This window comes from Bacteroidales bacterium (assembly GCA_014860585.1).
Taxonomy (GTDB): Bacteria; Bacteroidota; Bacteroidia; order Bacteroidales; family 4484-276; genus RZYY01.
In genome coordinates this window covers 1-45,153 of the sequence record JACZJL010000130.1, presented here as the reverse complement: position 1 = coordinate 45,153, position 45,153 = coordinate 1, and the positions used below count along the sequence as shown (strand labels likewise).

Here is a 45,153-nt window from a genome sequence, read left to right as displayed (position 1 = left end):
TATAATTTTGCCGCATTAATCTTTAAATCTAATCAACAATGAAAAAGTTTACATTCATTTCAGTTCTGTTTCTTTTTGCAGTTTATTTTCAAACTGTTAGTGCACAGTTGAGCAACTACAACTTCAGCAGTGCTGTTGAAGTTTATTCCGAAATCTCAGGCGGTATTGTTCTTGGCAACGAAAGTACCGATGATGAGGTTTTTGTGGATCCGGCCAACCCCGGAGGTCAGAGCGTTCCGGAAGGTGGCCCGGGTTTTCCCATTGGTTTCAGTTTCACATTCAATGGTACAGTTTTTAACCGTTTGGGCGTTGATGCCAACGGATGGATAGCGCTGGGGAGTGATTCTTTCTTTCCGGCTGTGGGTCTCACTTCTACTTATAGTTTTTTCCCTTTGGCTTCGACGGTTAATTTTCTTCATCCGGAATGGGTAAGCCGCGTTGCCGGTTTAACCGCAGATTTACTGGCACAACCGGGAGCTACCATTAGGTTGCAGACCATTGGTGCGGCGCCCAATCGTGTATGTGTTGTACAATGGAAAAATTACCGTCCTTATCTCAGTGGCAATGGCGACAGCTTCAATTTCCAGATTCGTCTTCACGAAACTTCCAATTCTGTTAGCATTGTTTATGGCGCCATGGTAAAAAACTCCGGCACAATGCAGGCAACTGTGGGAATGAGGGGAGCACCGGCCAACGTTGTCACAAATTATGCAGTCAGAACAACACAAACAAACTGGCAGACAACGCAAGCTGGAGCAACTGTGGATGAATTCTGCCTTGTTTCGCCAGGCGTAATTCCTCCTTCTGGTTTAACATTTTCTTATACATTGCCTCAGGGCAACATGCCGCCAAATTGTGCCCAGATACCTTTGCCAGTGGACGGATCAACCGGCCTGACCAATAATGTACAACTTTCGTGGGGCAACGGTGGCGAAAACCCTACAGGTTACAGGCTTTATTTGGGCACCGATAACCCGCCAACCAATTTGATTAATGGCAATGACTTGGGAAATATAACAACGTATTCGCCAGGTCTGCTGGAGTATTCAACGACTTATTTCTGGAAAGTGGTCGCCTACAATCAATTTGGCGATGCAGTGGATTGCCCGGTGTGGAGTTTTACGCTGATGGATAATCCTGCTTTTGTTAGTTTTCCCTTTATCGAAAGTTTTGAAGAGGGAAATGTCAACGAGTCAAATGATATTTTCAGGTGGACACAGGAATTAGTAGGTAATACGGATGAATACTGGCAAGCAAACACTACTAACCCAAACTTTCGTGCGCCAAGAACCGGCAACTTCAACATCATTCTTTATACGAGCGGACATACATGGCTTTTCCGTCCATTCTATTTTACCGGTGGGGTAAATTATAATATTGAATTATGGGCAAGGCAATCTTCGGCCAATTTTAATTGTAATGTTGGAATTTACATGGGATTGCAGCCAAATGGCGCCTCGATGACAACAACCATTGCGGCTCAGCAGGGCGTTACCAGTGGAGAATACCAAAAAGTGTCCGGCAGTTTTTCGGTGGAAGAAAGCGGCATTTTTTATATTGGAATAAGGGGTGTAAGCAGTAATACATTATTTCATTTAAGCCTCGACGATATCCTGATTAACGAAGCGGATTTCTGCAATCAGCCAACAAATTTACAAGTTTCAAATATAACCAGTAACAGTGCCTTGCTTGATTGGACACAAATAGGCGAAGCCGCTTTGTGGAATATCGAATGGGGTGAAGCCGGTTTTGTGCCGGGAACCGGAAATATGATTCAAAACACACCCAATAAACCTTACAATCTTTCCGGTCTTGAACTGGGCACAACCTACGATTTTTATGTTCAGGCAGTGTGCAATGCGAACAACCTTAGCGAATGGAACGGCCCCGGAAGCTTCACCACCAAATCGTGCATCGAAGAAGATGAATGCGAATATACCTTTATCCTGCTCGACGACTTTGGCGATGGCTGGGATGGCGCCACCATGCAGGTGATCTCCGGAGGTTCAGTCGTGAAGGTTTTGGGTACAAATTTTACTAACGGCGATGATTATACTGAATATCACTCCTTTTGTCATGATACCGGATTTGAGGTTTTTTTCAATAATGGCGGAGATTATCCGCAGGAAGTTGGATTGAAAATACTTGACTTCATGGGAGAAACTGTTTTTCTGGCCGAAGGATATAATGCGCTCGAAGTGGGTACAATTGTGTTTGAGGGCGCCGCCAATTGTATGCTCCCGGTTTGTTTAAAACCAATTGACCTCAATGCCGTCAATATTACTTCATCAGGAGCCGACCTTTCATGGACCGCCTTAAATGGTGAAATAACCTGGAACCTCGAATGGGGTGCATTGGGATTTGCTCCCGGTACCGGCACATTACTCGAATCTATTTCATCAAATCCATATTCACTTGTTGGCCTTTCGGAAGGAACGCTGTACGACTTTTATGTGCAGGCAATTTGCGAGGGTGGCGTGAGTGATTGGGTTGGGCCTTTCAGTTTTCAAACTATTTACAATATTTGCGATCCATACACCCTTCCTTTTAACGAGGATTTCGATGGAGAAACTTTCCCGCCCACCTGCTGGATGCCTTTTGATATGGATTTTAGCGGTACGAAATGGGAAAGTTCAGATTTGTTCAACCATACCCAGGGCGGAAGCCAGTCGGCTGTGCATGCTTATGCTAATGCAACCCATCAGGATGGATGGCTGATCAGTCCTCCATTGAATCTTGCCGATTATACAATGTTCCGTCTGTCATTCTGGTCGTTGAATGCCTACGCAAGTTATTATGAAAAAAATTCAGTACTGGTTTCCGCCGGCTCTCCCAACCCGTCAGATGGAGATTTTGTTGAAATCTGGAGTGCACCGTCAGTGGTTTCGAATTGGGAGAAAACTGAAATATCACTGGATGCCTTTGCCGGACAAACGATTTACATTGCTTTCAGGTATGAGGGGATAAACGCCAATAGTTGGTTCCTCGACGATGTTTCGGTAAATTATCTAACCGAAGGCTCACTTTCGGGATATGTTACTTCGGCAACCAACCAACCCATTCAGGGCGCGCGGGTTTTTGCAGGCAGTTATGAATCATTCACCGATGCAACGGGGTATTATGAGTTTCCTGCGATTTTAGCCGGAGTGTATGATTTCACCTGCGAAGCGGAGGGGTTCTTAATGCAGATTGTTTCAGGTGTTGAAATTTTTGCAGACCAAACCGCCAACCAGGATTTCGTTCTTGATTTTGCACAAATCACGGTCAATCCGCTGAGCCTTAATGAATCGCTGGAGCCGGGCGGTTCGTCCGTTCAGCAGCTAACTGTTTCCAATCCCGCCGGTACAGCCGATCTTGAATGGCAGGCTTATTTCATCTACCAGGAAAAAGACAAAGGGATGAAAAACAACATTCAATACCCGATTTTGTGGGATAACACCCTAATCAATCCGTCAAACACAGGAACTATTTCTGTGGAACTTACGGGTTTAGTTCCTGATGGACGAATCATAAGCGCCGATGACTTTATTGTTCCATCTGAAGAAATGTGGGAGATCAGGTACATCTACACCGAAGGTTTTTCGTCACAGTCAACACTGCCCGATGCTTTTAAAATAGCCATTTATCAAAACAGCAACAACGAGCCTGGAGAGCTGCTTTTTGTTGAACAAATTGTCCCTGATGATCTCAACTTCGACACCCAGCATTTGTATTTCAACAATCCTGTCGTATTGCCAACAGGTCACTACTGGTTATCGGTTTATGCAGTATATGTTGGCAGCAACGGCGCTGAAAACACCAGATGGAACTGGTCGGTTGGATCGGCAGATTTGCAAAATCATGCTAAATTGCACGACTACGCCGGATATTTCGGCAGCCCCGGATGGAAAAATGTGGATTCGAATCCCTCATGCTATTTCAAAATTGGCGGTTATGTAAATAGTTGGCTGAGTTTATCGAACATCAATGGAACAGTTCAACCCGGACAAAGCCAGACGATTGATGTGAATTTTAATGCCGGTTTTCTTGCCGATGGCGTTCATGAAGCGGAAATCCGTTTTGTGCACAATGGTCAGGAAGTTACCGAATCAGAACTGAGTGTTCCGGTATTCCTGACAGTGGCTGCCACTTTACCACCACAACAACCATCAAACCCGGTTCCTGCTGATGGCGATGTTTTGGTTACCTTGCAGCCTGTTTTTGAATGGACAAATGGCGTTGGAACGGCTCAATCAAAAATCAGGATCGAACAGGTTTCTTTCCCCAATAATATCCTTATTCACGAAACCGGATTCTTCACCGGAAACAGTTTCGATCTGGCTTCGGTTGGCATTTCCCTTTTGCCCAAAACCGAATACCGGTGGATGGTCACCTGCAAAAATGCAATTGGCGAAACTGCCGGCGAGTGGTGGTATTTTGAAAGCATTGGCGCCGGAACAATTTCAGGTCTGGTTACTGATGCTTACACCAACCTGCCCTTACAGGGAGTGACCATTACAGCAGGCGCAAACTATCAAACCGCCACCCTTGCTGCCGGTTATTACAACCTGCCAAATGTGGTTGAAGGTGTTTACGAAGTTACTGCTACGTTTGACGGATACCTGTCACAATCTCAAACCATTGAGATCATCCATGGCGCTGATGAGATCGTCAACTTCAATCTTTCACTTGCCCTAAAACCACCTTATGGCCTGAAAGCTGAAATAAGCAATATTTTCGATGTCAACCTCACATGGAACTCGCCCGAAACAGGTAGCGAAGAGTGGTTGTATTATCACGACGGATCGTTTGAAAATGCTTTGGCTTCTGAAACCGGAATGTTTGGCCTTGCCCAGTTATTCACACCCGAAGAGTATCCCTGCCAAATATCGAAAGTTCGTTACTTTAACGACGGCTTTGGAGCATACCAGGAGCATCTGAGGGTTTATGTGCTGTCGGGTGATGGTGCAACAATTCTTGCAGGCCCTTATTTCGTTACCAACGGCCCGGCCAACGACTGGGTAACTGTAGAAGTTAATCCGGTAACCATCAATTCAGGGAATTTTATGGTGGCCACCATCAACTCAAACCCTGGCGGACCGCTGGTGGCAGTTGATAACAGCCTTTACAACGGAACCCTTTTCTATGGGTCAATCGGCAATTTTACAGAGCTGGGTAATCTTGGCTATTATTATGTTGGAAGCCACGAAGCTTTTGTTACTTATAGCTCCGGAGGAAAAATGGCAACCAACTCAGTTGCCCTTACTCCGAGGAGCGTGGATAAAAGCGTATTTGCCGCTAACCTGGCTGTTGTAGCGGAAAGAAAAAATATCACGCCTGCACCTTCAAAAGCCGGAGAAACGCTGCTGGGATATAACCTGTACCGTAATGATCAATTTGTAACGTTTACCGACCAAACCAACTACACCGACCTGAATCTTGCAGCCGGCCAGTACACCTACATTGTCAAGGCAGTTTACACCGAAGGGGAGTCAGTCCCGTCATTGCCGGCGGCGGTGGGTATTCTATCACCTCCTGTGATGCTCTTTGCTGAACAACAGGGCGCCGAAATCCATCTTGCCTGGGAAAGTAAATTCACAGGTCTGGAAAACAATCCTTTTGATCAATATTTTGTGTTGTACCGCAATGGTGTGAAATTGGGTGAATTTACCGAAACCGGCTATATTGACAACGATATCTTGCCCGGGGGTAATTATTGCTACACCGTCCTCGAGGCAGTTACTGAAGATATTGAAACCGGTCTCTCCAACGAAATCTGCGTGGGAATTCCCTTGTATGGCATCCTGGCCAGCAACCCGGCATCGCTTTCAGAAGTACATACCAACGGTGAATCACTCACAAGTCAAATACTTTTGCTAACCAATACCGGCGCTGAACCTGTTGATTTTAATATTGAAAAAGAATACATTGTTGATTCAAAAGCTTCAAACCTGAAATCATCGGGATTTTGTTCCGGTAATCTTTACAGTTTTGGTTGCAGTGGCGATGATGGTATTATTCAATGGGAACTGGCAAATATTGACATTCATGTGCCTTGCGAGGGTTCGCCATCATGGTATCAGGATTTTACCAACCTGACTCACGAACTTGAACCAGGCGGAACCTATCAGCTCAAAATCATGGCTCGCTCATGGGATACTTACTTTTCGGTATGGATTGATTTTGACGATGATAAAACACTCACCCAAAGCGAAACCATCGTTACCAATGCCCAGATAACATTGGGTTATACATGGTACACCTGCGAACTTACAATTCCAGAAGATGCGCCCGTCGGAACTTTTGGAATGAGAATGAGAAGCCGTACAAGTCAGCCTGTTAATGATGCATGTCAGCCATATTCCTGGGGTAATTGTGCCGATTTTATGGTTACTATCGGCAATCCCTGGCTTGATGTATCGCCAAAAGCCGGAACTATCCAACCTGGAGAATCATTCCCTGTTGAAGTAACATTTAACTCATCTTTACTCGATTTGGGAACTTACAATGCAAATCTGAAAATCAACACCAACAACCCGTTCATTTCCCAACCCGAACTTGAAGTGCCTGCAGAGCTTGTGGTTACTGAGTCAATCACGCAGCAAATCCTTCTGCCAATGGGCTGGAGCGGCTGGTCATCTTATGTTGATTTGTCGCCGGAAAACGCTTTTGCCGATGTTGTTGCACCGGTATTGGACGATCTGATCATCTCCACCTACTTTTACGAGATATTTTATCCTGCCTTCAACATCAATACCATGAGCCAGTTCAGCAACCAACACGGCTATATTATCAAAATGGCCGCCGAAAGAATGCTGACCTTCGAAGGAATGATGGCCAACCAAACCATTACCCTCAATGCCGGCTGGAACCTTTTGCCAGTCTTATCACCCTGCAATCTGGATGCAGATGAACTGCTCAGCGGCATCAGCGGATTGATCATTGCTTATGAAGTGGCCGGAAATGGAATTTATTATCCCGAAATGAACATCAACACCTTGCAGACACTGGTTCCCGGAAAATCCTACTATATCAAGGTGCAGAATGCTGTGGAAGTAACCTTCCCTGCCTGTGGGAAAAATGCTTCCTTTGGGAATGTCCTTCCCGTTAGAGCGAAAAACATCACTCCGTGGAATGATCCGGCCTACTCAGGCTCAAGCCATATTGTGGTCTTCGACCCGAACGCAACCACAGCATTTGAACCCGGCGATATGATCGGCGCTTTCACCAGCGACGGCCAGTGTGCAGGTTTAACCCAGGTTACGGGAATTTCTGTTTCGATGTCACTTTTTGGAAACGATTTCACATCATCCTCAAAAGATGGTTTTGAAGAAGGGGAACGACTCACTTTCAAACTCTACCGCAACAGCAGCAACACCGAATATTCGCTCGAGGTGGATTACAACGCCAAAGCGCCCAACAGCGACGGCTATTTTACCACTAACGGGTTGTCGGTAATCAGCAACATGATGATGAGCCCAACCGTTATTGTTTCTCCTGACCAAATTGGTTTGAACATATACCCGAATCCATCAACCGGAATTTTTACTTTGGCTGTGGAGCACGAAAATTCTAACATGGCGTACGTAATTACAAACTCGGGTGGACAAACAATTGCGCAGGGGAATTTGTCAGCTTCCCGGCAAATTGACCTGAGTAACCATCCCAAAGGTGTCTATTTCATCAGGATTGCAGGAGATAACCTTTTGAATAACAGAAAACTGGTTGTTAAATAGCCAGGAGTTCAACATATTTTTCTTTACAAGTTAGGTTTTAGATTTAATCAGCGATCCGGCTGCCATTGGTGGTCGGATCGTTTTATTTTAAAATGGCTGCACTTACCCACTATAATCAAATCTCCCAAAAATGAACCAATCAATTTAAACTTTTGTTCTTTCGTAAAACTTTTGATTTTCAATTTAGTACAACTGTTCAAAACCCAAATTTCAAGTTATGAAAACACTCTGCTCACTTTCCCTAAAAGTCGGTCGTGGCGCACTCATGGCATGGCTTTTTGTTATATTTTCAGTGTTTTCACTTTCGGGACAAAATCCTACCCAGTCCTCGATTGACTCCCTGGTAAGGGTGACGGATACGATTTCAAACGACGAAAAAAAACTGGAGAATTTCAATCAGATCACCTCATTTTATCTCAACTTCAACCCTACCCTAAGCTATGAGTATGCGATAAAAACCAGGGAACTGGCAACCCGCCTAAGCAATGAGAAGTATTTGCTTCAGTCACTGAAAAACCTGACATTTTATTATATCAAAATAGCACAGTACGACAGCAGTATTTTACTGAACTTTGAAGCGCTGGAGTTGGCCAGGAAACTGGGCGATTTGATGTTGGAGGCTCATTTACTCAGGGATCAGGGGCGGGTTTTCTATTTACAGGGCAAATATCCTGAGTCGCTGGAAGTTACATTTAAAGCTGTCACTATTTTCGAAGATTTGGATGATGCCACCGGACTTGCTACTACCTATAATTCCATCGGAAATATTTATCTTGCCCAGGAAAAAAAACAAACCTCCATTGAGTATTATTCAAAGGCGCTCGATTATTGCCGAAAGATCAATAATGAAGTTGGGATTATTACAGTTATTGGTAGTCTTGCGGCTAACTACGCTCAAATTGACAGCACCGAAAAGGCAATAGCATATTATACACAGGCAATTGAACAAGCCAGAAAGATTGACCTGAAAATGGCTGTTGCTCTCAATCTGAACAACCTTGCGCTGATGTACCTTGAACAAAATGATTACCAAAAAGGCACAGAACTTTTTTGGGAAGCACACCATATTCATCAAACCCTGAATGACAATGATGGCATCGCATTGACCTTAGGCAATATTGGCCTTTCCTATTATCGCAGCATCAAGCTTCGCGAACAGGGCGACACGATATCAGAGTTGATTCGCGGGGAAAAGGCTGATTTATTAAAAAATGCCATAAAGTACCTTACACAATCAGTCGAAATCTATGAGCAGCTTGGCTCGTTGGCGCCATTGGCCTATTTTGCCAATGAGCTTTCTGAGGCTTATGAGGCGGCAGGCAACCACCGCGAGGCACTCAAATATTTTAAACTGCATGATCAATACCACGATTCAATCCAGTCAAACGAAAGCAAAATTCAGCTGGAAAAACTTACAACCCAACGTGAACTTGAACTGAAAGACAAGCAGATCGAATTAGACCGTCTTGCGGTGCAAAAGAAAAAAAACGAACGGATTTATTTCATCTTCGGAATGATCCTGCTGGCATTTGCGCTGGTGCTGATCTACCGGAACTTTGCACTACAAAAATCCGCCAACTCTAAGCTAACACTCTTGAACGGTCAGATTTCCCAAGCCAATTTGCAGCTTGAAGAGAGCAATGTGAACCTGTCCGCCACACTCAGGGAGCTGAAGGAAACACAGGCGCAACTCATCGAAACCGAAAAACAGAAAGAAAAAGCGATCATTCGCGAACGTATCTCGCAGGACATTCATGACGACATCAGTTCGGGTCTGACCAAAATCTCATGGATGGCAGAATTGCTGAAAGTTAAGTCGAAAGACCATGCAACCCCTTACGACCTGACAACCCTCGATAAAATCGTTAACTTTTCCAAAGAATCAGTAGCAAAACTGGGCGAGATCATCTGGTCAACCAACCCCGAACGCGACAACGTTGGTAGCTTGCTGGCATACATGCGCAACTTCATCAACAAATACATGGAAGGACTTCCAATGGAATGTAAAATATCTTTTCCTGAAGTGTCATTCTCCGACTCCATCAGCCCGGAATTGCGGCGGACGCTTTATCTTGTGATGAAAGAGTCGCTGCATAATGCAGTAAAATACAGCGGGGCAAAAAATATCGAAATCACATTTAACCAGCAAAACCAACATTACACACTAATCGTGGCCGATAGTGGGAAAGGATTTGAAGAAAACCTGATCAAAGGCGGGGGAAACGGATTGTTAAACATGCGTAAACGAATGGAATCGGTTGGAGGAACGATGGAAATCCAGACCGGTTCAGGAGAGGGAACCCAGGTCATCTTCACAGGGAAGCTCCACTAAATACCCAAAATTTCATTAATCTACTTTCATGTGATTGACAACCGTACGAACTGAGATTATTTTTGCCGCAAACGGTTGAAATAGAAAGTTTGGGAAAAGAAAAATTCCAAAAATAGCCGGTTATAAATTAGAACGTTGAAATACCTTACCCGATGAAACATCTTTTAGTAGCAATAGTTGAAGACGACCAGGAACTGAGAGAGAGTATGATGGAAATGCTGCCGATGGCCGGCGACCTGGTCTGTACGAGTGTTTATGAGAAAGCGGAGGATTTTTTAAAAGTCCTCGACAAGATCATTGTGGATGTGGTGTTGATGGACATCACCCTGCCGGGGATGGACGGCATTCAGTGTATCAGGCAGTCCAAGCCCAGAAGGCCGGATATCCAGTTTCTGATGTGCACCTCGCACAGCGACGCCGAACGCACATTCGACTCACTGTGTGCCGGGGCTACAGGTTATATGCTGAAAAGTTCATCGCCGGAACAGATTTTCCGCGCAATCAGGGATGTTCACAACGGCGGCTCTCCAATGTCAGCCGAAATCGCAAGAATGGTGGTCACCTCATTTAAAAACCGAAACCAACAGACTGATCTGCTTGAAAAACTGACCAGCCGCGAGCAGGAGATCATCCACGAACTGGCCAAGGGTTACTCTTACAAAGAAATTGCCGATAAACTCTACATTAGCATTGAAACAGTGAGGACTTACCTGAGAAAAATCTACGAAAAACTTCAGGTAAATTCTAAAGTAGAAGCCTTGAACAAGGTGTTTCCTAAACAAATTTGAATGGATTCGATGGCCATGTAAGGCAGATCAAAGACAGTTCAACTTTTAGTGATCGCCTTGCATTTTCATCTTAAAAACCTGCAAGGTCGGTACTTTCCCTGCAGCTTCACTGGTGATGATCATCGTGCCATCCGGGAGAAATGTCAATCCTTCGGCTTGCGGAAAACGCTCAGGTTCGAGGGGCTCCATGTGGATAATTTTTCCGGAAGGGTTCATTACCACCATTAAAAAATCAACCGCTGAAATGATGTACAGATCACCGGTCAATGGGTGAATTGCAAGGCTTGACGGGCGGAAATTGAAAGGTTTTTGTTTCCCTTTTTCAGTAAGATTGCTTTGTTCAATACCTAAGCTGTGGGCTTTTTCTGCCAGGCGATCTACATTCAGGCTGTAAAGCGGTTTGTTCAGTAATTTCCTGGTTAAAAGATCAAAGGCATAGATCAATCGCCTCGATTTTTCATACCCATGATCCGGTTTACTTTTTGCAGCAATGAGCACCCTGTTGTGTTTAGGGTCATAACAAAGTCCTTCATTGTTTGATGTTGGCAGGTTTAAATCGTAATGTTTCACTGATTTGGCCTGATCCGGAAAATTATTCCATTCGGTCAGTCGTCCGTCGCTTCGGAGGATGTACATCTTATTGTCAGCGTAAGCCAGCCCTTCAAAATCCCCGGTGCTTTCGAACTGATGTTGTGAAACTATTTTACCTTCCGAAAAATCATAAAGAAATACGATGCCCAGTTCATCCTGAATTAAGGCGACATGGTTATTGTCAATATTGGTCAGCCCTGAAACTTCGTTGAGAATAGGGGGGAGTTGATGAACAAGATCAGGTTGAGAAAGGTCATATTGAAAAACAGTCTGCCCCTGGCAACTCATTGCCAGAAAAAGGGAAGGAAAGAAAGCTGCTGTGAATTTCATCGGGTTAAATGATGTAAAATAGTTACCGGGCAAAATTACTGAAATATACTTGCCTGTTAAATCATTAATTCCTCAAAATTCCGTTTGATTAACCTGTTATTGTTTTGAAAAGAAGATAAGTTAATGAAATTTCAACCTGAAAAGTGCAGTATCCCCGACAGGCGTATGGAGCCATTCATCGATCCGGATGAAATTTGGGGAATTTTGGAAAAAGTGAAGCCAGACAAGCAGCGAGTGAGAGAAGTCATTGCCAGGTCGCTTGAAAAGCATCGTCTCAGCCTTGAAGAAACGGCGGTGTTGATCAATGCCAACGATCCTGAGTTAATCGAAGAAATTAAAAATGGCGCCCGCGAACTTAAAAAGCGGGTTTATGGCAACCGGATTGTGTTGTTTGCACCCCTTTACATTGGAAATCATTGTGTGAACAACTGCAAATATTGTGGTTTCAAGGCTTCCAATAAGTTTGCCCTTCGCCGGAAACTCACTGACGAAGAGATCATCCGCGAGACGGAAGCGCTTGAGGAAAACGGGCAGAAGCGTCTGATCCTTGTTTATGGCGAGCACCCCATGTACGATGCCGAATACATCGCTCATACAGTAAAGTTGGTTTATGCCGTGAAAAAGGGAAACGGTGAAATCCGGCGTGTAAACATCAACGCAGCGCCGATGGATATCGAAGGATTCAGGACAGTAAAAGATTCCGGTATTGGAACTTATCAGGTTTTTCAGGAAACCTATCACCCGGAGGCTTACAAACTGTATCATCCGAGCGGGCCAAAACGGGATTACAACTTCCGGCTCACCTCACTCGACCGTGCGCAGGAAGCCGGCCTTGATGATGTGGGGATCGGGGCGCTGTTTGGCCTGTACGACTGGCGCTTTGAAGTGATGGGGCTGGTGCGCCACACCAACCATCTTGAGGCAGTGTACAACGTCGGGCCGCACACCATCTCCTTCCCAAGAATCAAAGACGCCTCCGAATTTGACATCGACCCAAAATATTCGGTCAGCGACGAGGATTTTGTCAAGCTGGTGGCTATTCTCCGGTTGGCTGTCCCTTATACTGGTATGATCCTCACCGCCCGCGAAGCGCCCGAAGTCCGCACAGAAGTGATGCAATACGGTGTTTCACAAATTGACGGCGGTACCAAACTCGAAATCGGGAGCTACTCCAGCACATTGAACGAGGAACAAAATCTTAATAAGGAGCAATTCAAGGTGAACGATCCACGCTCACTGGGCGAAGTGATTGAAGAGTTGCTGGATAAAGGCTACCTGCCTTCGTTCTGTACGGCATGTTACCGCCTTGGTCGAACAGGGGAACATTTCATGGAATTTTCGGTGCCCGGATTTATCAAACGGTTTTGTACCCCCAACGCTATCCTCACTTTGGCAGAATACCTCGTGGATTATGCCAAACCGGAAATCAGGGAGAAAGGATGGAAAGTCATTGAGAAAAACCTGAATGAGATCAACAGCGAGCAGCAGATTGAAGAGGTAAAAAGGAGAATCGAACGGATAAAACAAGGCGAACGGGATTTGTATTTTTAAATTGAACTGGAATGAAACAAACAAAAATCATCGGGATTTTAATCAGGGACCGGATAAAAGAAGCCGGCCGGTTGCAGGCATTGCTCTCGAAGCACAACGATATTATCCAGTCGAGGCTTGGCTTTCACGAGCTTTCGGAAGAAGTGTGCAGCCGTGTGGGGATCATCCTGATTACGCTCAGTGGCAATCCTTCAGGGTGGGAGATTTTCGAAAACGAACTAATGTCCATTGGTGGATTGGAAGTAAAAATTATGTTGTTTGAATATTGATAACGATGGAAAAAAAAGAAATCAGGATAGTGGGTTTGTATGTCGGTGAGCCGCTGCATGATAAGATTGCCCTTCAAAATGTGCTCACAAAATATGGCAATGTGATCAGAACCAGAATCGGCCTGAACCAGGATTGTGGAACAAAAGGGATAATTCTACTCGAACTTTTCGGCGATGAATCGGAGATAGCAAATTTTGAAAAAGCGCTGGGAAAATTGGAAGGGGTTGAATTGCAGCGCATGATTTTCAAATGAATAAAAGTCAAATTCAAATTTGGGTTTTTCCGGTTGTGGTCTTCTTACCTTTTGAAATACAAACCAAACCTACGACTCCGAAGGAGTCAAATGTTTATAGCCTTGCAATGTTGCAAAAAACACACGACCCCGGAGGGGTCGAATATGTTGATCTAACACACCGGTTCAATTCGACATTAACCCGATTCATCCGATAAAAATAACATGATGGAAAACAAAACATACAACGCACTGGTGGTCGAAGAGAATGAAACCAATCATTTTACCAGAAAAATAAAGGTAAAATCAACCGATGAACTTCCTGCCGGCGACCTACTGATCAGGGTTCATTACTCTTCGTTAAATTACAAAGACGCGTTGTCGGCCTCCGGAAATAAAGGAGTTACGCGAAATTACCCCCACACCCCGGGCATTGATGCCTCAGGAGTTGTTGAACATTCGGCATCGGAAAAGTTCAAACCGGGTGATGAGGTAATCGTAACGAGCTACGACCTCGGCATGAACACCAGCGGCGGTTTTGGGGAATATATCCGTGTGCCTGCTGATTGGGCATTGAAATTACCTGCAGGAATTACCCTGAAGGAGAGCATGATGTTTGGCACCGCCGGTTTGACTGCAGGAATGGCTGTTGATCAAATTTTGACAAAGGTGATGCCCAATCAGGGAGAAGTGCTGGTAACCGGCGCTTCCGGCGGGGTTGGGAGCATGGCTGTGGCCATTCTGGCAAGACTGGGTTACCAGGTTGCAGCTGGAACGGGCAAGCCGGAAGCCGGAGAAATTTTAAAAAAACTTGGCACGACCCAATTGATTTCAAGGGAAGAATTAACTACAGGCAAAGAGCGCCCGATGCTCAAACCCCGCTGGAGTGCGGTGGTGGACACCGTCGGCGGCGACATTCTTGCCAATGCCATTAAATCAACTAATCTGAACGGGGTGATAGCTTGCTGTGGCAATGTAGCCTCGCCAGATTTGAACATCAACGTCTACCCGTTCATCCTCAGAGGCGTGTCGCTTGTTGGCATTGACTCCCAAAACTATCTGATGCCAAACCGCGAAAAGATCTGGAGTCTTTTATCCACTGACTGGAAGCCGGCTTTTTTAACAGAATTATTTCAGGAGGTTAACCTGGAGGGCCTAAACGAAAAAATCGAATTAATGCTTCAGGGAAAAATCACCGGAAGGGTTGTTCTTAAACATAATCACAAGTAAACCATAGAAAATGTTTGAATTCCACATTTATAAAGACATCCGCAAAAAATACCAATTGGATGTGTCGTTTTTCTCTACCAATGGCAATGTAATCTTTGCCAATTTTCATGCTGTCAGGCTGTTTGTTCATAAAATCAACCAGTTGCGAAAGCCGGAGCTGCATGTTTATCCCGGCGAGGTCAATGCCGCCGGGCTGATTGAAGAGATTTACCACATCGTACTCAGAAATTACGAGGAGCAACTAAATCCGGAGGTATTTGCCAAAGCGCAAAGATTTCTCGAAAAGGAATTGGAGAAACCAAAATGGTTTGGACTATTGGCCGAATTTGTTGGAAATTTTCCACCGACTGCGGTTTTCCAGAGAAAAATTTCTGCTGAAGATTATTTGAAGGAAACCACAAACGGCCGCTCCAACCAGCTGATCACCATCGAAGAAATGATGATGCTGTGGTTTGCCAATTTTAATCCCGGTAATAAAAAATTGAAAGAGCTTTTCGACGAGAACTATCTTTCTGATGTGGATACTTTCCATCTATTTTCTGAAAAACTGGAATCATTTTTTATCAATGAGCCGCCATTTGGACCTGATCAGCAGGACATTTTTACATTGCTTAAAACTCCAATACTTAAAAATCCCAATGACCTGAGTGCACAGTTGGATTTTATCCTTGAGCGCTGGAAATCCATGTTACCCGAAAACCTGGTGATTCAATTGCTCAAAGGCAAAGACCTGTTTAAGGAAGATGTGACGTTTGGAAGTCCAGGCGGTCCTCCTCCTGCAGTCGCCCCTGTTTACAAAGGATTTGGCGGCGCCGGAGACGGATTCACGATCGGTAAATCGGGTTACCAGTTTATCAAAGATGCTGCTGCCGACTACGAAGAGCCGGAGCAGTTTACCGACGATGTTCACTGGATGCCACGTGTGGTGTTGCTGGCCAAAAATACCTACGTCTGGCTCGATCAGTTATCCAAAAAATATGACCGCGAAATCCGCCAGCTTGACCAAATTCCCGATGAGGAACTGGATCAACTGGCAAAATGGAATTTTACCGGATTGTGGCTGATCGGGATTTGGGAACGCAGCGAAGCGTCCCGGCGAATCAAGCACATCATGGGAAATATTGACGCTGTTTCGTCGGCTTACTCACTTTTTGATTACGAAATTGCCCACGACCTGGGCGGCGAGGCGGCTTACCAGAGCCTGAACCAACGTGCCAAAGCGCGCGGAATCCGGCTGGCCAGCGACATGGTTCCCAACCACACCGGGCTTTTTTCAAAATGGACCATTGAACATCCTGAATATTTTATTCAAACCGACGTTCCGCCATTCCCAGGTTACCGGTTTACCGGAGAAAATCTTTCCCAAAATCCCGATTTGGAAATCAGGATCGAAGATGGCTATTACTCAAAAACCGATGCTGCCGTTGTTTTTCAGTGGATTGACAAAAAAAACGGCCAGACCCGTTACATTTACCACGGAAACGATGGCACCTCAATGCCCTGGAACGACACCGCACAGTTGGACATGCTCAAACAAGCAGTGCGTGAAGCGGTGATCCAAAAAATCTTCGATGTGGCGCGCAGGTTTTCCATCATCCGTTTTGATGCGGCGATGACGTTGGCCAAAAAACATTTTTCGAGGCTATGGTACCCGCGTCCGGGATCCGGAGGCGACATCCCCTCGCGTGCCGATTATGCCATGACCAAAGAGGAATTTGACGAACATTTCCCCGTTGAGTTCTGGCGCGAAGTGGTTGACCGGATGAACGAATCCATGCCCGAAACGCTGCTCCTGGCCGAGGCTTTCTGGTTTATGGAAGGCTATTTTGTGCGCACGCTCGGAATGCACCGCGTTTACAATTCGGCGTTTATGCATATGCTCAAAAATGAGGAAAATGAAAAATACCGCGACCTGATCACCAACACCCTTGAGTTTGAACCGGAAATTCTCAAACGCTATGTCAACTTTATGAGCAACCCCGACGAAGAGACCGCCGTCAGGCAGTTTGGCACCGGCGATAAATATTTTGGCGTGTGTGTGCTGATGAACACCCTCCCCGGTTTGCCCATGTTTTCGCACGGACAAACAGAGGGTTTTTCGGAAAAATATGGCATGGAATATCAACGCGCTTATTACAACGAAACTCCGCAAACTTGGCTGGTCGAAAAACACGAACGCGAAATCTTTCCCCTTACCCGCAAACGCTACCTCTTTAGCGAAGTGCTGAATTTCAATATTTTCGATTACTCCGATGGTTCGGGAAATGTAAACGAAAACGTCTTTGCCTACACCAACCGCTACATGAACGATCGCACACTGGTGCTGTTCAACAACAAATACGACCAGGCTTTTGGAGGAATAAAAAGTTCAGCGCCAAAGCTCATTCAAGGCGGCGATGGCAAGGGAACAGAGGTTGTCACTATTTCGGATGTTTTCGGTGTAAATGTTGAAGAGGGAATTTTCTACATTTTCCGTGAGCACATCTCAGGGCTGGAATATTTGCGCAGTGCGCATGAAATTCATGATCATGGTTTCCAGTGGAATCTCAACGGATTCGAGTACCGTGTGTTCTGGAACTTCAGGGAGGTGCATGATGCCAGGGGCGATTACCGCAGATTGCATCAACAGCTGAATGGTGCAGGAGTTTCTGATATCTGGCGGGCCATGAAAGAGATACGGCTTCAACCGGTTCATCAGACCTTCGAAGCGTTGTTTTCAGATCAATTGATTAACGAACTCTCCGACTTCATCTCAAAAGACCGGATTGAGGACAACTGGCTGATTAATATTGATGGTGTAAAGCAAGGTTTCGGGATGCTGATCAGCCGGATTGCGGAAGAATATAAACTGGCTGACCAGCACCAGGCAGCCACTTCTGCGTTGATATGCGATTTGAAATCCATCGAAAGTGCTTTCCGGTATTTTTACAAGAACAACCAGATGCTGGCAAAGCAACTCGCATCGCCAGGCTTACAACCATTGACCAAAATCTTAACCATTCACAACACCAAAAGCTACCGTGAAAGTTTAATACTCCTGTTCGCCTATTTTGTACTGAAGAACCTGAGAAACCTTTCGCCTGATCCTGACGACAAAGATGGATTTATTGCTCAGCTCAAACTTGAGTGGCCATTGCAAAATCTCTTTAAAATGACTGGCGCAGGCCAGTCCGAAATCGACCGCAACATCAACCTGATCAACATTCTTGTTACTTACGGCCATGAACTTTTCGATTTTAGCCAGCCTGCAATTCATCAATCTGAATCAGATATCAAACTGATACTTACCCAAAAAGTAAACCTGGCTGTTAAAATGGTGGATGACGAATTTGTGCAAAACCTTATCGGAGTAAACATTTACAAGGAGGTGACCTATTTCAGCAAAGAGCAGTACGAGGAACTTTCCGACTGGATGTTTACCCTTACCGTACTGAACTATTTCGCCGAAAAACACATCGCCGAATGCCAGCTTCCTGACATCCTGAAACAAACCATTGACTTCTGGAATTCAACGCGGACGCTCTCCGAAAACTCCGGCTACAGGCTGGAGACGCTGAGGGAGAATCTTGAGCTTGAGAAAGAAGCGAAGAAAAATGATTAGTATTGCCATTTGTAATTGAACACCAACCAATCAATTCAATTGGTTTGTTCCAATTGCAATAAAAATCTCCAGGCAGGAATGATTTCGATTTTACTATCTTCAGCTTGAATTGTCTCTGATTCCGACCAGGTTACAATGGTTGAATTTTCAACCTGGAGTTCTTTCATTGCATTTTGCAGGCCGATCAATTCACGCTGGCGTGTGGTAGGTTGTTCCAATGAAAATGCGACCTGTACCAGGTTAAATTGTCGCTTTGTATCCAGAATAAGAAAGTCAATCTCCTGTCCCGCCTCTGTTTTGTAATAAAAGATTTCAGGATAAACCCTGCGCAAAGCCATGAAAACGACATTTTCCAGGTAATGGCCACTATTAACCAAAATACCGGAGGTGAGCGATCGGACAAAAGCATGATCAATGCAATAGATTTTTTTTGGGTTTACATTCGACTTATTGAATGAGGTGCTGTACATCCGAACCGTGAACAAGAAATAGGCATCTTCGAACCACTCAAGGAACTGAGCTATGGTGTTCTTTGGTGCTTTATGGCCAAGCGATTGCAAAGAGTTGGTCAGATTGTTTAGGGTGTAAAGAGAGGCTATGTTATCCAGAAGTTTGCGCGCAAGGTCGGTCAGTGCTTTCGGATGTGAAACGTCATAACGCTCAATCAGATCGCGAAAAAGAATCGAGCCGAAATATTCCTGGTGAATTTTCACTCTTAAAAAATCCTCAAGACCCATCGTTTCAGGAAATCCGCCTCTGTTAAAGTAATCTTCAAACGATTTTTGAATTTGAATTCTCTCAGCGGTGTTAACGGGCAGCGTGTAGCTGAAACCCTGTGATTGCAGGTATTCTCCAAATGAAAAAGGAAACATTTCCCAGGATATCGCTCTGCCACGCATTTGTGTCCCAATCTCTTTCGAAAGCAGCCTGGCCGAAGAACCCGATAAATATATCTCACAATTTTCGGTGCGTAAAAGTCGGTCAATGAATGATTCCCACTCTGCTGCTATTTGTATCTCATCGAAAAAACAGTAAATCTTTTCATTTCCCTTTTTTTCAGGGTAAAGTAAAAAATAGGCTTCAGTTACTTTATCAAGCCCCGATGTTTTCAAGGGAGCAAGTCGGTCATCAAAGAAGTTGATGAACAATATATTTTCTTTTTTTACTCCATCATTAAGCAAGTGATTTACAATCTGGCTGAGGTAGGTTGATTTTCCACACCTTCTTACACCAACTATCACAGTGGCCTTTTTTGTAACAGGCCAAACTTTAAGATTCCTTGTAAATCCCACTTCAATTGAACCTTTCTGGGCATCGAGGATCAATTCTTTGAGTAATTCTATCATAACTGAAAATTCTTAAGTGGTAATATTGATTACCAATTTATGGCAAAAGTAGTAATAATTATTACCAATGAATTAAAAAAGTAGTAATAATGGTTACCAATTTTGGAAAAAGTACCAGAAATAAAATTTTGCTTAATGATTTGGTCAGTCACTATTTTGATTTCATATTCAGGAACGGCGCCACAGCCCTTTCATAAATTCCGTGCGTCCAGGCAATGGCCATGCCGTAGTTGGTGACCGGGATGCCGGCATCCACTGCGGGTTTCAGCCGGTTGATAAGTTGCTTGCCGGTGATCATACACCCCCCGCATTGAATGACCATCGAATAATCGGAGAGGTTGTTCGGCAAATCACTCAGCCCGGCTACCACCGTAAAATCTAGTGTTTTCCCACTGAAGTTGGTAAGCCAGCGCGGAATTTTATTTCGCCCGATATCATCGCAGGTTACATGGTGGGTGCATGATTCAAGGATGAGGATTTTATCACCATCGCTAAGATTTGAGAGATGGGGCGTCCCTTTCAGGTAATTCACAAAATCGCCTTTATATCGCGCCAGCATCACGCTGAAGCCGGTTAGAGGAATTTCCTCCGGGACAATCCGGCTCACCCTGCCAAACATTTGACTGTCGGTAACAACGAGCACAGGCTTTGGATGCATGATGTTGATATAAGCCTCCAATTCACTTTCCTTTAATACGATAGCTATGGCATTATTATCGAGAATATCGCGGATGGCCTGCACCTGCGGAAGGATCATCCTTCCCTCCGGCGCTTCGGTGTCGATGGGTGTAACGAGCAACACAACATCCCCTCCCGAAATCAGCCCTCCCAACATTGACCGTGAAGTGTAGGCTGTTTCGGGCATCAGCTTTTTCATCACACCTGCCAGGCTGTCGGGATCCTCTGGGTGCAGCGCACTGAAGTCAACAATCGTGGTTTGGTATTTATTTTCAAGATCCCTTTTTAATTCAGTAGCTAATGGCTGAATGTCTTTCTTGTTGTGAAGAATGAAAAAGGGCACCCCAAAATGATTGAGATTGTGAATCAGCTTTTCTTCGTGATCGCCGGATTGGTTCCCGGAAATCACCAGGATGGCCAGGTCAATGGTTTTCAATGCCGACTGTGTCTTTGCAATGCGTTTCTCACCCAGCTCTCCCGAATCATCAATTCCGGCAGTATCCACAAGCACACAGGCACCCAGGCCAGGTATTTCGATGGATTTTTTCACCGGATCGGTGGTCGTTCCGGGAGTATCGGAAACAATCGCTATTTCCTGTCGTGCCAATGCGTTGATCAGAGAACTTTTGCCACTGTTGCGCCGCCCGAAGATCCCGATGTGGGGTTTTGTTTCTTTACCTTTTGGATTCATTGTGAAAGTGTTTATCAGTAAAAATGGTGGAAAATGACAATTTTAACTTCATTTTTTACAAAAAAGTTGCACTTTTGCAAAACTAAAAATTCGGCCCCATAGTTCAAGGGATAGAACGGAAGTTTCCTAAACTTTAAATCCAGGTTCGAGTCCTGGTGGGGCTACAACATAAAATATAAACCGTTTCTAATCAACGCATTGGAAACGGTTTTTTCATTTTGGTGTAATATCGCTGACAATTTTTTGTCAGAACGGTAAGGCAGGCTTGTTCATTTAACTATCTGCCCTTTGTTAATTATCTATTTGCCAAGATATCTGGCTTATTACTTACGAAATGATTCACTCAAAAAATCAATCAATTCCTGTTTATCAGCATTTATCGTTTGCAGGTTTGATTTGATGACAAACTCAGGGATCGGGTCTTTGTGACTTTGCAATACGACTGGCCTGGTAAGGTCACTTCTGCTCCAAACTTCATGACCACCGGCAGTCCTGATCTTTTTGAGTCCCTTGTACTCAAGAAATTTGCGAAATGTGGCCAGTTTTATATTTTTCAGATTACGGTGCATCAGACAAAAACCGGAATAGCAACCCGTGTATCTTCTTTTCTGAAAGCGTGGTTGTTGAAAATATTTCTAAAATCTTCATTATGATTTAAAAGGTAGGACATATCGGGAGGGGTTGCAGGTTTACGCATGCTTTTCCCAAGGTTCCACCCCATTTTCTCAAGATCGGTTTCGAGGGTCTTCTTATTGGTTGTGTAATTGAAGTATTCACCTAGCACAACTTCAAAGGATTGCAATGCTTCAGGATCGGAATCGCCATATCCAGTCAAATTGAGAGCGGGACAAAAAACAATATGCGATTCATCTTCTTTGAAAATGATGATACTTAGTTTCACGTTAATTATCTGTTTGCCAACAGCCCAAGTGCCTGTAATTATTTTTTTCATCTGATCTGAATTTTCAAGTTGCAAATTTCAGCTAAAATTTGGTCATAGCCCAATAAGTAACGAAATTTAACATCCAGTAAAAATGAAGTGAATTTTTGAATATTTTATCCAGGGTTTGTTAAGTCTCATTTTCTTGAACCATAGGTTCTCAGCATTCATATTTTGCCATGGCATGGGCTGACATCTGGCTTCTGCAGACATTTTCCGGTCATATGTAAGAAAATTTTAATTTTTTCTCTCATTCTATTTGTCTTTCTATCTTAAAAAAGATGCTTTTGTCCACATTTAGATTAGTAATTCTAATAATTGGATAAATTTGCAACTTTAAAGGTATTTTAAACTAAGGATTTAGGACTTGGAAATGGCTGAATCTTTATTCATTGTGATTGAGTTCTGTCAAATTACTTTTTACATTCTGAAATATTTTACTGACAGAAGTTACATACGACATTTAACCTAATTTGGGAAATGTCAGAAATCGACGCAATGATGATCTTAATAACAGGCTGTTATCATGAAGTATTTTCAAATCTGATTATCCATTTTTTAATTTTTAATTTAAATTCTCAATCATGTTAACAAAAAATCTTGCCGGACTCCAACTGATGGCTGCTTTGCTTTTCGCTTTGCAAATCAGTGTCTTTGCTCAAAAAACGTACACTTACGAATCAGTGAAAGGCGACCCGTTTGAGGCGCGGATTTACACCCTTGACAACGGACTAAAGGTCTATTTCTCGGTTTATCCTGAGGAACCCAGGATTCAAACTTTTGTGGCAGTGAAGGTGGGAAGCAAAAACGACCCGGCCGAAACCACCGGTCTGGCGCATTACTTCGAACACATGATGTTTAAAGGGACTCCCAATTTTGGAACACTCGACTGGGAAAAAGAAAAAGTGCTGATTCAGGAAATCGAAGACCTTTTTGAAGTGTACCGCCAGGAAACCGACATGCAGAAACGGGCGGCCATTTACAAAAAGATTGACAGCATTTCTTACGTCGCTTCCACGCTGGCCATCCCTAACGAATACGATAAACTGATGACTGCAATCGGTTCGCAGGGAACCAATGCCGGCACTTCAAACGATTACACGATGTACATCGAAAATATCCCGTCAAATCAACTGGCAAACTGGGCTAAGATTCAAGCTGATCGCTTCAGTGAACCTGTTCTCCGTCTTTTCCATACCGAACTGGAAACGGTGTATGAAGAAAAGAACATGTCGCTCACCAACGATGGCCGCAAAGCCTCTGAAGCATTGATGGCAGGGCTTTATCCCCATCACCCCTACGGGCTGCAGACAACCCTTGGCGAGGCCGAGCACCTGAAAAACCCCTCAATGAAGAATATCAGGGAGTTTTTCGATATTTACTATGTTCCCAACAACATGGCGGTAGTGATGGCCGGTGACTTTGACCCGGATGAAGCCATTGTTATTGTTGACAAATATTTCGGACAACTCACCCCCGGCGATGTTCCGGAGCTTAAATTCAAGCCGGAACCGCCAATCACCAAGCCGGTTGTGAAAGAAGTGATCGGTCTCGAAGCTGAAACTGCCCAGTTAGCCTGGCGCTTCGAAGGTTCAGGCTCTGAACAAAGCCCTTATCTCGACATGATCGGAATGATCCTTTACAACGGCAAAGCAGGGTTGATTGATCAAAACCTGAACAAGCAGATGGCTACACTCGGCTCGAGTGCCTACGTAAGATCACTGACTGACTATTCGGCACTTACGCTGTCAGGCAGAAATAAAGGAGGTCAGACTTTGGAAGAGGTCAAAGATCTTTTACTGGGTGAGGTAGAAAAGCTTAAAAAGGGAGATTTCCCCAACTGGCTGATGGAAGCTGCCATCAACAACCTCAAATTGCAGGAACTGCGCCGGACTGAATCAGCACGCTCACGTGCCTACCTGATGGTCGCCAGCTTTATGAACAACCAACCCTGGGAAAAAAGCGTTGAATACGTCAATACTTTAAGTAAAATAACCAGGGAGGATGTGATCGCTTTTGCCAACGAGCATCTTGGAGCAAACAATTATGTCGTTGTTTACAAACGGCAAGGTCAGCCCGATGACATTACCAAAATGGAAAAGCCGCCAATTACACCCATTCATATCAACAGGGATGCTGAATCGGATTTGCAGAAAGAGATCAAAGCATCCGAAGTCCCTCAGCCTGAACCTGTATTCCTCGATTACCAGAAGGACATCAAACGCAAACAGTTATCCAATGGGATTGAAATTCTTTACGTCGAAAACACGGAGAACCCAACGTTCAGTTTTACTTATACTTTCCCAATGGGCAGTTATCACGACAAACTTCTCCCATTTGCTGCTTCATTTCTCGATTTTATGGGAACAAAAAAAATGTCTCCCGAAGAGATCAGCAATGAATTTTATAAACTGGCCTGTACATTCAGTGTAAGGGTGGATGATGAAGAAACCAGGATTACCCTGAGCGGGCTGAGCGAAAATCTAAAAGATGCACTCATTCTTTTCGAAGACCTTGTATTGAATGCCAGAGGGGAAGCCAAAGACCTTGAATCTTACATCAATAATGTTAAGAAAGCCCGGCTCGACAGCAAAGCAAATCAACGTGCCAATTTCCAGGCACTCACCAACTACGCGATGTATGGCGCTGAAAATCCAACAACTTTCACTCTAACTAACCAGGAACTTGAAATGCTAAAGGTCGAGCAGCTCATCGCAACTCTTCAACACTTGTGGAAAATTGAACATAACATCGCATTCTACGGCCCCCAACCGATTGATAAGGTGGCAACTCTGGTGGAGACCAATCACAAAGTACCCAAAACGTTGGCAGCTGTAGATAAAGCAACGAAATTTGAACCAAAAGAAACTGAAAAAGAGATGGTTTACTTTGCTCACTATGAGGCCAACCAGTCCTATTTGCAGACCATCTCCAAAGGGGTTCCCTTCAATAAAGAGATTGTTCCTCAGGTCAGTTTGTACAACAGCTATTTCGGCGGAGGGATGAATGCCATTGTGTTCCAGGAAATGCGGGAAAAACGCGGGCTGGCTTATTCATCCTCATCATCGTACAGGCAACCTTCGAACCCTGACGGTTATTTTATGAATACGAGTTTTATTGCCACCCAGAACGACAAGGTGATTGATGCTTTCGACGCTTTCAATGACCTGTTTAAAAATATGCCACTGTCAGATAATGCTTTTAAACTGGCTCAGGAACAGATGATTTCGGATATCCGTACACAGCGTATCACCAAATCAGGCATCATCTGGTCGTATCTGAATGATAAAAAGATGGGATACGATGTTGACAGGAGAATGCTCCTATACAAAACAATTCCTACGATGACCCTCGACAATGTGAAGACATTCAATGCACAATTTGTAAAAGAAAAGCCAAAAACATACGTTATTCTCGGGCATCGTGACCAGGTGGACTTTGTTGAAATTGAAAAACGCTATGGTCCGGTGATCAAATTAACCGAATCTGACTTGTTTGCATATTAATGGTTATTCATCGAAAAATCACCATATTTTTATTTTTGTGGCTACTGATCAACGGCCTTTCAGCCCAGGATCGGAAAGTTACTTTTGGATTGCAGATTGAACCGCTGATTCCCAGTAATCTCATTCGCTCAGGCGAAGTGCAGGCCTTCAGCCAGGGGGTGCAGTTCGATATCTCACCCCGTCCGGGATATGCCTATGGCGCGCATCTTTCGTTCCGGCTCAGCGAAAAGATGGCACTTGAAACAGGGATCAACTACCTGATCCGCGATTACAGGATAACAGCCACGGAAGAAGATTTTCAAACCGACCTGCAGTTTACTGCCGATAACTTTGAAATTCCGCTCACTTTCAACTATTTCATCCGCTTGGGCGAACGGCTCTACATTGATCAATCCCTGGGTTTTTCGTTTCAGTTTCTTCCGGGTGAGTTTCAGACGAGAGCTTACGAAGAAAAGCCTACCGGAGGCTATGTTTACGATTTTTCTCAGATTTCAATCCGAAACTACTGGGTAATGCCGGTGTTCAGAGGGGGTTTCGGGTTCGAGTACCGCACCGAAAACAGCGGATGGTTTTATGTCGGCCCCGTTTACCGTCTTTTTTCAACCCTTTACCAAACCCGCATCCTGTATACCCATGAACCGGTGAACATCAACGATCTGACGATTGACCTCAAAGGAGATTATTTCAGCGTGGTGTTCAGGTATATTTTTCCGCTTTAAAGGGAGATGAGAAGGTACAAAAGGTGTTTTGCGCATTACTGCTTTTTTTTGTCCAAATTGCAGGCGCATCCAAAACTAACCGTTGAAATTTGCACCGGAAGCATAGACACCTTTCAGCGAAAATCATTGGTCAGTAGAAACGCGCTTTATCCCTATTTTCTTCTGCTCAGTTTTTCCAACCTGCTTTGATCCACCTTTTTTTATTTCCCTTCATTTATTTTCTAACCAGGTTTCATCAGCAGTTTGTGATTCAGTGCGATTTTACCGGTAATTTATCCACTGACCGGTCTTGCCGGTTGATGGCCCAATCCTTGATAGCTTTTACTTACCTGATACTTTGGAAATGAATGCTTTATTTTTTCATCGTTTTACCCTTACAATACGAATGATCAAGTCTTTGAATGATTCTCTTTTTTTATTAAAATGTCAATTGTATCATGCTACTTTTCGAGTAATTTTTAAGACTTTTTTCTGTTATTAGTCCAAACCTTGCAATTCATGAATATCCCTGTTCGATTCCTTCAATTATTCATACCGCTTGCGCTTGCATGTTCAGCGAACGCACAAAGTTCACCCGGGTTTGAGTACCGTAAGGTGGAGAATAATGCCTGGGAAATTGGTGAAACGCTCCATTACAGGGTCTATTACGAGTCTTTGCTAACCGGGCAGATCAATGCAGGAACTGCCGAAATTGAAATCAAAAAGTCGAACAAGAAGTTTGATGGCCGCGAAGTAGTGCATATTGTAGGGATCGGCAAATCCAACCGTACGTTTGATTTCTTTTTCAAAGTGCGCGACCGGTTCGAGTCGTTTGTTGACAAAGAATCGCTGGCGCCTCATCATTTTATCCGTCGTACAAAGGAGGGAGGATACGTCAGGGATGATGACGTGGATTTTGACCATGCAAAAGGAATTGCCAAAAGCAGGAAAAAATCCAAAACAATCACTCCTTATGTACAGGACATCCTTTCAGCAACTTATTATGCCCGCACTTTAAATGCTGATACACTCAAGGTTGGCGATAACATCTCGGTCAATTATTATCTTGACGATTCCCTGTACATTTCTGTTATTCAATTTCAGGGAAGAGAAATAGTTGAAACCAGTCTTGGAGTTTTCCGTTGCCTGGCATTCAAGCCAATGGTGGCCACCGGCGAAGTGTTCAGTAATCCCTATCCCATGACGTTATGGATTACTGATGACGAAAACAAAATCCCGGTTCTGGCCGAATCAGCGGTGATCGTTGGTTCGGTGAAGATGGAACTGACGGAGTATTCAAACCTCAAAAACCCGGTCGAATCAAGGGTTAAAAAGCGATGATCAAACGGCCTTAACGCAGAAGTTTCTTTTAACAGCGTTGATTGAAAATGGCGACTTATCTCTGTTGCATAATAACTGCCACACCATGATCAGTTTATTCCTTATGTTTGTCGAAAAGAAATTTCTATCTGATTTCAATTCGGAAATAAGTAATTAATCATATGTCATCAAGGAGTTTGTGGTTTTCTTTTGCTTTTTTTGCGATTTTTATCCCTCGGGTCTTTGCTCAGGTGGTAATCAACGAAGGAAGTAACATGAATTATTCCACCATTGCCGACGAGGATGGAGAATACCCTGACTGGTTAGAATTGTATAATACAGGCGCCGACACCATCAATCTTTTAAATTATTCCATAACTGATAAACCCGACAATCCAACAAAATGGATTTTCCCGAATGTAAAACTTGCCCCGGGAGCGTTCCGGACAGTTTTATGCAGCGGAAAGGACAGAAAACCACTTTCGGGCTTTGTCCATGTGTTCACCGCCGTAGAGTTTAACCCCATTGCCGGCTGGAATACCCACAGTTTTTCCACTCCATTTTACTGGGATGGTATTTCCAATATTCTGATCAATACCTGTTCCTACAGTTCCGCAGGGTACACTACAAATTCGGTTTTCAACCAAACTGCCACCGGTTTCTATGCCAGTTCTTTTACATTTAATGATGGCAGTGCAGCCTCCTGCATGTCCAAATATGGAAGCCGTGCTTATCAACGGCCAAACATGAAGCTGAATGGTATCCCTGTCGGGACGGGCACATTGCAGAACTCGCCTACTGACTATCCCGCTCCATACGGCAACTGGTACTGGTCGGCAAGGCACCAGATGCTGATCCTTGCTTCGGAACTTACAGCAGCAGGTTTGACAGCCGGGGAGATTTCAAGTCTTGCTTTTGACGTGGTTTCGACCGATCCGAATACAGTGTATGATTACATTGATATTCACATGAAACTGATTTCACTCGGTGAGCTGGCCTCCTCCTTTGATGCAGTGGATACAAGCAATTTCCTCCACACCAATTTCAAAATTTCAGAATCTGGTGAAGCGGTTTTTCTTTTCTCTCCTTACCAGGTATTCCTAAGTTCATTGTTCATCGAATGTAACGATCTGGACAACAGCCGGGGATCTTTTCCCGACGGGTCTTCCGATCAGTATCTTTTCCAGCTGGGAACACCATCATTCACAAATAATACTTCGGCCACCTTTACCGACTACTTTGAGGCACCGGTTTTCTCGGTCCCATCAGGAATTTATCAGCTACCGTTTTATCTGAGCATCAGTAATCCCAACGCCGAACCTTCATCTATCCATTACACGACCGACGGGAGCGAACCGACTCCATTTTCCCAGGTTTTTACAGGCGAACCGATCAACATTGCCAATTCGATGGTGTTGAAAGCCAGAGTATTTGGACCAGGCATTCTGCCAAGCCCGAATACTGTTTCTTCTTATTTGTTCGGCGTTAATCATACAACCCCTGTCATTTCGGTGGCTACGAGCAGCGACAATCTCTATGGTGAAAACGGGATTTTTGACAACTGGTGGTTTGATTGGGAAAAGGCAGCCTATGTTGAATATTTCGATTCCACAAAAAACCTGATTTTTTCCCAAAGAGCAGGAATACAGATTGATGGGGGATGGGGTGGCGCCCGTTCGCATCCCCAGCACTCCTTCAGGGTTGAATTGGCCGATGGAGTGTTGGGTGATGGACCGGTTGATTATCAAATCATTCCCGCTAAACCTGACAGGACAAGATATAGCAAATTTTACCTGAGAAACGGGAGTAATCAATACCTGAGCTTTCCTTATAAGGACGCTTGCCAGGTTGCGCTGATGGGCGCAGAAACGTATAATTATTACAATGCCTGGCGCCCGGTTTCAGTGTATATCAATGGAAATTATTTCGGGCTGTATGAATTGCGCGAAAAAATGGATACCGAGTACTTTGAAACCCTCGATGGCGCCGATCCCGAACAAACGGATATTTTATCCATGAGTGCATGGTATGGCGGGGTTTTGCGCGCTGTGGAAGGTTCACTGGATGATTTTTATGAGGATTATGCCTCCTTCCTTCAAATCAACCCCTCCGATACCTCATTCTGGAATTCAGCAGATCAGTACTTTGATATGACATGGTATAACGATTATTTCATTGCAGAATCATGGATGGGAAACACGGACTGGCCATGGAACAACATCAAAATTTACCGCTCCGACAAAACAGACTTCAGATGGCGCTACTGCCTGATTGACCTGGAACTTTCGATGGACCCGAATGGCTGGACCGATTGCTATTTTGATCATATCGAATACATGCTGAATTACGGTGATTTTTACCCACACGTTCATATCTGGCAAAGGAGTATCCTGAACGCAAGGTTCCGGAATTATTTCATCAATCGCTTTGCAGATGTGATGAATACAGCCTATCATTTCGAAAAAATGTTTGCATTGGAACAAAGTATGTTTAATCAGATGGTGTTGGAAATGCCGGATGAATATGCCCGCTGGGGCGATCCGAACAATATCCCGGGGCAAATGGAAGTATTCACCAACAACCACCTTGAATTCCAAAGCCAGCTTTCACAGCGAACAAACCAGGTCAGAAACCATCTCCAGTCACATTTCAATTTACCCGGCCAGGTTGAAGTGATCTTAAACGTGTATCCGGAAAATGCAGGAAAAATAAAAATCAGTACCGTTACACCCGACAGCTATCCCTGGCAGGGAGTATACTTTGACGGCATTCCTGTAAAAATTGAAGCCCTTCCTGAAGATGGTTTCATTTTTCTGGAATGGGGTAACAACGGACTGATCAACAATATCCTGAATCCTGTCTTTCTTGATACACTGAATACCGGCGCCCAAAACATTGCTTTTGATGCTTATTTCGAAGAGCTGACCACTTCAGTGACAAAACCGGCAGATAGATCGGAATTTTCTATCTATCCCAACCCGGCCAAAAATTTGCTTTCGATCATCAGCAATGAAATCCTGACCGGTGACCTGCACTATCAAATTATAGACCTTAGCGGGAAAATTGTCATTACCGGAACATTTTCAGCCGGAAGCAACGCAACAGAAATCCTTATCAGTTCTTTAAGCCCTTCTGTTTATTTGTTGCAGATAACCGACCAAAAGGAAGCCGTTCAACAGCTCCGGTTTGTGAAAATGGGTGAAGACTAAACAGCGGTTTTGAGACCGAGAAAAGTTGTTTCTCTGCAGTTCTTAGCGTCTTCTTTGCGTATCTCCACGGTAAAAAAGGCTGAACCGCAAAGTTTTTGCGCAGAGAACCACAAAGCTACAACTTGATAATTCCCTAAGGGTTATTTCGTAAACGGAGAGTTATAGTATCTTACTTAAAATATTCGTGTTTATCCTGGCATAATTTTACACGCAAAGCGCGCAATGTTTGGTTATGCAAAGTTCGCAAAGAACAAAACAATGAATCACAACTTTGCGGTGTTTGCGTGTTCTTGCATAGTGGTCTCCGGGTGAAACTTTTCTGGATTGTTCAGGTTAGAGTGGGGTAAATTTATCGTAGGCATCCTCAAAAATTATAAGCACAAACCTCTGGTGATTTACTTAATGCCCGATCAGATTCACATTTTCTTCGGCATGCACCCATGCTACATACCAGCATTAGTTCGGGGTGTAAAATCGAGTACTTCTATTTTTATTAGCCAAAATGGTTAAGTGAAACCCAAATTTCAATGGCAATAAGGATATGGCCTCTTTTCATATTCCATTTCCTATCGTTCTCGGTAATCAATTATATTGATAATCAACAGGAACACCACAGAAAACAATCATTCCGCGAGGAGTGACTTCTGATGCTTCGCGCACACGAAATTGAGTTCGATGAACAGTGTTTGTCTGATTTTTTTGAGTAATTGTCCCGCCATCATTTTTCACTTAAAACCTCACCCTGAAAAACTTGCTCTCAAGAGGTTTCAATCCCGGGTTTCCATTTTTAACTTCGGCGCCTGTGACATCTACCTGCAAGCATTTCAAACCGGCCCCTGTCAATCCATTTTTGATGTCGAATAACGACGATTTTCCCTCAGTTTCTCTTACATGAAAAATCGCTGTTTTCCCATCCTGCTGTGGAATAGCGTTGACTAAAATTACGTTTTCAGGCCAGCCGGTGATGAATGAGTGTTGCCAGATATCGTCTCCATTTCCGCCACCGGGCAAAACCCGGGCTAAAAATGGCGTACGGTTGCCCCAGCCAAAACGGGTGGCATCGGTGATGGCAGTTTTGTCGCTGCTTGTGAAACAATATACCCAGGTGTGGCCGCCATGCTGGTCAGCGTTGAAATTGGTTGTCCAGTAGTTGTTCATAGGCCAGCCGTAAATGTGGGTGCTTTCCGGAGTAGCGCCGGCTTTGTAACGCCCCGTGTTGATCCCGCCAAACTGCATCAGCGGGATTTCCTGAGAGCTAAGTAAAATCTGGGCTTTGTCGCTATAAAGCCTGGCGTAGTTTTGCACAGTATTCCAGTCATTGGACGAGCCGGGAATCTGATCTATTCCAGCCTTCACCTCACCACCCGGAACATCAAAAGCCAACTGTCCGTTTTCAAGTATAAATGGGAAGGCGTTGTAGATTCCCTCCGGGTCTGTAACAAGTTTCTTTTCGATAAAATAAGCCAGATCAATTCGTTTGGAGGTGTTGAACAACCTGATCTCAAATTCAAAGCCACCGTCGCGGTTTGCAGCTTTTGTATTTCCTTTAAACCGGATTGTATTCCAGATTTCGCCCGGCTCATAAGCATCAAACCAAACTTTTTCGAGCGGCTCCCGGGTATAATTATCTAATCTGAATGACTCCATTTGTTCACGGTTGTCGAGCAGCTCGTAAATAAATTCACCAAATTTCCAATCGGCGTTATTGTCCACAAGTTCCCGTTTAAACTCCTTGTCGAAGATACCTGTTATCGCTCCTTTTTGTTGATCAATGGAAATTTTATACCATGGGTTCTCCATAACCATTGGGTTTGAATTACTTTCAGAAGAAATGCTTTCATGCTGAGCATCTTCAGGTTTGATCACAAATTTTTTAAAACCAAAAGCGGGAACATCATCCACCCAGACTGCCCAGTAAGTTCCGTCGGAATGACGTTCAACAGGTTGTGTTTTTAATGAAGTGCCCAGCTGATCAGTAATTGAAAAGTTTGAATAACGCGGGATGATTTGATGGTCAATATAAACTTCAACCAAACCGCTTCTGTCCCAGTTGAGGGTGTTGTAAACCACAAGCGAGGGGTATTTCTCCCTTTCGATGAAGGTTTGGAGCAATCCCATTGTTTCTTCACCCAGCATTTTTGCCCTGCGGCTTGCTTCCCAGGCATACGATTCCTTGATTGCCCGCTGCTCCATGGTGTATTTATGAAAAGGTTCGCGCACACTGGCATGAAAGCCCACCGTGTGTTCGGTGTAAAACAGCAGCGCATTGTTCACTGCTTCGATGCGGTCGTGAATTTTTTCAGGAAAATCAACTCCCTGCATGGCAGCCATTGTGAGGCCGGCAGTATTGGCCATCAAATCGCTTTGTGCCCGTCGGGTGGCAGCCACTTCCCGTGCAGAAGCCCCAAATCCGTCGGTCCACCAGTCGGGCCAGGCGCCGTGTATCACCTGGAATGATTCGCCATGTTCAGCTGCCATTTCTTCAAAAAACCCCGTCGCTGTTGCAGTCTTCAATTTAGGCCAATCATATTTTTCGTTCCATTGCTTGATCAATTCGCTTGCAAAGGTGGAAGGCGGCGAATTGTCGGTGATAAAACCTGAGTGTTGAAGGGAAATGAGATTGTATTCATAACCTTTTGATTCAAGGTCAATGAGGTAGGTCAGCAATTCATCTTCAAAAACATTAAAATCGCCGGATTGGATTTTAAATTTTGTATTCCCGATCATATAATGCTCACCGCGCCATGCCAGCATTCGTTTTCCCGAAGGGGATTCCCACCAGAACAACGTAGGCTTGTCAAAGCAAATCAGTGCCCGGTGGCCGTGCGTGCCCATGTTCAGGTATTTCACGCCAAGGTCTGCGTAATAATCATTCAGACACCAGCCGATACCGTTCACGTCGTTTTGCATGGCTGTTTTCACCTCAAGACCAAGCTCCCTGAATCTTTTAAGCGGCTGGAGGGAGGCAGCCAGCACCTGCTCATCGGGCAACTCGCTGAAGTTAAAGTACATCCCTGTCAGCTCAATACGGCCTTCGGTAACACGTTGCTTCAGTCGTTCGATCTGCGCTGGCAGACGGCTTTTAAGGAATTCATCCACCGCCCAGGAAGCTTCACAGGTCCAGCGGAATTTGGCTTCATCAGGGAAATCATCAGTCAGATCGCAATAATCGAGGGCATAATCAATAAAGCGGATTTGATCGGCCAGGATTTCCATTTGAGAACGGGTGTAGCCAATGTCGGTGTGAGAGTGTTGCACAAAGTTTACCCGCCATTCGCGAACAGGATTGAGGGCCAGTTGGCCTTCCCATATTTGGTCTGCAACTTCAAGACGATAGCTAACGGTAGTTTGTTCTTTAACTGCCGGCAACTGAACTTTCACGTAGTTATAACCAAATTCCACTGGGGTTTCCTTCACCAGTTGATCTTCAATAAACATTTTGGCCAACGCATATTCTTCAAAATGAAGAATCCCTGCAACGCCAAGCTGGTATTGCTTCCCGTTGACTGTTGAAATAGCGGGCAGCGCTTCAAAGTTTAAACCGTTTTCCAACGGAAATTTGAAAGTCATGTACCACGATGTTTTCCCGAAATAGCCGCCCGTAACTTTGATTTTCATTGGCTTGCCGGTTTCTACGGTGTTTGCAGGCAACGTAAGAAACATAAATCCAAACCGGTCGCCATGCTGATCAATCATATCTTTTTTAAAACGCAGTGAAGAACCTCCATCGGCTCTCAAATCCCATTCATCTGTTCCATCAGCCCAAAAAGTGAATTTTTTGATCCCGTTTACTTCCAGGTCGAAACTTGCCTTGCCGGGTGAAGAGCCAATTCCTGCAAGCCAAACATAAGTTACTGATTCAGTTTTCAGATTATTGGGCGCCGAGGCAGTTTCCCATTCCATCGAAGAGTTGCCGTCGGTTGCGCGGATCAACAGGCTTTCTTTGGCAATCTGGATAGAGGAGTGGTACCAAAAGTCGGTTCCGGAAATCTTTTTACTGAACCCATTGATGATAAATGTTGAACTTCCGGTTGGCGCCTGAGCAAAAATTATTACAGGTATCAATAGATAAATAAGCGGCAATCCTGTTTTTTTGAATCTGACCATAGATATGGTATTGTTTAAAAATAATGATTCAGCCCCCGATCAGAATGAAGAATTTCTTTTATGACAATTCCATTGACCATTCGAATGATAAATGGATTATACTCCCAGCGATATGCCCACCAACTCAGCAATGTCATAGTTTTTCATGGTTTCTTCCCTGTTTTTGTATTTAATGCCATCAGTCATCATCACCATGCAGAAAGGGCAGGCTGTTGCCACGATATCGGCGCCGGTTTCGATGGCGTCTTCAATTCGCTCGAGAAACACTTCTTTGACGCCTTTTTCGCACTCCTTGAACATCTGTCCGCCGCCGGCGCCGCAACATAGGGCAAACTGGCGGTTACGTTTCATTTCGGCAAGATTGGCGCCGTGCAGCGCATGAATTATTTGGCGGGGTGCATCGTATTCGTCATTTCCACGTCCCAGGTAACAAGGGTCATGGAATGTGATGCGCTTCCCTTCAAAATGATTTCCGTTGAGATTGATTTTCCCTTCAGCAATGAGCTTGCTGAGAAACTGCGAATGATGCATGACTTCAAAATTGCCCCCGAAATCAGGATATTCATTTTTGAACGTGTTGAAATCGTGCGGGCAGCAGGTGATGATTTTTTTAACATCATAAGCCTTCAGTATCTCAATGATCTGGAGGGCCTGCATCTGGTAAAGCATTTCGTTTCCGGCCCGGCGTGCCGAGTCGGCGGTATCTGTTTCTTCGGGACCCAGCACTGCGTAATCAATCCCGGCATGATTCAATATTTTGGCAAACTGAACACTTACTTTTTTGAACCTGTCGTCGAAAGCGCCTGATGAGCCAACCCAGAAAAGGTATTCCGGCTTTTTGCCCTGGTTAAAAAGATCGGCCATCAGAGGAACATTCACTCCGGTGTCTTCAGCCCATTTCAGGCGGTCTTCGGGTGAAAACTGCCAGGGAGCGCCATTGTTTTCGATGTTGGTGAACATCATATTGAGTTCCCCGGGAGCTGCGGATTTTTCGAGGAAAAGATACCTGCGCAATTCGATGATGATCGCCACAGGATCAATATTCACAGGACATTCCTGAACACAGGCATTACAGGTAGTACAAGCCCAGATTTCTTCGGCTGAAATCCGGTCAAAAAGCGTCTTTTCGTCTTTATCATCTTTTCCGTTTTTACGCCATAACTTATCCAGCTCTTCAGCACGGTCGCGGACATCCATCATCAGTTTCCTCGGCGAGAGCGCTTTGCCGGTGATGTTTGCCGGGCAACTCGAAGTGCAGCGCCCACATTCGGTGCAGGCAAAAGCGTCCATCAGGTTTTTCCAGGTGTAATCCGGTGTGTCTTTTGCCCCAAACTGCGCTATTTCGGCCCCCTCTGCAGGTGCCGGAACTTCGGCAGACGGGTTCAACATGAGTTTAATTTCGCTGGTAATGGATGAAATGGCAGGTATTTTTGCCTTAGGCCCCAGTTTGGAATAAAACACATTGGGGAACGAAAGGAAAACGTGAAGGTGCTTTGAGAAGGGGATATAATTGAGAAAGATCAGCACACCGACAATGTGAAACCACCAGGTGAAATGTACAAGAAAAACCAGGCTGCTACTGGATAATTCCATCAACACCGGTTTGATCATACCGCTGATGAGAAATGTTCCAACAGCCGGGAAATCCGCGTGGCTTCGACCCTGCAGGATGCTGTCGGAAGCATTCATCACCAGGATTGAACTCATCAGCAGAATCTCGGTGATGAGGATGATATTGGCGTCAGTCCTTGGCCATGTGGTCATTTCCTTGTTCCAGAATCTTTTCAGCCTGATGATATTGCGGCGGGAGAGAAAAACAAAACACGCCACAATAACCGAAAAGGCAAAAAACTCAAAGATGGAGCCAACCACAGGATAAATGATGCCAAGAAAAGAAAGTACCCTGTGTGAGCCTGTGACACCATCAATCAGAATCTCGATCATCTCGATATTCACAACGATAAACCCGACGTAGATGAAGATATGCATGATGGCCGATAGCGGTCTTGCCACCATTTTCGACTGACCGATCGCCACCAGCCCCATCAGTTTCCATCGTTCACCGGGATTATCGCTGATATCTATGTCCTTGCCGGACTTTATTATACCGGCAATCCGGTTAATGCTTTTGTAAAAAAGAAATGCGCCAAGCACAAGCAGCAGGCTGAAAATAAAGTTGGATATCATAATGCGTAAATTGATGTTAAAACCGGAAAATTTCCGGCAAATCTCATTGAAAACACATTACAATATTAGGATTTTAGGCAATACCCACTGTTAAAAAAATAGTAGTGATTTTACAAATTAATGTAAATCAATATTTTGCAAAAGTAATTTAAATCGGATGCAAATTGGGTTGGAGTGTTGGGGTGATGCTTGCCCGACTACGACGAAGGAGAAGGCGGGGAGTTTTGGGGCGATGCTTGCCCGACACTGACGCAGGAAGTGGCGGGGGGTAATGCAAGGATGGGGTCAATGCGATTCTTTTTTGCTGCTTTGCTTGGTAAACTGACTTTTTCTCCCGTTAAGAGCTGTTGACAAACCGCTGTTTAACTACAGCTGCGGATTTTTGACAAACTTAACATCCAATAAGATGATTTCATCCTCGGCTCTGGGATCGAGCCTTTTAACCCTAAATATGCTATATCGGCTTGAAAAAAGCCCGAGTCCGTTCTCAACATTGGTATATTCGGGTCTGTCCTGAACCAGGCTATAGGAAGGACCGTTAACTTTCATGTAGGTATCATATTCATCGCCGCCGGCTGAAATAATGAAATCGACCTCTCCGCAAAGACGCCTTCCATCAAAATTGTCAGTCAATTTACTTTTGACAAAATCATAAAAACCATCATTGCTGAAACTGATTTCTATCTCCCCTTCACCCTGAAGGTTGTTGGAATTGACCGTAGTAAGTGCCCAATCAATATATCTCGGGATTGTATCCTGAGTACCTGCAGGGACTTCCCAAAAATGAAACCGAACCTGGGGCTCATAGCGCCGGGCATTGACTCCGTTTGTCCAGCCAAACGCAGTGTTAAAACCCCGGAAAAGAGTCAGGCGGCCTCCGGCTACCGGTTTTTTGATGATAAAATTCCTGACCAGATTCGTTTTGCTGGTTACTTCATGTCCCGAAATCGTATTTTTGACAAACAACCGATACTGCAATTCCGGGTTCAACTGCCCGACTCCCTTATAGATCACCATGTAAGGATTGTAGAATATGCCGGTGTCTTTATTGTTGAATGTGGAAGTATCGAAAAAGATAGTCTGAACTACTGAATTCAGATCCCAACCTTCAAGTTTTACTTCCAGGGCGTTTCTGTAGCTGGATGAATCTTCAATTTTAGCCATTTGTAATGCGTTGCCGCCAAGAAAAGCCTTATTTATTCTGAAATAATGGGCTGTGTCAAGTTGATTGAGCAGGCCGTAAACGATAGTAATCTCTTTCCAGTCGGTGTCAATGTCAACTTCTGTTTCACACGAATAGAAGGTGAACAGGATGACTGGCAGGAGCAGGAGCAGCGTAATTTTTTTAGTCATAGGAGCAATACGAAGTAGATGGTTAAAAATTGAGTTCAAGATTTTTGATGGACAACTGACTTTAAAAAAACAGCTAATTTTGTAGCTTTGAAATAACACACGACCTAACGGCGCAATTTTTCTTTTATTTTAAAAATGGAAAATGAAAACCGGAAGGGCAAAACGAAAATCGGGGTAAAATGGACAAGAAACAAGCAAACGTTTACAAAAAGATAACCACGCATGTGCTCCAGGAGATGAAGCTCAAGGGAGAAAAGATTGCCATGCTCACAGCATACGACTTTTCGATGGCGGCATTACTCGACCAGGCCGGTATTGATGTGATCCTGGTGGGCGACTCAGCGTCGAATGTAATGGCCGGTTATTCAACCACATTGCCCATCACACTTGATCAGATGATCTACCACGCCTCCTCGGTGATGCGGGCTGTGAAGCGGGCGCTCGTGGTGGTGGATTTGCCCTTTGGTACTTACCAGGGCAATTCAAAAGAAGCGCTGAGTACAGCGATCAACATCATGAAATCTTCCGGGGCCAATGCGGTAAAAATGGAGGGAGGCCGCGAGATCATTGAGTCGGTTGACAGGATACTGACAGCTGGAATTCCGGTGATGGGTCATCTGGGGTTGACCCCGCAATCCATCCATAAATTCGGAACGTATGTCGTAAGAGCAACAGAAGAAACAGAAGCCCAAAAATTGATCGAAGATGCGCATTTACTCGAGGAGGCAGGCTGTTTTGCCCTTGTGCTCGAAAAGATCCCGGCCAACCTCGGCGGACGGGTAACCGCCGAAATCAGGATACCCACCATTGGTATCGGCGCAGGTCACGAGGTGGATGGCCAGGTGCTCGTGCTTCATGATATGCTCGGGATCACACAGAAATTTTCTCCGCGCTTCCTGCGTCGATATCACAACCTGAGCGAAGAAATTCAGGGCTCGGTGAAGGCGTACATCAACGACGTGAAAACAGTGAATTTCCCCAACGACCGCGAACAGTACTAATCATTAATCACCGCTTAATCAAAAAAAGAGGACAGTTTGATGGTAAATGAGATCTTGTATGAGGACAACCATATCATTATTGTAAATAAACTTCCCGGCGACCTCATCCAGGCCGATGTTTTTGAGGGCAAAACCCTGCGGGACGACGTAAAAGAGTACATCAAGGAAAAGTACGGAAAACCCGGAAGCGTATTTTTAGGGGTTGTACACCGGCTCGACCGTCCCGTGAGCGGCGCTGTGATGTTTGCCCGCACCAGTAAAGCGCTGACAAGGCTCAACGAGCTGTTACGTCTGCATCAAATTAAAAAAACTTATTGGGCAATAGTGGATCAGCCTCCGCCAACTCAGGAAGGCCGGCTGGAGAATTATTTGCGTAAAGACAAGGAAAAGAACAAGTCGTTTGTCGTTAAAAGCGACACCAAAGGAGGGCTGCTGGCCAGGTTGAGTTACAGGTTGCTGATGAGCAGCGACCGCTACCATCTGCTCGAAATCGAACTGGAAACCGGACGCCATCACCAGATCAGGACGCAACTGGCGAACATCGGCTGTAAAATCAAAGGCGATCTGAAATACGGCTCACCCCGCTCCAACCCCGACGGCTCTATTTGCCTTCATTCACGAAAACTGGAGTTTATACATCCGGTGAAACAGGAATCGGTAACCATAGTGGCCTCAACCTTAAGCGATCCGCTTTGGAAATTTTTTGAAAAAGCAATGACCAATCCCATTCAGCCATGAAGCAAAATATCCTGATTATTGGCGTTATCATGTTGGTTATGTGTGGATTTGTTTCAACGGCAAACGCCCAATACTACAGCACCGGGCAAAACCCCGCTTCAGTAAAATGGAAGCAAATCAACACACCGGGGTTTAAAGTGGTTTTTCCCGAAGGATACGACATTACTGCGAACTACATAGCTAATACCCTTGAATATGCCCGACAACTGGATACCGTAACCCTAAAATCAACTCCGAAAAAGATATCCGTACTCATCCACAATTTCACCTCCACCTCCAACGGTATGGTAGTTTGGGCGCCAAGACGAATGGAATTTTACACCATTCCGCCGCAGGACACGTACGCTCAGGAATGGTTCCAGCAACTGGCACTCCATGAGTACCGCCACGTGATCCAGATCAGCAAACTCAACCAGGGACTGACAAAACTGTTAACCTACCTCTTTGGCGAGCAGGTGACCGGAGCGGTTCTTGGATTGTACATTCCGTTTTGGTTTCTCGAAGGCGACGCCGTAGCCACCGAAACCGCGCTGAGCAAGTCCGGGCGGGGAAGGCAACCTTCTTTTACCATGCCGCTCAGGGCGCAGTTTCTCTACAAAGGATTGTTCTCCTACGACAAGGCAGTTTTTGGGTCTTACAAAGATTTTGTGCCCAATCATTATATCCTCGGCTATCACATCGTGGCCAAATCGCGCGAAAAATACGGCATTGAAATCTGGAACCACACTTTCGATAAAGTTGGACGAAATCCTTACATGATCGTCCCTTTTTCTGAAGGGATCAAAGATGTGACCGGCCTCGCCAAAACCAAACTTTACAATTCAACATTGACCAAAGTTAAAGAGCAATGGCAAGCTCAACAGGAAAAAACTCCCAAATTCCGGGTATCTGAAATCGCCCTTCCTGAGAAAAGGATTTTTACCAGTTACAGCAGTCCGAATTTAACTTCACAGGGAACGTTACTGGCAGAGAAAAAAGAGTTGGACGACATTGCCCGGTTTGTTGAGGTTGATCAGCAGGGAAATGAGAAAATCCTTTTTACACCCGGATACTATTACCCCGGAACACTCTCGCACGCCGGAAATCTGCTTGCCTGGGCTGAACGTGATTTCGACATCAGGTGGCAACACCGGAATTACTCGGTCATCAGGGTGCTTGATCTTCAAACCGGGAAAGCTACCCAACTCACCCACAAAACCCGCTACTTTGCCCCGAACCTTTCGCCGGATGCCACGAAATTGGCGGCAGTGGATGTTTCGGAAGATCAGCAATACAGCCTTGTGGTGCTGAGTGTGACAACAGGAGAAGTATTGAAAAGAATGACCACTCCTGAAAATTACTTCTTCACCTGGCCGAAATGGTCGGACGACGGAAAAAAAATCGTCACCATTGTCGTTGGCAACGAAGGCAAAGCCATCGCCCTGGCCGATCCGGAAAGTGGAGAGATTGAAATTGTATCAGATTTTACATTTACCGATATTTCAAAACCGGTGATAAAGGGCAACAGCGTGGTTTTCGCCGGCGCCTGGTCGGGCATTGACAATCTCTACCAACTTGATTTGGATACCAAAACCATTGCGATGATTGCGTCCGTTGAATATGGACTGACCGATCCGGTTTTTACCCAAGACGGCGACTCCATTCTTTTTGCCAATTATACCCCGGAAGGTTTTTCCATCGCCAAAATTCCTTTTAATACTGGTAACCAGATTCCCCTGGCAAACGTGAACGACAACTTTGTGAAACTTTACCAGGCACTGGCCGATCAGGAGGGGCAAATCCTCGAACCGGAAAAGATTTCGCAGGAGCAGCACGAAATCAGGAAATATCCGAAAATGCTGAACCTGTTCAATATTCACAGTTGGGCGCCCATTTCGCTCGATGCACAGAATTACAATGTGAAACCCGGTATTTCCCTCTTTTCGCAAAACCTGCTGAGTTCATCTTTTACTACGCTCGGGTGGGAATATGATGTGAACGAACAAACCGGGAAATATTACCTGAACTATAGCTATGCCGGCTGGTTTCCGGTACTCGATTTCACGGCAGATTTCGGCAAACGAAAAAGCTTTTTTGTGGATACGGCCAATAATCAGATTGATTACTCCTGGATGGAGACCAATTTCAAAGCCGGTATTTACCTTCCTTTGAACTTTACCTCGGGTAAATACTCCCGATTTTTACGACCTGCTGTCGAATTCAACTACACCCAGCTGGATATGGATCCTGAGTCGGGACTGCGGTTCAGAAGAAGCAACTACAAAACCATCAACTACCGGCTGAATGGCAGCAATTACCTGAAAATGTCGTCACACGATATTCTTCCGAAGTGGGGGCAAATGGTCGCTTTGAACTACCGGACAGCGCCCTTCGAAGGCGACACACTCGGTGCAATGGTTGCTGCAGAAGCCAGGTTATATATCCCCGGGCTTTTCAGGCATCACAGCCTGAATGTTTATGGCGGTTACCAGAAAAGAGTTGATAACAATTTCTATTACGGCAATATCGTCCGGTTTCCGCGCGGCTATTCGGGGCAATATGCCGATGAATTGACAAGCTGGTCGGCCAATTATGCCCTGCCCGTCGGATACCACGACTTCAGCCTGTCGTCGCTGGTTTATCTCAAACGGACGAGACTAAACCTGTTTTACGATTTCGCCACCGGCAGTGCCCGTTCCACCGAAACCCAATACAGCACCGCCGGACTGGAGGTTTTTGCCGATACCCATCTTTTCCGCTTCATCGCCCCCATCACGCTGGGCTACCGGATGATGTGGCTGACCACCGAAAATACGTTAAGATCGGAGTTCCTTTTTTCCATTAATTTTGATTCATTTTAAAGCTTAACACAACATGCGTTTCCTGATTAAAATTATCCTTTCCTCTTTCTCAGTCATCGTTGCAGACTGGATTCTGAGTGGCGTCGAAATCAAAGACTACCTGACATCGCTCCTGGTCGCCTTTGTGCTGGCCATTCTCAACACGATCCTAAAGCCAATCCTGATTTTCCTCACCATCCCCATCACGCTTATCACTTTTGGTCTATTTCTGCTGGTGATCAATGCACTGATCGCCCTTATTGCCAGCGAAATTGTGCCAGGCTTCCACATCGCCGGCTTTTGGTGGGCATTGGCTTTTACGCTGATCGTTTCTTTCCTGAATTACCTCATCAACATCGAAAACAATAACCAAAACCGCCAAGTAAAATGAAACCGAGAGAAGTTACCCATTTGCAAACCCTGCACGACACAGCATTGAAGTGCGTTGCCTGCTACCTGGCCATGGTTGACGACAACGAAGTTCCGTATGTGCTGCCAATGAACTTTGGGCTGCACGAGGACAATATCTACCTGCATTCGGCGCAAACAGGCAAAAAGATCACCATCCTGCACAAAAGGCCGCAGGTGTGCGTTGCTTTCAGCACAGACCACGAACTGCGCTGGCAAAGCGAGGGGGTGGCCTGCAGCTATGGCATGAAATACCGCAGCGTCCTGGCGCATGGAAAAGTGGAGTTCATCGAAGATTTCGACGAAAAAGTAAAAGCACTCAACATCATCATGCAGCACTACACCGGCAAAGACTTCAGCTACAACACACCATCCATCCACGAAGTGCTGGTGTGGCGCGTGGTTGTCGAAAAATGGGAAGGAAGGAATTACGGGTATTGATTGGTAAGGTTTCAATTCCGGCTCTCAACCGAAAATACTTCTTACTCTGTGTCCCTTTCCGGCGGAGGGGGACCTATCCTTTAAAAATCACCAGTTATTAGAAAAAGGGAAAAAGAATAGAAAGCAGAAATCACTCAAATTTTCTATTGTGTCCTATTGTGTCTAATGTGGTGATAAACAGTGTCTGCTGAAAAACTCAAATAGAAATAAACAAATATTCCAAGGCTCTGTGGTTCACTGAGTCTTTTCCGTGTCACAATTGATTATTACACAGAGCTTCACAGAGAAGGCACAGAGTTTCACTGAGAAACTAAAAATAATCCTGAACCCAAAAGGTAACGACTGACTTTCAAAAATCCCCGAAAGAAATCATACGGACAAGCCAACCGCCACACCCTGGGTCATTCACTTCATAAATCTTTAGGGCTGCCACTCCTCATAAAAAATGACTGGGATTTGAACCGCTCCTCCCTTTAAAACCAGAGTTTGATGCTCTTTTGCAATGGCAAGGTAAAAAATGCTTTCAACCGGAAAGTGCTTTCAGGCCAATAAATCTGAATTTTGTATTTTTGCCGAAAACAACTGTTATGGAAACATTGATCATTCAGGCAGAAGGCAAACATCTTTCAGAGCTCAAAACCTACCTTAATAAACTGAACATTCAGTATACCGTAGAAGAAGCACTGCCACCCTACAATCCCGATTTTGTGGAAAAGATACGTGAGAGTGAGGAAGATTACAAAAATGGCAGATTTACCCGTGTGAACTCCACCGACGAGTTGAAAGCGCTGTTTCAGGGCGAGTAATATGAAATATCCCATTGATTTCACCGATCAGGCATTAAAGGATATTTCCTTTTTCAAAAAAGCCGGCTATACCCAACTGCTAAGCAAAGCCTTTGAAATATTACAGGAGATTGCCGAACATCCCTTTTCCGGCAGTGGAAAGCCTGAACCTTTGAAGCACAATTTATCAGGTAAATGGAGCCGGCGCATTAACCTTGAACACCGGATTATTTATGAATTAATTGATGACACCATTGTTGTCTATTCCCTAAGAGGTCATTATTAA

At 44.8% G+C, this 45,153-nt stretch carries 28 protein-coding genes and 1 tRNA gene; 21 read left to right on the top strand and 8 right to left on the bottom strand.

Annotation, left to right across the window (positions count from 1 at the left end; all coding sequences use genetic code 11):
- Positions 1-38 precede the first annotated feature (38 nt).
- The 3 genes from IH598_13625 to IH598_13615 all read left to right on the top strand — a co-directional run bounded on the left by IH598_13625 (position 39) and on the right by IH598_13615 (position 10,835).
- A complete protein-coding gene (locus IH598_13625; GenBank protein MBE0639551.1) occupies positions 39-7,715 on the top strand; it encodes a carboxypeptidase regulatory-like domain-containing protein in 7,677 nt (2,558 codons plus the stop codon).
- 217 nt (positions 7,716-7,932) lie between these two features.
- On the top strand, positions 7,933-10,047 hold the full coding sequence (locus tag IH598_13620) for a tetratricopeptide repeat protein (GenBank protein MBE0639550.1): 2,115 nt from the start codon (positions 7,933-7,935) through the stop codon (positions 10,045-10,047).
- Between the two features lie 152 nt (positions 10,048-10,199).
- A complete protein-coding gene (locus IH598_13615) occupies positions 10,200-10,835 on the top strand; it encodes a response regulator transcription factor (protein MBE0639549.1) in 636 nt (211 codons plus the stop codon).
- A 45-nt stretch (positions 10,836-10,880) separates the two neighbouring features.
- Here IH598_13615 and IH598_13610 read toward each other — a convergent pair whose 3' ends face one another.
- Positions 10,881-11,756 (bottom strand): SdiA-regulated domain-containing protein, encoded by an 876-nt coding sequence (locus tag IH598_13610; protein MBE0639548.1) that lies wholly within the window; start codon positions 11,754-11,756, stop codon positions 10,881-10,883.
- A gap of 123 nt (positions 11,757-11,879) precedes the next feature.
- Here IH598_13610 and hydG point away from each other — a divergent pair, with 123 nt between their 5' ends.
- The 5 genes from hydG to IH598_13585 all read left to right on the top strand — a co-directional run bounded on the left by hydG (position 11,880) and on the right by IH598_13585 (position 18,640).
- Positions 11,880-13,307 (top strand): [FeFe] hydrogenase H-cluster radical SAM maturase HydG, encoded by a 1,428-nt coding sequence (gene hydG / locus IH598_13605; GenBank protein MBE0639547.1) that lies wholly within the window; start codon positions 11,880-11,882, stop codon positions 13,305-13,307.
- An 11-nt stretch (positions 13,308-13,318) separates the two neighbouring features.
- Positions 13,319-13,576 (top strand): hypothetical protein, encoded by a 258-nt coding sequence (locus IH598_13600; GenBank protein MBE0639546.1) that lies wholly within the window; start codon positions 13,319-13,321, stop codon positions 13,574-13,576.
- Between the two features lie 5 nt (positions 13,577-13,581).
- The gene (locus IH598_13595; protein ID MBE0639545.1) at positions 13,582-13,830 is read left to right on the top strand and encodes a hypothetical protein; all 249 of its coding nucleotides are present in this window, start codon (positions 13,582-13,584) and stop codon (positions 13,828-13,830) included.
- A 207-nt stretch (positions 13,831-14,037) separates the two neighbouring features.
- The gene (locus tag IH598_13590; protein MBE0639544.1) at positions 14,038-15,039 is read left to right on the top strand and encodes a YhdH/YhfP family quinone oxidoreductase; all 1,002 of its coding nucleotides are present in this window, start codon (positions 14,038-14,040) and stop codon (positions 15,037-15,039) included.
- Between the two features lie 10 nt (positions 15,040-15,049).
- On the top strand, positions 15,050-18,640 hold the full coding sequence (locus IH598_13585) for an alpha-amylase (GenBank protein ID MBE0639543.1): 3,591 nt from the start codon (positions 15,050-15,052) through the stop codon (positions 18,638-18,640).
- A 35-nt stretch (positions 18,641-18,675) separates the two neighbouring features.
- Here IH598_13585 and IH598_13580 read toward each other — a convergent pair whose 3' ends face one another.
- Positions 18,676-19,986 (bottom strand): ATP-binding protein, encoded by a 1,311-nt coding sequence (locus IH598_13580; protein MBE0639542.1) that lies wholly within the window; start codon positions 19,984-19,986, stop codon positions 18,676-18,678.
- Between the two features lie 151 nt (positions 19,987-20,137).
- The gene (gene hydF / locus IH598_13575; GenBank protein ID MBE0639541.1) at positions 20,138-21,355 is read right to left on the bottom strand and encodes a [FeFe] hydrogenase H-cluster maturation GTPase HydF; all 1,218 of its coding nucleotides are present in this window, start codon (positions 21,353-21,355) and stop codon (positions 20,138-20,140) included.
- 92 nt (positions 21,356-21,447) lie between these two features.
- Between hydF and IH598_13570 the strand changes: the two genes are divergently transcribed.
- Positions 21,448-21,519 (top strand) — tRNA-Arg (locus IH598_13570).
- Positions 21,520-21,678: 159 nt separating this feature from the next.
- Here the strand turns inward: IH598_13570 and IH598_13565 are convergent.
- Complete coding sequence (locus tag IH598_13565; protein ID MBE0639540.1) at positions 21,679-21,924, bottom strand: type II toxin-antitoxin system HicA family toxin; 246 nt, start codon at positions 21,922-21,924, stop codon at positions 21,679-21,681.
- Positions 21,924-22,307 (bottom strand): hypothetical protein, encoded by a 384-nt coding sequence (locus tag IH598_13560; protein MBE0639539.1) that lies wholly within the window; start codon positions 22,305-22,307, stop codon positions 21,924-21,926. Before IH598_13560 ends, IH598_13565 begins: the two co-directional genes overlap by 1 nt.
- A 605-nt stretch (positions 22,308-22,912) precedes the next feature.
- Here IH598_13560 and IH598_13555 point away from each other — a divergent pair.
- The 5 genes from IH598_13555 (at position 22,913) to IH598_13535 (ending at position 31,538) form a co-directional block, all read left to right on the top strand.
- Complete coding sequence (locus tag IH598_13555) at positions 22,913-25,801, top strand: insulinase family protein (protein ID MBE0639538.1); 2,889 nt, start codon at positions 22,913-22,915, stop codon at positions 25,799-25,801.
- Between the two features lie 35 nt (positions 25,802-25,836).
- Positions 25,837-26,520 (top strand): outer membrane beta-barrel protein, encoded by a 684-nt coding sequence (locus IH598_13550; GenBank protein MBE0639537.1) that lies wholly within the window; start codon positions 25,837-25,839, stop codon positions 26,518-26,520.
- A gap of 498 nt (positions 26,521-27,018) precedes the next feature.
- Positions 27,019-27,840: a DUF3108 domain-containing protein gene (locus tag IH598_13545; GenBank protein MBE0639536.1), complete on the top strand. Its 822-nt coding sequence runs from the start codon at positions 27,019-27,021 to the stop codon at positions 27,838-27,840.
- 161 nt (positions 27,841-28,001) lie between these two features.
- Positions 28,002-31,028 (top strand): CotH kinase family protein, encoded by a 3,027-nt coding sequence (locus IH598_13540; protein ID MBE0639535.1) that lies wholly within the window; start codon positions 28,002-28,004, stop codon positions 31,026-31,028.
- A gap of 324 nt (positions 31,029-31,352) precedes the next feature.
- Entirely contained in the window at positions 31,353-31,538 is a 186-nt protein-coding gene (locus tag IH598_13535; protein MBE0639534.1) for a transposase, read from the top strand.
- A gap of 219 nt (positions 31,539-31,757) precedes the next feature.
- On the opposite strand, the gene IH598_13530 is transcribed toward IH598_13535, so the two are convergent.
- From IH598_13530 to IH598_13520, 3 genes are all read right to left on the bottom strand, one after another.
- Positions 31,758-34,598, bottom strand: a complete 2,841-nt coding sequence (locus IH598_13530; GenBank protein ID MBE0639533.1) for a glycosyl hydrolase family 38 — start codon at positions 34,596-34,598, stop codon at positions 31,758-31,760.
- A gap of 633 nt (positions 34,599-35,231) precedes the next feature.
- The gene (locus IH598_13525) at positions 35,232-37,322 is read right to left on the bottom strand and encodes a (Fe-S)-binding protein (GenBank protein MBE0639532.1); all 2,091 of its coding nucleotides are present in this window, start codon (positions 37,320-37,322) and stop codon (positions 35,232-35,234) included.
- A gap of 366 nt (positions 37,323-37,688) precedes the next feature.
- On the bottom strand, positions 37,689-38,675 hold the full coding sequence (locus IH598_13520; protein MBE0639531.1) for a DUF4249 family protein: 987 nt from the start codon (positions 38,673-38,675) through the stop codon (positions 37,689-37,691).
- Between the two features lie 179 nt (positions 38,676-38,854).
- Here IH598_13520 and panB point away from each other — a divergent pair, with 179 nt between their 5' ends.
- From panB to IH598_13485, 7 genes are all read left to right on the top strand, one after another.
- Positions 38,855-39,676, top strand: a complete 822-nt coding sequence (gene panB / locus IH598_13515) for a 3-methyl-2-oxobutanoate hydroxymethyltransferase (protein ID MBE0639530.1) — start codon at positions 38,855-38,857, stop codon at positions 39,674-39,676.
- A 39-nt stretch (positions 39,677-39,715) separates the two neighbouring features.
- The gene (locus IH598_13510) at positions 39,716-40,414 is read left to right on the top strand and encodes an RNA pseudouridine synthase (GenBank protein MBE0639529.1); all 699 of its coding nucleotides are present in this window, start codon (positions 39,716-39,718) and stop codon (positions 40,412-40,414) included.
- A complete protein-coding gene (locus tag IH598_13505; protein ID MBE0639528.1) occupies positions 40,411-43,254 on the top strand; it encodes a hypothetical protein in 2,844 nt (947 codons plus the stop codon). The genes IH598_13510 and IH598_13505 overlap by 4 nt, the downstream gene beginning before the upstream one ends.
- A 13-nt stretch (positions 43,255-43,267) precedes the next feature.
- Complete coding sequence (locus tag IH598_13500; GenBank protein MBE0639527.1) at positions 43,268-43,624, top strand: phage holin family protein; 357 nt, start codon at positions 43,268-43,270, stop codon at positions 43,622-43,624.
- Complete coding sequence (locus IH598_13495; GenBank protein MBE0639526.1) at positions 43,621-44,082, top strand: pyridoxamine 5'-phosphate oxidase family protein; 462 nt, start codon at positions 43,621-43,623, stop codon at positions 44,080-44,082. Before IH598_13500 ends, IH598_13495 begins: the two co-directional genes overlap by 4 nt.
- A 587-nt stretch (positions 44,083-44,669) precedes the next feature.
- A complete protein-coding gene (locus IH598_13490; protein ID MBE0639525.1) occupies positions 44,670-44,888 on the top strand; it encodes a hypothetical protein in 219 nt (72 codons plus the stop codon).
- A 1-nt stretch (position 44,889) separates the two neighbouring features.
- Positions 44,890-45,153, top strand: coding sequence for a Txe/YoeB family addiction module toxin (locus tag IH598_13485; GenBank protein ID MBE0639524.1), 264 nt, complete (start codon positions 44,890-44,892; stop codon positions 45,151-45,153).

What these genes read in the sequence shown, in the direction of transcription:
- IH598_13625 (MBE0639551.1), top strand. Translation starts at nt 39, where the DNA reads ATGAAAAAGTTTACATTCATTTCAGTTCTGTTTCTTTTTGCAGTTTAT.
- IH598_13620 (MBE0639550.1), top strand. Translation starts at nt 7,933, where the DNA reads ATGAAAACACTCTGCTCACTTTCCCTAAAAGTCGGTCGTGGCGCACTC.
- IH598_13615 (MBE0639549.1), top strand. Translation starts at nt 10,200, where the DNA reads ATGAAACATCTTTTAGTAGCAATAGTTGAAGACGACCAGGAACTGAGA.
- IH598_13610 (MBE0639548.1), bottom strand. Translation starts at nt 11,756, where the DNA reads ATGAAATTCACAGCAGCTTTCTTTCCTTCCCTTTTTCTGGCAATGAGT.
- hydG (MBE0639547.1), top strand. Translation starts at nt 11,880, where the DNA reads ATGAAATTTCAACCTGAAAAGTGCAGTATCCCCGACAGGCGTATGGAG.
- IH598_13600 (MBE0639546.1), top strand. Translation starts at nt 13,319, where the DNA reads ATGAAACAAACAAAAATCATCGGGATTTTAATCAGGGACCGGATAAAA.
- IH598_13595 (MBE0639545.1), top strand. Translation starts at nt 13,582, where the DNA reads ATGGAAAAAAAAGAAATCAGGATAGTGGGTTTGTATGTCGGTGAGCCG.
- IH598_13590 (MBE0639544.1), top strand. Translation starts at nt 14,038, where the DNA reads ATGGAAAACAAAACATACAACGCACTGGTGGTCGAAGAGAATGAAACC.
- IH598_13585 (MBE0639543.1), top strand. Translation starts at nt 15,050, where the DNA reads ATGTTTGAATTCCACATTTATAAAGACATCCGCAAAAAATACCAATTG.
- IH598_13580 (MBE0639542.1), bottom strand. Translation starts at nt 19,986, where the DNA reads ATGATAGAATTACTCAAAGAATTGATCCTCGATGCCCAGAAAGGTTCA.
- hydF (MBE0639541.1), bottom strand. Translation starts at nt 21,355, where the DNA reads ATGAATCCAAAAGGTAAAGAAACAAAACCCCACATCGGGATCTTCGGG.
- IH598_13565 (MBE0639540.1), bottom strand. Translation starts at nt 21,924, where the DNA reads ATGCACCGTAATCTGAAAAATATAAAACTGGCCACATTTCGCAAATTT.
- IH598_13560 (MBE0639539.1), bottom strand. Translation starts at nt 22,307, where the DNA reads ATGAAAAAAATAATTACAGGCACTTGGGCTGTTGGCAAACAGATAATT.
- IH598_13555 (MBE0639538.1), top strand. Translation starts at nt 22,913, where the DNA reads ATGGCTGCTTTGCTTTTCGCTTTGCAAATCAGTGTCTTTGCTCAAAAA.
- IH598_13545 (MBE0639536.1), top strand. Translation starts at nt 27,019, where the DNA reads ATGAATATCCCTGTTCGATTCCTTCAATTATTCATACCGCTTGCGCTT.
- IH598_13540 (MBE0639535.1), top strand. Translation starts at nt 28,002, where the DNA reads ATGTCATCAAGGAGTTTGTGGTTTTCTTTTGCTTTTTTTGCGATTTTT.
- IH598_13530 (MBE0639533.1), bottom strand. Translation starts at nt 34,598, where the DNA reads ATGACTTTCAAATTTCCGTTGGAAAACGGTTTAAACTTTGAAGCGCTG.
- IH598_13525 (MBE0639532.1), bottom strand. Translation starts at nt 37,322, where the DNA reads ATGATATCCAACTTTATTTTCAGCCTGCTGCTTGTGCTTGGCGCATTT.
- IH598_13520 (MBE0639531.1), bottom strand. Translation starts at nt 38,675, where the DNA reads ATGACTAAAAAAATTACGCTGCTCCTGCTCCTGCCAGTCATCCTGTTC.
- panB (MBE0639530.1), top strand. Translation starts at nt 38,855, where the DNA reads ATGGACAAGAAACAAGCAAACGTTTACAAAAAGATAACCACGCATGTG.
- IH598_13510 (MBE0639529.1), top strand. Translation starts at nt 39,716, where the DNA reads ATGGTAAATGAGATCTTGTATGAGGACAACCATATCATTATTGTAAAT.
- IH598_13505 (MBE0639528.1), top strand. Translation starts at nt 40,411, where the DNA reads ATGAAGCAAAATATCCTGATTATTGGCGTTATCATGTTGGTTATGTGT.
- IH598_13500 (MBE0639527.1), top strand. Translation starts at nt 43,268, where the DNA reads ATGCGTTTCCTGATTAAAATTATCCTTTCCTCTTTCTCAGTCATCGTT.
- IH598_13495 (MBE0639526.1), top strand. Translation starts at nt 43,621, where the DNA reads ATGAAACCGAGAGAAGTTACCCATTTGCAAACCCTGCACGACACAGCA.
- IH598_13490 (MBE0639525.1), top strand. Translation starts at nt 44,670, where the DNA reads ATGGAAACATTGATCATTCAGGCAGAAGGCAAACATCTTTCAGAGCTC.
- IH598_13485 (MBE0639524.1), top strand. Translation starts at nt 44,890, where the DNA reads ATGAAATATCCCATTGATTTCACCGATCAGGCATTAAAGGATATTTCC.